This is a genomic window from Cupriavidus sp. GW821-FHT02F09 (assembly GCF_059421605.1).
In genome coordinates this window covers 113,106-169,902 of record NZ_JBWKVH010000010.1, presented here as the reverse complement: position 1 = coordinate 169,902, position 56,797 = coordinate 113,106, and the positions used below count along the sequence as shown (strand labels likewise).

Sequence of the window (56,797 nt, the reverse complement as noted above, 5' to 3'; positions counted from 1 at the left end):
GGGTAGACATGAAGAAGCAGGCCAATCACTTGGGGTGGCGCGGTTGCGCCTTGGTAATCGGTGTTGGTGTCGCCGGGGGCATGTCCGTGGCCCAGGCCCAGGAGGCTTGGCCCAGCAAGCCGATCCGTCTGGTGGTGGCGGGGCCTGCCGGCGGCAGTGCCGACGCCTTGGCCCGGCTGCTGGCGCAAGGCCTGCAGCAAAAATTGAGCAAGCCCGTCATCGTAGAAAACAAGGCTGGTGCCGCCGGTGCGCTGGCGATCAGCGATTTGCAGTCCAACGGCAAGGATGGCTATACCTTCCTGGTTATCCAGGGCGGTGTCGTGAGCGAGGCGCCGTTGGCCTACAAGGTCCATTACAAGCCTTTTACGGACCTGAAGCCCCTGGCCCAGATCAGTCGCACGGGGCTGGTGCTGGTTGCCAACAAGGATGTGCCCATCTCCAACCTGAAGCAGTTGGTGGACTACGGCAAATCGCAGAAGGACGGTATCGTTTTCGCGTCCTATGCTACGGGATTGAAGGGCCACACCTCGGGCATCCTGCTCGGGCAGCTCACGCATGTGCCAATGCGGCATGTGGGCTACAAAGGCTCGCCCCCGGCGTTGAACGACCTGATGGGTGGTCATGTGCCCCTGATGTTCGATGGGGTGACTACCTCGTTGCCGCTGATCAAAGCGGGAAAGATCAAGGCGATTGCCTTGAACTATCCGACCCGGATTGCCGAATTGCCGGATGTGCCGACTTTCAAGGAGCTCGGTTACCCGCAACTGGCGCAAGCAGGGTGGTTCGCAGTGTGGTCCCGCCCGGACGTCGCTCCGGCAATCCAGGAGAAAATCCGCGAGATAACACTGGCGTATTTCAAGCAACCCGCGGTGCAGAACCACGTCAAGGACATGGGGATGGAGCAGGGGGGCGCCGCTACGTCGGAAGAGTTGATGGCGGACCTGAAGCAGGCATACCAGCAACAGGCCGCGCTGCTGAAGTCCATTAACTACCAGCCGGATTAATAAGCGATTATTCTGCGCAAACTCGCCATTGCAGTCCGAATGGCCTTTGCGCAGTCGTTGGCCAGTGTATGCGGCATCGTCGATCTGGCTCGTCCGTCAGTTACGGATACGGATCGCGGTCGTCGAGTCTGGCTGATCGTTTATAGCGGGCGCCGCCATCTTCAAATCCCGCGGGCCCGCTCTTTTTTTCCCGGCCGGCGGCATTCCGCCGCCGGTTCGGTCACGAGAGTTCGCGAATGAACGCTTTGGCTTGCGGCCACTCGCCATAGCCTGAAGCGGGATTCAGATGCCCGACCTCGCCGAGTTCGACAAAGCGGCTGCCCCACGCCTTCGCCAGGCCACGGGCGCGATCGAGGCGCGTCAGGGGATCGTTGCTGCTCGCCGCAACGATGCTCGGAAACGGCAATGTGCCGCGAGGGATCGGCAGCCAGCCGTGGTCGCTCAGCGTGCCGAGCGTCGGATAGCCTGCCGGCATGGACGTTTCGAGGTCCGCGGGCGCCGCGAGCAGTGCGCCGAGGATCTCCCGTGTGGCGCCTCGGGCGGCCCAATGGGCGACCATCATCGCGCCTGCGCTGTGCGCCACGATGATCACCGGCCCCTCGATGGTGGCCAAAGCGCGATCGATCGCGTCGACGCGAGCAGCGCAACTCAGCTTGTCTTGCTCAAGCGGAGCGACGCTGACGACGCGAGGCAGCGTCGCCGCCAGCAGGGTTTGCCAGTGTTCCGGCACATGATCACGCAGGCCAGGGACGATGAGAACGGTCGGTGCCGTAGAGGTCATGTCGATCTTTCAGTAAGGCGCGTCACCGATGATGGCGGTACGCTCCATCTTTCGGTGGCACGGTGGATAATCCATCACTGCGTAGTGCTGGGTTGAACGGTTGTCCCAGAATGCAACGCTGTTCTTCTTCCAACGAAAACGCACTTGGTATTCGGGGATGTTGGCCTGGCTGACCAGGTAGCTAAGCAAATTGCCGGCACCCGGCGCCTTGTCCAGCCCGAAGCGCACGTTGGCCGGCACATTGAAATTTGTGAAGTGCGTCGTAAAGCTTCCATTGACGAACAGCACTTTCTCTCCGGTTTCGGGATGGATGCGCACAACCGGGTGTTCGGCGTCCGGGTACTGAGCCTTCAGCGCAAGACGCTTTTCGATCGGCATCGCGGCACCGAAGCTCGCCTCGATGCTGTGGCGCGCGCGCAATGAGGCGATCTTCGTCTTGATATCCTCGGGCAACTGGTTGTAAGCCTCGACCATGTTGACCCACATCGTGTCACCGCCTACAGGCGGGCATTCGACGCAGCGCAGCACGCAGCCCATCGGAGGCTTTTCGCGCCAGGTGGCATCGGTATGCCAGGAATTCTCGTTGCGTTCGGGGGGGCTGTCCGGGGTCTTATAGATCTGAACCAGTCCTGGGTAATCGGGATGGCTGCCTACCACTGGATGGTCCTCCAGCTCACCGAAGCGGCGCGCAAAGGCCACGTGCTGCGCGCGCGTGATGTCCTGGTCGCGGAAGAACACCACGCGATGTTTCAGGAGCAGCGCCCGAATCTCCGCCATCTGTTGGTCGTCCTCGGCAGCCGCGCCCAGGTTGACGTTGCTGAGTTCCGCACCGATCGTGCAAGTGATGGGCTCGACCCGGATCGAGTTGCCTAGAGAGGTTGCGCGGACCACTGCGGGTGCCGCCTTGAGGTGTTGAATCATGAGCGTGTCTCCGATTGTCGGTTTGGCCGATCGATCCTTGCGAGTCTGGATGTCGCGGGTATCTCCCGCTTGACAGTACATGACAGGCATTTATCATTCCATGTCAATGTCCTACTCAGTACTCTAATGTCGTCACTTGTCCGCGCCGCGGCCCTCACCAACTACAACGAGGTCGCTAGAGCCGCTGGACTGGACCCAGTGCGGATGCTCTTTGATGCGGGGTTGAGTCCGAGCGTACTGAGCGAGCCGGACATCATGATTCCCGTCGAACGTGTCGGACGGCTGCTTCAGGCGTCCGCAACCATGTCAGGCAACGAGAGTTTCGGGCTGTGCATGGCCGAGTCGCGCCTATTGTCCAATCTTGGGGCGGTAGGATTGCTGATCCGCGACCAGGCGACCCTGCGTGAGTCGCTTCACATGCTGGTGCGCTATCAAGCGTCGCTCAACAGTGCGCTGTCGCTGGCGATCGAGGAGTGCGATGGACTGGTCATTATTCGCGAGGTGGTAGTGGCTGGCAGCGCACATCAACCCACGCGTCAAAGGGTTGAGCTGGCGCTTGGTGTCATGGTGCGGTTGATACGTCAGCTCCACAAGCCCGACTGGGAGCCGCGGCGTGTTTGCTTTGAGCACCCCGCGCCGCGCGATCTGAGTATCCACCGGCGGTTTTTTGGCCCTTGCGTCGAATTCAACTATGACTTCAATTGCATTATCTGCGCAAAGGCCGATCTCGATGCACGCAACCCGTCCGCGGATCCGGCCATGGGGCGCTACGCGCAGCGGCTGATAGACGCGTCAGCCCTGTCGCAGCAGGCGACAATGCTTGAGGATGTGCGGCGCATGATCCTGCTGCTGTTGCCCAGCGGGCGCTGCAGCATCGAACAGGTTGCGGAGCATCTGGGCGTGGTGTGCCGCACGGTCCAGCGCCGGCTGGCGGAACAGGGGCAGAGCTTCTCGTCGATCGTTAACGACGTTCGTACGGAACTCGCCATACGCCATGTCACCGAGAGCGATCGTCCGTTGACGGAGGTGGCGACCCTGCTCGGTTTTTCCGCGCCGAGCGGATTCTCGCGCTGGTATCACGTGCAATTTGGCTGCAGCCCCAAGGAGAGCAGGGCAGCGCGCGGCACATTGCGCCGACAGACGGCACCGACCTGAGCATAATCCCGGCAGAGCGCAAGCCGCGTCAGGCCATATCTTGTATTGACGCTCTCTTTGCCGGGTTCCGCAGGGCTTCCGTCTGGCCAGCCGCGCGGCGCGTGGCGAATAGGCGTTCGAGCAACCTTCAGTGACCCCACAGCCTCTGCGGAACCCTCAGTGGAACCAGTGCGGGCTAGCGCTTATATTGTCGACAAAAATAAAATACCGTATCATGGGGACGGCACGCCTTTCCTGGAGCGCCATCGGAAAGCGCCGCGCATGCTTGGATGCCAGGGTGACAAGCTTCCATGTTCTGCGGGCCGTGCGCGCAGAACATGGGCGAGGGGAGATATCACAATGAAAGACGATCAGCCAGCCGGTAATGGCCCGTACCTCCATCGGATGGGCGGGGCGATCTGCATGGGATTCTGCTGGCTCGCCGAGCGGCTGTCCTATGCCACGGCAGCGATGCTGTTGACCGATCTGATTGCGTGGGAACATGACGGGTACGTCGTGCGCAAATACCTGAACATCGATGCGCTTCCCGGAGCCGACGAGTAGGCGCGGTATCGGAATACGCGAGCGACGGCGGGCGTCAAGCGCCTCCTTGCTGGCTCCGCTTCCCCTGTCTCTGCCCTGGCGTGCGGCCCCCTGTTTCTGCGGCGGCCCGATGTACCGGGGGCCCGTAGCGAGCCTGCAAGGACGTCGTCCTGCGCAGGCCCTTGTCGTTTTGGGAACGCGCGGCTGCCAGGATCAATGGTCCCGTTGGCTCTGGCAGTATCCGCAATCTGCCCGATTCGCCACGTAAGGTAAGATCTCGGGCGCTGCAAGCGGTGCAATGCCGACCAAGGGCAGCACCCGACCCGTTCCCCAATCATCGGAAGGACTTACCACTCATGGGCAGGCTCAAGACTACCAACACGCCGGAATTGCGGTCGCTGCTTGCACCGCAAACACCGCAGAATCCGGTCACGCTGGCTGTCGAGCAGGCGCTTATGCATGGACGCGACTGGTCGGCATCCGTAGCTGACCAGATTGCGGTACGGCTGGCGGGCCTGATTACGATCGACGTGATCCACGCAGGCCAGCGCTTGCTGGAGAAAGACATCAGCGAGGTCCTGGCGGTCAGCCGCGCTCCTGTGCGCGAGGCCTTGCGCATTCTGGAGCGGGAGCGCTTGATTGAGTTCCGTCCCCGGCGCGGCGCCATCGTCACCGAGCCCAATGCCCAGGACCTGCGGGATATCTACGTCGTGCGGGACGCGCTGTTCGAGATCCTGCTCAGGCAGTTGATGGAAGAGCGTGCGGACGCGCTGGAAGCGTTGTTCGAGCAATTCATTCCGCAGTTCAGCAAGGCCGCCGAGGAATCGGTAGACGCCTATATCAGCGTGACCTTCCTGGCAAACATGGCCATGGCAGATCTGTCCAGCAACCGGCTGGTAGGGGAGGTGCTGAACTCTATCTCGCTGCGGGTCCTGCGCTATGTGCGGCTGGGGCTCGCAGCCCATCCCGGCTCGCTGGAGAATTCCTTCAAGACCTGGCGTGCTCTGCAGCGCGCTGTAATCAAGCGGGACATCGAAGCGGTCTTGCAGACCGCGCACAAGCGCATCGGAAATTCCCGCGAAGCAGCCGTCCGTGCCCTGTCATCCGGCGTCCAGAAAGGCAAGGGCGGCGCTGCCGGCCGCAGCGCTGTGCCGGCGTAGGCCTTCCAAGCGCGCGCGGGCAAGACTGCCCGCCATCGCTCTCCAGTTATCCTCTCTATCGGCAGGCTGCCAGCGAAGATCGCGATATCTGCTCGCAAGTATGGCTCCCGCGAGGCTGCGGCTGTGCCAATGGGAGAAATCAGCGCGGGTTAGCAGAGTCTCAAGCGCCGCTGTGTGTTGAACGGGGCTTTACCCGAATCGAATTCCTCAGAACGGCACGGGCTCCTCGGCGCCGGCAAGACCGGCTGCTTATTCACCTGCTGCGCACGCGGGAGAACGAGCCAAAGCACCTGCCGATGCGCGCCACCTCAGGGCAATCTCCCAATGAATAAGCATAGCAGTGACCGCGGGGTCGCCTCAGAGCCGCGCGAAGGCCAACTGCGCGCGCTTGCGGCGTTCAACGCATTTCATTCAATGTTATTTATGTCGACAAGAAAGATTTCTGGCTGATATCATTGCCTGCACCCGAGGCCGGAATAGGGCATTGATCGGTAAGGAACGCTACTGAAGCGCGCTGGCTGTGATCGAACGTTTCATGATGCGGATCGAACAAGATGACCCGCGCGGAGATTCTCTGGTGGCGATGGCCGGCCTATGGACAGCCGGGCTGGACACGAACGCTTCGTTCGCTGTGATCGCGGCAGCGAATGTGACGTTCGATCTAGTGGATCTAGTGGATCTAGTACGCGACCCCACTCCCATGGCGTTGCCGTAGTCGCGGTGCCACGGGTCAACGAGGACGCCAGGGGCGCAGAAATAAACCAAAGGAGAAGAGACAATGGGATCATTCAGCAAGCGGAGCAAGTTTCATGGTGCACTCATCGCTGCGGGCGCAATCTGCACCGGCGGCGCATACGCACAGAGCAGCGTGACGCTTTATGGCGTGGCGGATATGAACGTCGAATTTGCTAGCCATGTTGGCGCGGTGCCCAGTGCAGCCAACAAGTTCAATGCGGGCCCGTCAAACAATGTCTACCGAATGGACTCTGGCGGCCTGTCTGGATCGCGTTGGGGCTTGCGTGGCGTGGAAGATCTCGGCAACGGGCTGAATTCCATTTTTGTCTTGGAGAGCGGCTTTAACCTGGATGCCGGCACGTCGCAGCAGGGCGGCCGCCTGTTCGGTCGCCAAGCCTATGTGGGCATGCAAAGCTCGCAGTTTGGCCAACTGACTTTTGGCCGTCAGTACACGTCGATGTTCGAAGGCCTGGCAAACTTTGTACCCGCAGCCTTTGCCACGCAGTATGAACCGATCGTGATGCTGACAGGCGCGAACTTCCGCGAGGACAACACCATCAAGTACACAGGTCGGTTCGGCCCGGTCACCGCACTGGCACACTGGTCCTTCGGTACCGGCCTGGCGTTGCCGACGACGGTGGCCAATGGCCCGCTTCTAGGCGGCAACGGTGAAGTCCCTGGCCAGTTCCGTCGCGATACCGCCTATGGTGCGGCTTTGACCTACATTGCCGGCCCTGTCGGCGTGGCTGTTGCTTACGACCAGTTCAATCCCACCGTTTCGAACCCCTTGAATGCTGCTGTCCTCGGGAGTGGAAGCTTCAAGAAGGCGACGATCGCGGGAAGCTATGCGTTTGGCCAGGCAAAGATCATGGGCGGCTACCGCTGGGGCCAGAACAAGGACCAGAATGGCAGCCTGCTTGAACGCGACGACCTCTACTGGATCGGCGCCAACTACCAGGTGACGCCGGCGCTTGGCCTGACGCTCGAATACAACTATGACCACGTCAAGCGCTTTTTCGCGAACACGTCGACCCCGAACCCATGGCAAGTTGCTTTCATCGCCGACTACGCCCTCTCCAAGCGGACTGATGTCTACTTGACCACGGCATATGCAAAGAACGCGGGCCTGGGACTGGATTCCGCGATGATCGCCTACGCGAACAGCCTTTCCCTTGGCAATAGCTACACGCTTGCCAGCGGCCAAAGCAATATGCTCGGTGTCGCCGCAGGCATTCGCCACAAGTTCTGAGAGCCTGTTTGAGAATTCGCTGCAGATGTGTTCTGAAGGTGGGATGTCGAAAGAAGAACATCGAGAGCGGCAAGCAAGCACGGTGGGCAAGACGAAACGATGCCCAAGCGATCTGGCAGACGTGCAGCCCCGGCGTCTGCCAGATCAGCCCAGCGGGGTGTGCACACAGAGGAGACCGGAATCTCCCAATAACGTCCGGTCAGGCCAAGTTGAAGGGCAACTGCCGCTGGGGCTTGCCGGTGAGGCGTGCAATGGCGTTGGCAAACGCTGGTGCGAGCGGCGGCAGGCCCGGTTCGCCCATGCCGGTGGGTGGGTCGGCGCTGGGCACGATGTGGACATCGAATGCGGGGGTATCCGTGATGCGCGCCACGGTGAAGTCGCCGAAATTGCTTTGCTCGACGATGCCGTCCTTTAGCGTGATGGCCGAGCCTGCCATGCACATGGACAGAGCCATGACCGCCGCACCTTGCACCTGCGCCTCCACCGTCCGAGGATTCACTACCAGGTTGCAATGCACGCCAGCGGTAACGCGGTGCAGCACCGGACGGCCATCCCGCACCGCAGCCTCCACGACGTAAGCCACCACTGAGTCGAAGGACTCGTGAACAGCGACACCCCAGGCGCGGCCCGAAGGCAATTGCTTCTTGCCGTAGCCGCTCTTGTCCACCGCCAGTTGCAATGCGGCGCGGTGCCGCGGATTCTTGTCACCGAACAGGCCCATGCGGTACGCCACCGGATCCTGTTTGGTGGCGCGCGCAATCTCGTCCAGCAAGGTTTCCATGACGTATGCGGTATGGGTGGAACCCACGCTGCGCCACCACAGAACCGGTACGTTTAGCTTGGGGTGGTGAACAGTCAGGCGCATCGGTAGCGGGTAGGGAGCACGCATACCCTCCGTGGCCGTGGCGTCGATGCCGTTCTTTATCTGGAATTCCCCGAACACAGTCCCGGTCGTGATGGATTGACCAACGATGACGTGGTCCCAGGCCAGCACCTTGCCGCGCTCATCGAAGCCGATGCGCGCGCGGTGCAGGTGCATGGGGCGGTAGTAGCCGCCTTTTATGTCGTCCTCGCGGCTCCAGAGCGTGCGCACCGGCGCGTTCATGCCGGCGGCGCGAGCGGCCTTCGCGACCTCGCAGGCCTCGACCACATAGTCGCTGGTGCCCACGAAACGCCGGCCAAAGCCGCCCCCCGCCATTTGCACATGGATCTTCACCTGCTCGGGCTTGAGATCCAGCGCACGCGCGGCGGCGATACCGTCGAGACCCGGGCACTGGGTGCCGACCCACAGTTCGGCATGCCCGTCAGACAGTTGGACGGTGCAGTTCAGCGGCTCCATCGGTGCGTGGGCCAGGTAGGGGAACACGAACTCGGCTTCGAGCTGGTGCGCAGCGGTGGCCAGGGATGCCATGTCGGCGTCGAACTGGCGCGGCCCGGGACGACGGGCCAGGTCGCGGTACTGGGCCAGCAACCGTTCGCTGTCCACCTTTTCCACCGCGCCCGTATCCCACTGCAACTTCAGTGCGTCGCGCCCCTGCTTGGCAGGCCAGTAGCCGTCGGCCACCACCGCAATGCCTTCGCCGCCGCGGTCCAGCGGCACGCGCAGCACGGCCCTCACCCCTTTGACGGCGCGCGCGGCGCTATCGTCCATCGTGTTCAGCCGGGCGCCGAACACTGGCGGATGCGCCACCACAGCGGTGAGCTGACCAGGGAGATGCACGTCAATGCCGAAGTCCTGACGCCCACTGCTCTTGGCGCGCGCGTCGAGGCGTGTCGTGGGGCGCCCAATAATGCGGAAGTCCTGCGGGTTCTTGAGGGTGACGTTCTCGGGCACGGGCAGGGCCATGGCGGCCTCGGCCAGCTCGCCGTAGGTCAGCTTCCTGCTGCCCGGGCCCAGCACAGCCCCGGCCCGGGTACGCAGCGTCGACACGTCCATGTTCCAGCGTGCTGCCGCGGCAGAAAGCAACATCGCGCGGGCACGCGCACCGAGTTCTCGGTACTGCGTGAAGCTGTTCTTGACCGAATGGGAGCCACCGGTAAGGTGAATGCCGAATAGCGGGTCGACGAAGGCCGCGTCGTTCGAGCCGTGCCGGCTACGCACCAGGTTCCAGTCGGCGTCCAGCTCCTCGGCGAGAATCATCGGCAACGCGGTCTGTACGCCTTGGCCGAACTCAAGCCGGTTGATGGTCACCATGACTTCGCCATTTGGGGAAATCTGCACGAAGGCCAAGGGCTGCTGCGTCGGCTTCAGGGCATTCGTAGCCTGGCCGTTTCCAGTAGCTTGCCCTATCGCCAGATGCGGGAAGGCACCGAGCGCCAGGCCGGCAGTGCCCGTCAGTTTCAGGAAGCTACGGCGCGACAGCCTGGCGGCGTTGTCGGCGTGGTCTCGCTCCAGCATATGCAGAAGGGCGCGCGGCATTTCGCTGTAGTCAAATTTGGGCAACATGGCGGCTCCTTCAGGCGACGGACTTGGCGGCATCGGCCACCGCGGCGCGGATGCGGGCGTAGGTGCCACATCGGCAGATATTGCCCGCCATGGCGGCATCGATCTCGGCGGCGGTTGGTTGCTTGCCGCGAGGTAGCGATTTCAGAAAGGCGATAGCGCTCATGATCTGCCCGCTCTGGCAGTAACCGCACTGCGCCACGTCGTGCTTGACCCACGCCGCATGCACAGCGGTTCCGAGCCGGTCGCTGCCATCGGTGGCGGCCTCGATGGTGCCAATCTTCTTGCCCTCAGCGGCTGAGATCGGCGTGATGCACGAGCGGATGGCTTGCCCGTCCAGATGCACGGTGCAAGCGCCGCACAACGCGGCACCGCAGCCGAACTTCGTGCCGGTCATGCCAAGTGTGTCGCGTAGGGCCCATAGAATGGGCGTGCCGGGATCGGCGTCTACCGTGTGCTCACGGCCGTTGACGTTGAGTTTGCTCATGCTGGTTCGATTCTCCGTAGACTTTCATTCGCGCGAGCCTGCCGATCTCAGTTGGCCCAGTTCTGCAACCAGAAGGCGTAGGGTGTGGGCAGCACCGACGCCGCATTCTCGAGCTTGAGATCGCGCGCCGCATGGAAAGGCCAATGCGGATTCGCCAGCAGGGTACGCGCTAAGAAGACGAGGTCCAGTTGCCCCTCACGAACAAAGGTGTCGGCCTCTTGCGCGCTGGTGATCTGCCAGCTCGTTGCAACTGGCAGACTGGTTTGCGCGCGAATCCGTTGTGCGTAGGGCACCAAGAAATTGGGCCCCCATGGCACTTGTTCTTCCGAGGTCGACAGGGCAAGTCCCGCGTCGACGAGATCCAGGCCGGCATCCTTGAGCCACTTCAGGACCTGAACGGAATCCGTGAGCGTTTCGTCTTCGCGGCCGTCAAATTCCACAACACCCAGGCGCGCAGTTAGCGGAAGGTTTTCCGGCCATACCTTCCTCACTGCGGCCACTGTCTCGATCAGAAAGCGGGCGCGATTCTCCAGCGAGCCGCCGTAGTGGTCGTCCCGCGCATTGGAGTGAGTGGACAGGAAGTTCTGCCCGAGAAAGCCATGGGCAAAATGAAGTTCCAGCCACTGGAATCCAGCCTGCAGGGCGCGGCGTGCGGCATCTACGAAGTGCTGCTGCGTGTCTTGGATGTCCTCAACGCGCATCTCGCGTGGCGTATGCGCACTGGCGGGCATGAAGGGCAACGCGCTTGGCGCCACCGGTTGCCAGGCTCGCGGGTCCTTCTCGTTCAGCGGCGCACCGCCCTCCCAGGGCGGAGTGCAGCCGGCTTTGCGACCGGCGTGGCCAATCTGGATACCCGCTACGGCGCCGCCGGCCTTGATGGCCTTGGCCGCAGATGCGAGGCCTGCAATGTGAGAATCTCCCCACAGGCCCACATCGCCAGGCGTGATCCGTCCCTCCGGCGACACGGCCGTGGCTTCAACGATGACGAGTCCAGCGCCGCCGCGGGCCAGCGTCGCATAGTGACTTTGGTGCCAGTCGTTGAGGTGCCCATCCTCAGCCATGTACTGGCACATGGGGGAGGCGACGATACGATTACGAAGGGTGACGCCCTTCAAGGTGTAGGGCGAGAAAAGGGACGGCATCGGGAAAGCTCCGGGTAAGCATCAACGGGAGCCAGTTTGAGGGATCAGGCGTCGAAACCGTTTGCCAGATTTGCGCCACTTTTTGCACAATTCGACGAATAGCGCGCCATCAGGGTAGGTTGGCTTCGGCCCGGTGCTAGACTCCGAGCAGCAAACCGAGGGCCGAAAAGGACGATGAACGCGAGCGACAGCAAGAGTATTCCCGTCAAGGCTGCGGGCATTGATGCCCTCGTGGAGGCAATCAGCCGGGTTGCCCAAAGCGATGGCGACTACTCCACTGCAATTTCAGGCTTGACTCTCCACCGCAGGAGTGCCGCCGCAGAACCCATGCCGTGCATCTACGGGTTCGGCCTGGGTGTTGTCGCTCAGGGCGGCAAGCAGGTCATGCTCGGTGATGACGTATTCAACTATGGTCCCGGGCAATCCATGTTGACCACTATCGACCTGCCGGTCGTGTCAAATGTGACCATAGCTACGCCGGCCGCTCCGTTTCTTGGCCTGATGCTGGCCATGGATCCGCGCGTCATCGTGCAACTGGCGGCCGAGATGGAATTGGCGCAGCCCCCGAAGGAGAGTTCAGACCGGGCAATTTCATTCAGTGACCTTGAGGCGCACGTTCTGGATGCGTTGATCCGCCTCGTTCGATTGCTCGATGAGCCAAAGCTGATACCCCAAGTCTCCTTGTTGATTCAACGGGAGATCGCCGTACGCCTGCTGGCGGGAGGCAATGGCCCGGCACTTCGAAAGCTGGTAGCGACAGGTTCACCGAGTCAACAGATCGCCAGGGCGGTGGCCTGGCTCAAGTTGAATTTCGCTCAGACTCTGCACGTCGACAAGCTTGCGGCGACTGCGCACATGAGCCCATCTACGTTTCGGCAGCACTTTCGCGCCATCACTGGCACGAGCCCGCTCCAGTACCAGAAGCAATTGCGTCTCCAGCAGGCGCGTCAGCTCATGTTCAGCCAAAACCTCGACGCGGGAAGTGCAAGCCTGCAAGTTGGGTATGAAAGTGCATCACAGTTCAGTCGAGAATATGCACGCCTTTTCGGCGCCCCTCCATTGCGTGATATTCAGCGGCTGCGCATTGGGTGAAAAGCAAACGCAGTCGTCTTGGCATGGGGGCCCATTTGGTAGGCCCACGAGCGATTGGAAAATCGCTTTTCATGGCGCGTTGGCGAATGACCGTGCGGTCGTCTCTAAAGCTAGTCTTCGCTGCGGAGCAAATGACCGAGAATGGTTGCGCGGTTCGGTGCTCGCAATGGTTGGATCGGGCAATTGCAGTCGTCGCAGCCAAGAAGCCCCCCTGGGTTCACCAATAATGATTGCTGAAGCCGAAGCGAGAGGAGCTGGCGCGAGAGCCCGCTCTTCTCATCTTTCATTCACCCCTCAGAAGATATGCTTCACGCCAAACATGGCGCCGAGTTGATTGCCGCCCGGCGCCGGATTCGACCCCGTCGCCCCCGAACTGACCGACAAGGCCAGGCTCCCCCGGTTGTCGATGAAGCCAGCCGTTGCGTACACGGAGGTCCGCTTGGAGAACGCGTACGTTCCGCGCGCCGCGTATAGCCAGGCCTTATTGGCGCTGCTGTGGTAGCGCAGGTGGAAAACCTCACCGTCGACACTGAATGCCGGTGTCACGGCGTACGAGATGCCGCCGTACCAGAGATCACTGAGGGGCGTGGAAGTACTGCCATTGTTGTCGCGCCGGATCCAGCCTCCGCCCAGCTTGGCCACACCGATATTGGCGTAGCCGTTGACCGACAGGCGATCGTCTTTCAGCCCGCTGCTGGTAAGACCTGCGAACGCCCCTGGCGCGCCACGCAGCGAATCATAGGCCACGCCTGCGCCCCATGCTTTTGCATCGTACTTCAGCAGCGCCGACCACTCTCTGCAAGCGAGGTGATCGGCGGGATTCTCGCCGGCGCAGTTGGTGCCAGCCGGTCCTGGCCCAGCATTGGCGCCGTCTCGCCCGAAACTGTAGGTTGCGCCAAGTGTCACGCCTCCAAACGTGCCCTTGTATGAGACGGCGTTGTCCGCGCGAGCATTCGGCAGGTAGCTGTCCAGAGACGAGGAGCCGAACGTGTTCGGTCCCAGCATGTCGGCGTCGAGCGTCGACCAGAACAGCATGGTGTACTGCCGCCCAAGTGCTACTTGGCCCCACGCTCCGGTAAGGCCCACCCAAGCCTGACGCCCAAACAGCCTGCCGCCCTGGTTCGACACACCTGAGTCTGGCGCAAAGCCTGATTCGAGCGCGAACGCGGCCTTAAGGCCGCTGCCGAGATCTTCGGTACCGCGCATGCCCCATCGCGAGGGCACCGCGCCGGACAGATTGTCCATGCGCGCCACGCTGCTGTTGCCTGCGCCTATGTGATTCACGTACTCGATGCCAGTGTCGACCACGCCGTATAGCGTCACATTTTGCGCTTTGACGGCGCAAGGCACTGCAAAGGCCACGCTGGCCGCCAGAATGCTGAATTTCATGTCTCCTCCATTCTTGTTCTAGTTAATTTAGGCACGCAGTGACCCAGGCCGGCGCGGTGGCCGACCAGTGTGTTACTGCGTCATTGCTTACTCAGTGAAGTGTCAAGCAGCGTGTTCGCGCTTGGCCGCGGCCTGCCGGCGAAGCAGGAGTGCGGCCAGGGCCGCGACTGCTGTTGGCGCGGCCATCCAGGCGACCATGGCCAGATAGCTCCACCCTTGTGACAGGAGGAACCCGCCAATCAAGGGCCCCAGCACCGTTCCGACGCGCCCCACGCCAAGAGCCCATCCCACCGCGGTAACGCGAATGCGCGTCGGATAGAGTTCCGTTACGACCCCGTTCATCAGGAGTTGCGAGCCGACCAGGCCGGCACCTGTCAGGAAGGTTGCGATCATGAGCAACTGGCTGTTGCCACCGCTTGCCGCGACGACGATGATTCCGAACACGGCGGCCGCGTATGACGCAGCGATTAGCGACAAAGGGTGGAAACGACGAACGGACGCACTTAGCAAGGCGCCGCCCACTACCCCGCCCAGGTTCAGGAGCGCAGTGGTAACGATGGAAAGCGACACGCTCATCCCCCGTTGCTTGAGGAGCGTCGGAAGCCAGGCCGTCATCGTGAACACAACCAACAGCGTGCAGAAGTAGGCGAGCCAAACCAGAAGCGTGGTCCGGCGGTGGTCGCTCCGGAACAGCTCGGATACGCTTGGGGGAGTTACTACGCCGGAGGTCGGCTCTTGCGTGATGGTCTTTTGCGACATGGCGCCGAAGCTCGGAGACTCGGGGAGCCGCAGAAGCAGACCCAGGGCCACCAGCAGCGGTAATCCGCCACCAAGGTAGAAAACGACTTGCCAGCCAAACTTCCCGATCAGCGCGGCGCTGACGAAGCCGCCAACCACGGCCCCGAGCGGATAGCCCGAAAACATGATGGTCACCATACGCGCCCTGGCTGTGGGTGACGACACCTCCGAGGTCAGGGCAATCAGATTCGGCATGGCTCCGCCCAGCCCGATGCCGGTCAGGAAGCGCAGCACCAGCACCTGCTCGATGGAGCCGGCGTAGGCCGTCGCCAGGGCGAAGCCGCCAAACACGATAGTCGACCCAATGATCACGGGCCTTCGGCCAATCTTGTCGGCATAGGGTCCGACGAAGAGTGTGCCGACGGTCAGCCCCAGCAAGCCAGCCGCGAACACCAGGCCGAAAGATGCCGCAGGAATGCGCCAGGCCTCTGCGAGCACGGGGGCGACATAGGCGATGGCCTGCGTATCAAATCCATCCAGCAGTGCAACGAGGGCGCACCAGAAGGCAACCTCACCGGGAACTGCGCGCGTGGCCACTCGCGTCCCCGCCAACGAAGTACTTGTACGATCCATGGTTCTATCCAGGTAAAGGGCCGATGGCGGCATCAAGCCGGTTGCAGGCAGGCATAGTTGCCAGCGTGGAAGGCGAGGGGATTCGCATCGCAGTAGGTGTAGCGCTGCACGAGGCCGTAGAAGATCACGTGATCGCCCACGACCTGGTGGGAGATGCGCTTGCATTCGAACGTCGCCAGCGCTCCCTTGAGCGTGGGCAGGCTCCCGATTCCGCTATCGAATGCGTCCTCGATTTCCGTGAACTTGTCCATTTGGGGCCGGCAGAAGTGGCGGGAGATATCGATCTGATCGGCATGCAGCACGTTAATGCAGAAGTGTTCTGCGGTAATAAACGTGGCAAGGCTGCCAGCGCCCCGACGCAAGCTCCACAGGACGATAGGCGGCTCCAGCGAAACGGAGCTGAACGAATTCGCGGTCAGGCCCTCGCGCTTGCCGTCGGATCCCATGGTTGTGATCAGGCATACCCCGGTAGCAAAGCGCCCCAATGCGTTGCGCAGATCGCGCGGATCGAAGTCCGGCGCTGCTAGTTTGCCGTTCGGCAGATCGCCCGGCGAAGTGGCCCATGCACTTTCCCAGCTCATGATAGTCTCCTCAGAGTTTGTTCCCGAAACGGTGGTGCCGCTCAGGCTTACATGCATGTGCATGCTAAAATTCGCTTCGCACCGACACTGCGACGCTGTATGGACAGCCACCGACCCGCCAGCATGAAGCCGACCAAAAAAAGTACTCAGTCCGTTGCTCGAGAAGCGAAGCCGAAATCCCGGGGCATCGAGCCTGCTATTGCTGCGGTTCCGGAGGGATTCGACCTAGAGCAATCGGTGCCGTATCTCCTCAATCGTGCTGGTGTAGGCATTGGCGTAGCCTTCTCGAAGTACCTGCGGCAGTTCGACATTACGTTGCCCGGTTACCGCGTACTCGCCTCACTCTCGCACCGCGACGAGCAGGCCATTGTTGAGCTCGCGGAGCACACCAGCATCGACGTCTCCACGCTGTCGCGCCTGATCACTTCGCTCGAGGAGAAGGGCCTGGTTGCCCGCCGCCGCGACACTGCGGATGCGCGTTCGATCAAAATTCAACTGCTTGCCCCGGGTGCCCAGCTCGCTTCCCAGACCATCCCGCTTGGCGCCTTGTTCGAAAGGGTGGTCATCGCTGGCTTCAGCGCGGAGGAAGTTAAGGTGCTCAAGCAGATGCTAGTACGCATGTATTCCAACCTTTCGCCGCTTGCCGGCTAGCATCTATATATTTGCGTTTGCAAGTTAATTAAGAGTATAGATTCTCGCGCCTGCTCTGAGCAGAATTCTTGCCTCGGGGTTTTTCCTAAGGGGGAATCCCCTATGTGGCGCCAAATTCCAGCTTTCCCTGGTGCTGATGCGGCGCAACGCCGCATTCACTTTCTGGAAAAGCACTCGAACTAGGGTAACTCCTTACGTCAAAATATTTGCGTTTGCAAATAACTGGACGTAGATTTCAGGCAGGCAACGACGCCATGTCCCGAAACGAGTGCAGCGATGAACGATTCCCCCAACCCCACCCAGGCCTCCCGCGTGGATGCGGCAGGCGCCCCAGGCAGGCACTCGCCAGTGGCGAGTGCGCCCGAGCTCTCCAGGTTGATGGAGCGCGCCAGGGAGATCTCTGAAGGCTTCCTGAGGCCGCATGCCCAGCGGACTGAAGAGGCACGGCGCGTCTCCGAAGAGGCCACGGCGCTCTTTCGCGACGCAGGCTTCTTCCGGCTCATGCAGCCTGCGCGCTTCGGCGGTTACGAGTACGGTTTCTCGGCGTTCGTGGACATCATCAGCGAGCTCGGGCGAGGCTGCCCCTCGTCGGCCTGGGGCTGCTCGTTGGGCAGCGTCCACCAGTGGCTTCTCGGCACTTTTCCGGCTCAGGCTCAGGAGGACGTCTGGGGTACCAATCCGGATGCTATCGTGTGCGGCTCCTATGCCCCGACGGTAAAGGCCGAGCGCGTTCAGGACGGCTACGTCGTCGCGGGCAGATGGCACTGGGCTTCGAATATCGACAATTCCCAGTGGGCGTTGATCGGCGTGCAGTTCGCGCCGGACGACGAGACACCGGTGCCACATGCTGGGTTCCTGCTCGTCCCGCGTGAGCAATGGACAATCCATGACGACTGGTTCACGGCCGGCCAGGCGGGCACCGGCTCCAAGGCTGTCGACATCAAGGTCCCCACACTGGTGCCGGCTCATCGGAAGCTGACATTCGCTCAGGCCTCATCTAACCTGCCGCCCGGCGCGGTGGTGAACACCAATCCGCTTTACCGCATCCCTTTCTTGTCGGCGCTGCCGGTGTGTCTGGTGTCGCCGATACTGGGCGCGGCGCAAGGCGCTATCGATGCCTTCCTTGCCGCCGCGGGCTCGCGCGTCACGCGTGGCGCGGTGGCGGGGGGAGGCAGCCGCCTTGCAGAGTTTTTCCCGGTCCAGTCTCGGGTCGCAGAAGCATCGGCGATGATTGATGCCGCCCGCCTGCTGATCTATCGCGACGTGGCCGAAGTAGAGCGACTTGCCCTGGCTGGCCAGGAAATCGACGTTGATACACGTATCCGCAACCGACTCGACCATGCCTTCGCCGCGCGGCTCGCTCGCGATTCGATCAATGCCATTTTCGACAACACGGGCGGCAACGGCCTGGCGCTGTCGCAGCCGATCCAGCGCCTCTGGCGTGACGGCAATGCCATCGCCAAGCACATCAGCCTGAATTGGGATGCGGTGTCTTCAATGGCCGGCCAGCATTTGCTTGGCCTGGAGGCCAAGGGGCAGTACTGAGCCGCATCGACGACGCCTCCCTCACGTTCACCGGACCTATCCCGGGACCTTAGATTCGACAACAAGGAACACCATGCAAGGAAAGATTGGACTGGAAGAGCATTTCGCCATTCCCGAGACGCTCAACGACTCCGCCGGCTTCGTCCCTGGCGACTATTGGAAGGAATTGAGCCGGCGGCTGCTCGACATCCAGGATGACCGCCTGCGGCAGATGGACGAGAACGGCATGGAGATGATGCTGTTGTCCCTGAATGCGCCAGCGATTCAGGCGATCCCCGATCGCAAGAAGGCGTGCGAGCTGGCAGTCCGTGCCAACGATTTTCTGGCGGAGCAGGTGGCGCGGCGTCCAGACCGGTTCCAGGGGCTGGCGGCACTGCCACTGCAGGATCCGGACTTCGCCACGACGGAGCTCACGCGCTGCATCCGGGATTTGGGCATGCGCGGGGCGCTGGTCAACGGCTTCTCGCAGATCGATTCACCCGAGAACGTCGTCTACTACGACGCGCCGCAATACGCGTCGTTCTGGGCTGCCGTGGAAAAACTGGATGTGCCGTTTTACCTGCATCCGCGCAACCCGATCGCATCATGGGCCCAGATCTACGAAGGTCACCCCTGGCTGCTGGGTCCGACGTGGGCATTCGGGCAGGAGACCGCGGTCCACGCCTTGCGCCTGATGGCTTCCGGTCTGTTCGACCGGCATCCCGCGTTGCAGATCGTCCTCGGCCACCTGGGCGAGGGACTGCCGTACAGCCTGTGGCGCATGGACAACCGCAATGCCTGGGTCGACACCCCCAAGTCTTATCCCGCGCAGGAGAGCTTCCGCCACTATTTCCAACGGAACTTCCATCTGACCACATCCGGCAATTTCCACAACCAGACGCTGATCGATGCCATTCTGGAGGTCGGCGCGGACCGCATCCTGTTCTCGACGGACTGGCCATTCGAGAACGTCGATCATGCCGCGAAGTGGTTTGACCACGCGAGTATCAGCGAGGCGGATCGCGAGAAGATCGGCCGCGGCAATGCCATCAAGCTGTTCAAACTGAAGTAGCCGGTGGGCGTCCGCCGCTGCGGACGCCACGACACCTTCATCGGGATCATGGTGACAATGAAAGACATCGACGAAGTCAGCATCACCCAGGCCGTGCTCGCAGCCAACCGGTCGGGGAATCCGCGCCTGGTCAAGATTATGGAGAGTCTGGTCAAGCACCTCCACGAATTTGCCCGTGAAGTGGAGTTGACGGAAGCGGAGTGGCATCAAGGGATCCGCTTCCTGACCGAAACCGGCCAGATGTGCGACGACAAGCGCCAGGAGTTCATCCTGCTCTCCGACACACTGGGTCTCTCCACGCTGGTGACTGCATTGAACAACTGCAAACCGCCTGGCTGCACCGAGGCCACGGTATTCGGCCCGTTCTACGTGGAAGACTCGCCCGTCGTGGAGAACGGCGGGGATATCGCCAATGGAGCCCGTGGCATCCCGTGCTTCGTTTCCGGGACCGTCAGGGGACTCGGCGGCGAACCGGTCGCCGGTGCGGAAGTGGCAGTCTGGCAATCCGATGACGAAGGCTTCTACGATGTCCAGCGTGCCGGGCTCGATCACCTTCAGGGCAGGGGCAGGGTCCGCACGGATGCCACGGGTGCTTTCCATTTCCGCTCGATCCTGGCCGTGCCTTATCCGATTCCCTATGACGGTCCTGTAGGCCGCATGCTGCAGGCTCTGGAGCGTCATCCGTGGCGGCCGGCGCACCTGCACTTCAAGATCGAAGCCGAAAGCTATGAGCGGCTGATCACACATATCTTCCGCAGCGATGGCCCGTATCTCGACTCAGATGCCGTGTTCGGTGTCCGTTCGACCCTAGTCTCCAACTGGATCTCGCACCCGGCCGGCATCGCCCCCGACGGGTCTGAACTGGATCAACCCTACTACACCTTGCACCATGACTTTGTCCTCAACCGATGCTAATTCCCGTCACAGTGATTCCACCTTTCAGGAGCCGCGCATGATCCGTCATATAGTCATGTGGAAGGTCGCGGCCGGCAGCGACGCCGAACGCCAGGCCGCCTGCGAACTGGTGAGGCGCCAGTTCGAGAGCCTGGCCGGCCGCGTTCCCGGGCTGCTGCAAATCGAGGTTGGCGTGGACATCAGCCGTATCGACTACGCCGCTGATGTCGTGCTGCTGTCCGATTTCGAGTCTGTGTCCGCGTTGCGCGCCTATGCCGATCACCCCGCCCATACCGCAGTGCGCGACGCACTGGAGGGTGTCCGTATTTGGCGACAGCAGGTGGACTACGCCGTTCCCAACTGAAAGGAAGCGAGCCGGCCATCACCGAGATGGTCACCAAGGTACATCAATGGTTCGGCAGAATGGGCACGCTAATCGGCACGTCCCTTGCGTATCGTGACGAATAGCTCCAATGGGGTTACGTCGGAACAGCGCCGATCTGTTGAAGCAAGGAAAGCAGATCGGGTTGCCCGCGCTCTTCGACAAATTGCCCACCAGACAACCGGTAGAAGTTCGTCGCTTGAACTTCAATTTTCTTGCCTGTGGGAGGAATGTTGAAGAAGGTGCCCTGGTGCGTACCACGCATCGTGAATCGAGCTGCCACTTTCTCACCTTCAGCGACCAACTCTTCCAGCGTCCATTGAATATCCGGAAATCCACCGCGCATCATGCCTATGATCTCAAGATAGCCGGCCGGACCCACCACGGGCTCTGGCCGACCCGGAACATGGAATATTGCGTCAGGAGAAATGAGCTCTTTGGCGAGTTGCTCGCTGGCGGTGTTAATGAAGTCCACAAAGCGGGACATGATTAGTTTGTTTGTTTCTACCGTCATAATATGCTCGGCCTCTCAAAAAAAGTATGGGCAACTCATGTGCCGAGTGCCTTCAGAATCGCGCTCCGCACTATGTCTTCCTGTCCGTGAAGCGTGATGGACACACTGTACGGCAGCAAACAAGACGCGATAAATTGGTAAAGCGCTGATTTACTGCAAACGAGATATTTCTAATGGACCGTCTTGCTGCCATGCAGATCTTTGTCAAGACCGTCGAGGCCGGCTCGTTCTCGGCGGCAGCAGACGCTCTGCGGACCTCCCCCCAACTGGTTGGCAAGCATGTCCAGATGCTGGAGCAGCACCTGGGCGTTCGATTGCTTCGCCGCACGACCCGGCGCCATAGCCTGACGGAAATCGGCAGGACGTTTTACGAGCGGGCCAGAATCATTCTTGCCGAGGTGGAAGCCGCCGAATCACTTGTCGCCGAGACCCGCGCCACACCGCGCGGTCGACTCAAAGTCAACGCGCCGGTCACTTTTGGAATCCATGCCTTAACGCCATCGCTGACCGACTACCTGGCGGCCCACCCGGACGTCACTGTGGACCTCACGCTCGCGAACCGCACGGTTGACCTGATTGATGAGGGCTACGACGCCGTGTTCCGGGTGGGCGAATTGGCCGATAGCAGCCTGATGGCCCGCACCTTGCGGCCTTATCAACTCGTACTATGTGCGGCGCCGACTTATCTCACTAATTGTCCGGCGCCGAATCACCCGATGGATCTGCAGCAACATCAATGCCTCGGCTTCTCCCATACCTCTCTACGAACACATTGGGATTTTTGTAGTGCCGATGGCCGCGTCACCGTGCCGGTGACCGGACGGCTGATGGCAGACAGCGGTGAAGCCCTGCGCATGGCTGCGGTGGCTGGGCAGGGCATCCTGCTGCAGCCGCTTGAACTGGTGGAGGCTGATCTGGCTGCCCGCCGGCTTGTGCGCCTATTAGCGGACTACGAACCGCCAACCCGTCCACTCCATATCCTCTACGCCCCGGACCGCCGAATGACGCCGAAGCTGCGCAGCTTTCTGGATTTCGCGGTAAAGGTGTTCGGATAGACGGCTGGAGCGAAAGCACGCCAATTCTGCATACGATCAAACTGCGTCGGGTGGGTTGGCCCATGGGTCTGGATTCGTGAACCAGGTTTGGCGAGAGGCGCCACTCAGGGCCGCGGGCAGCGGTTTCGACGGCGCACGATGAACAGTTCGCTTCTCTTAAGAGGCGGCGGCAGGGCAGCATACAGCCATGCCCACTTTGGCGGCCTCATCACGACGAAACTCTCGTCCTGGCTTGTAGCCCACCTGTCTGGTTCAATGTGGCCCTGTAAAGCTGGGCTATCCACGGTTTCCTGCCACGGTTTGCGCTCAACCCTGTCAGATCGGAAGAGCACAGTTCTGTCGTCCAGTGGTGCAGGTCAATCCGCTCAATTGCGGACCAGCACAGCGCGCCTGCAATTCGGCGGAGTTAAGCCAAAAGCAGGCGTGCATCCGAATCAGATAACGCGCATTTGACCCGGCGCCACTCAGGGCGGTAACAGCGCGGCGCGAGCGGCGGCGAGAACCTCGCGATTCAAACCTTCGAGCAACCCTGACGCCGCGCGTGCGTGTTGCCAGTGAAGCGGTACATCAAGCTGGGTGTTCGGCACCAACTCGACGAGTGAACCGTCCTCAAGATGAGGGGCGATCAGTGCCTCAGGATGCAAGCCCCAGCCCATGCCAGCCAACGCCGCTGTCACAAAGGCGTGGGACGAAGGCAACGTGTGCCGGGGAAGCTCCACGTGCCGATGGCACAAACGCCGCACCCACCGCGCCTGCAACTCATCTTTGGTGTTGAACATTAGGCTGGGCGCCTGCGCCAGGCTGCCGGCGCCCACGCCATCGCCGAAATGGCGCTGGATGAAAGCCGGGCTGGCGGCCGCCAGGTAGCGCATGGAGCCCAGCGGACGACTGTTGCAGCCAGCGGCAGGACGGGCTGTGGCTGTTATGGCGGCCAGCACTGCGCCGCTACGCAACCACTCCGTGGTGTGGTCCTGGTCGTCCACCGCCACCTCCATCAACACGGGACTTTCTGCCGCGAAGGTGGCGATGGCCGGCGCGACCCAGGTGGCCAGGCTGTCGGCATTCACCGCAATGGGCAGCGCTACCCGTGCCATGCCCTCCGGGGCAAGCGCCGGTAGCGCCCCTTGCAACTCCTGCTCGAGCAGCCGCACACGGTCAATGTGCTGGCAAAGCCGGCGGCCCGTCTCCGTGGCCCGGCAGGGCTGATCGCGCACCACCAGCGCGCAGCCTACGCGCTCTTCCAGCAGCCGAACGCGCTGCGAAATTGCCGATGGCGTTACATGGAGAGCGCGGGCTGCACGCTCGAAGCCACCCTCCCGAACCACGGCAGCCAGCGCGGATAGAGCGGAGTAATCCAGCATAAGTTAAGTTCGGCTAAATAGAATGAAGAAAAGGTAGTTTGTCTTCATTCGCTAGTGCAGGCAAGCTAGATGTATGAATACTTCTCTTGCCTTATCCGTTTCCCTCCAAGGCCTGGCCCTGAGCCTGGGGCTCATCGTGGCCATCGGCGCACAGAATGCATTCGTACTGCGCCAGGGGCTGCGTCGTGAGCATGTGGGCAGCGTGGTGCTGTTGTGCGCCATGGCGGACGCATTGCTGATTGCAGCGGGTGTCATGGGCATGGCCCAGGCATTGGGGGAGCGCCCCGGCCTCGCGCGTGTCCTGGCACTGGCCGGTGCCGTCTTCCTGGCGGTATATGGATGGCAGGCGCTGCGCCGCGCGCGGCATGCTCGTCCATTGAAAGCATCCGACGGTGGGAAGGGGCTTAGCAGGGGTGCCGCGTTGGCTCAGGCGGCAGCGTTCACGCTGCTCAATCCTCATGTTTATCTGGATACGGTGCTGCTGGTGGGCAGCATCGGTGCCCAGCAACCGGCAGCGCTGCGAGGCTGGTTCGTGGCGGGCGCCAGTTTTGCCAGCCTATTCTGGTTCGGGCTTCTGGGCTTTGGCGCGCGCTGGCTGGCGCCGTGGTTCGCCCGGCCGAGGGCCTGGCAGGTGCTGGATGGTCTCATCGGTACGACCATGTTCGTCCTGTCCGCTCTGCTGGTGCAGCACGTACTCCACGGATTGTGAGGTGCTTTCAGGTGCGTCGAATAGGTAACGGCCCTGGCTGCAGCGGTTGAGAGGGGCTTGGCCGCCGTTGGCGGGGCGTCACAGAGCGCAATATCAGGCAGGCTATGGGGCACGTAGCAAGTTGTGTCGGAGAGAGCTAAATCGCAATAGCGATCAAAAAAGGCATACAAAAGCGCATATAAGTTCATTGTTGAGCATAGTACGTCGCTTTTTCTGCTAGCCAAGAGTGGCTTGAGCAACATCTCATGGTTGCGTTTTTCAGCATTCGCTGCGGTGCGCGGTACGTACTATCACCTAATGCTGCTGTGCGTCATTTCTTTTGCTACAATTAGGGAAAACCCGATGAGGGTTATCCCTGAAAGGAAGAAAGCCATGAACACCCAATCCGACATCAAGATGACCGACCAACTCGAGCGTGAACTGATCGAACGCGAACTTGGTCCCCGCAGCCCGGCCTTCGTCGACGACGTGAAGAGCGCCATCGCCGCTGTGCAATCCGTGCTGGGCCGCCTTCAGAACCAGGCTCGCAAGGCAAAGATCGTTTTCGCGAACGGCTGATCGCCCGAGCACCGACATCAAGAATCAAGAGTGAATGCTGCCGTAGTGCGTCGTAGTTAACTGTTGTTGTTTGTTGTTGATGTATGTAGTCTTGGTTTGACGGCTTTCATGCTGCCCGTCGCGGCGATGCGCTAACGCATCTGTCCTGGCGAAGGATGGCAGATGCCATGTCAAACCGGCGCGGATCTGTTTCGCGCGGCAAAACCGGCCAACGCGTCGCTCCGAGGAGCGCAGCGCCTTTTGGCCGGTTTTTTTATTGGCGCTAGCTCCGTTGCTCACTTTTGTGAGATCGCCTCACAAGCCTTGCGAGTCATTTTCCTTTTGCGGGCGCACCGGATCGCGCTATCTTGAAGGCCCCCTGTGCTTTCTCCCGGTCTTCCCGTGCCCACCATCTCCCCCCGCTTGCTGCTCTGCCTGATGATTACCTACTTGGTATGGGGCACGACCTATCTCGCCATCCGTTTCACCTTGGAGAGCTTTCCGCCGTTCCTGATGATGGGTTCGCGTTTTCTCTGCGCCGGCGTGTTGCTGGCGCTGTGGTTGCGCTATCGCGGCGCCGCCATGCCGACCTTGCGCCAGTTGCGCAATTGCGGTGTGCTGGCCGGTTTCCTGCTGGTCGGCGGAATGGGGCTGACGGCGGTGGCGGAGCAGACCATCTCGTCCGGGGCGACTACTGTGATGATTGGTGCGATGCCGATCTTTGGCTTGTTCTGGGGAATTTGCTTTGGCGCGCGGCCGCGCTGGTACGAAGTGCTGGCCATTGCGCTGGGCAGCGCGGGCATCCTGGTGCTGACCGGCGGCGCGGAGTTTCGCGCGAGTGCCACGGGCGTCATGGCTTTGCTGGTGGCTATCGGCAGTTGGTCGTTTGGTTCGCAGATCGCCAGGCGCCTGGATTTGCCGCAAGGTGCGGTGGCGTTTGCCGCCGAGATGCTGCTGGGCGGGGCGATCTTGCTGGTCCTGTCCGTTGCGTTCGGCGAGCCCTGGCCGCGGACGGTCAGCAGCCAGGCGTGGTGGGCGTGGGTCTACCTGGTGGTGGCTGGGTCGCTGGTGGCGTTTTCTGCCTATATGTACCTGGTGGCAAACGTATCGCCGACGGTTTCCTCAAGCTATGTCTACGTGAACCCGCCGGTGGCGCTGGCGGTGGGCGCGTGGCTGGGCAGCGAGCAGATCGCGCCGCAGACGTTCGGTGCGGTGGCGTTGATCCTGGGGGCGCTGGCGGTGCTTAGCCTGGGGACGTGGCGCGGGGCGCGGGCGATTGCGGCCACCTGAGTGAAGATTGCTGCCCGCATGCCAGGACTCAGGCCTCAGGCCTCGGATTGTTCCTCGATCCACATCGATAGCCGCGCCTTGTACGCCTGCTGGATGTGCCGGCGCGTGATTTGCTCGGCTAGCGCGGGATCGCGTTGCTCCAGGGCTTCCACAAGTGCAATGTGCTCTTCGTAGGAGACCCGGGCGCGTCCCGGTAGCGCCAGCGTGGTGCGCCCCAGCAGTGCCATCGACTCGTGCAGCGAGCGCAAGGTCTTGAGCAGGTAGCGGTTGTGCGCGCAGCGGTGCAGCGTTTCGTGGAAGAGCCGGTTGTTGGCGGCGAGCTTGTCGGGCTGGTCGGTTATAGCCAGGTCGCGCTGGACGATGTCGCGCAGCAGCGAGATTTCCACATCGGTAGCGTGGCGCGCGGCCAGCGCGGCGGCGGTGCCTTCCAGCACCTCGCGCATGACATAGAGCTCGCTCACCATGCTGGCGTCGAGCTGGGTCACCATCATGCCCCGGTTAGGCTCGTTGACGACCAGGCCTTCGGATTCCAGCCGCGACAGCGCTTCGCGCACCGGCGTGCGCGACAGCCCCAGCGAGGCGGCTAGCTCCACTTCGCGCAGGCGGGTACCGGAGGGCAGCTGCCCGGCCTGGATCGCATTGCGCAGGTGCTGGTAGGCCCGCTCGGCACGGGGCAGCGAGGCGTCGGGGCCGGTGCCGGCCGCGCCGGCTGGATCTGCGGAAATCATTAGGCGGGTGGGATCCCGTGGTGATTGTTCGTTGTTGTGCATTGTTGTGCGTTGATCTGCGTCGCACATGATACCCGCTCCAGGCTTGGCAACATCACGCCTGCGCTATGTCGGTTACCGGCCGCGTGGGCGGCAATCGAGGTGGCGTCCGCTGCCTGCCGGGCATCCAGTTCCACGCGGTACAGGCGCTCAGTGGGCGGATCTTGACAGCGCGCGGCATGGCGCGGGAAGTTCGTAAAGCGGTTGATGGAAGTGTCTGATGTGCCATTTTGTGATCGGCGTGTGCTGACTTGGGCATGCGGCAGGTCCAGGGCGGCGGTAGATTGAGGTTGTGTTCGGTCTTTGTGGAATATAGTATGTGATATATCAAAACATACGCCCATAAAACCACCGGGAGACGACATCATGAAAGTGTGTATCTATGGCGCCGGCGCAATCGGCGGCTATCTCGGCGTCCAGCTGGCATTGGCGGGCGCCGAGGTCAGCCTGGTCGCACGTGGCCCCCATCTGGCCGCCATGCGCGCCAACGGCCTGCGGCTGCTGAGCGAGGGCGAGGAGAGGGTGGCCAAGGTCAATTGCACTGATGACCCGGCCACGCTGGGGCCGCAGGACTATGTCTTCATCACCCTGAAAGCGCATTCCGTGCCGGGCGTGGTGGACCTGATGCAGCCGTTGCTTGGTCCCAGGACAGCGGTGGTGACGGGTGTCAACGGCATCCCTTACTGGTATTTCCATCAGCACGGCGGTCCGCTCGCGGGCACCAGGCTGGAAAGCGTCGACCCGGGCGGGCGCCAGTGGCGTGGCCTGGGGCCGGAGCGGGCGATCGGCTGTGTGCTCTATCCCGCCGCCGAGATCGCGGCGCCCGGCGTGATCCGCCATGTCTACGGCAAGAAATTCCCGCTGGGCGAGCCCGACGGCAGCAACTCGGCGCGCGTGAGCCACCTGAGCGAAATGATGGTGGCCGGCGGACTGGAAGCGCCCATCCGCGACAATATCCGCGACGAGATCTGGCTCAAGCTGTGGGGCAACCTGTGCTTCAACCCGATCAGCGCGCTCACGCATGCCACGCTGGATATCATCACAGCCGATCCGGCCACCCGTGGACTATCGCGCGCAATGATGCTGGAAGCGCAAGCGATTGCGGAACGGTTTGGCGTGCGGTTCCGGGTAGATGTGGAGCGCCGCATCGACGGCGCCGGCGCGGTTGGGGCACACAAGACTTCCATGCTGCAGGACCTGGAGGCAGGGCGGGCCATGGAGATCGACCCCTTGCTGACGGTGGTGCAGGAAATGGGCCGGTTGGTGGGGCAGCCCACACCGATGGTGGACGCGGTGCTGGGCCTGATCAAGCAGCGTGAACGGATGGCGCAGGTGGCTTGAGCGCGGGTGCCGGGCCGGCCGGGACGAAATGGTGGCGCCGGCCGGTTTCGGCGGCGCACCATGTGATATACCATATACGCAAAACCGCCACCCTGGCAGCCGATTTATATCAATTGTGCATTTTCCTATGCATTCAGCTCATGCAATGGCTGCTTTTGGTAAGCTAAGCGGGAAGCCGCAGGCGACTGTCCCGTTCGCCGCGGCGCTGGTTTCAACAAGAGCCCATTCATGTCTGCGCAAACTCAATCCGCGGTCCAGCCTGCTGCACTGACCCTGTCCCTCCAACCCATCAACGCCGGTGCCAGCCTGCGCGACCAGGCGTACGCCATGCTGCGCCAGGCCATTGCCGACGCCGACATCTATCAGTCGACCGAGGAAATCCGGCTGGACGAGCGAGTCCTGAGCGAGGCGCTGGGCGTGAGCCGCACCCCGATCCGCGAGGCCATGACGCTGCTGGAGCAGGAAGGGTTCCTGCGCACGGTGCCGCGCCGCGGCATCTACATCATGCGCAAGACCAAGCGCGAAATCGTCGAGATGATCCAGGTGTGGGCCGCGCTCGAGAGCATGGCCGCGCGCCTGGCCACGCTGAACGCCAGCGACCAGGAGATCGCGCAACTGCGCCATATGTTCGATAGCTTCCGCGATGCCACGCCGGCTGAGCATATCGAGGAATACTCCGACGCGAACATCGCCTTCCACCAGGCGATCGTGCAGTTGTCGAAGTCGCAGATCATCATGGATTCGATCAAGAACATCTTTATCCATGTGCGCGCCATCCGGAAGATGACGATCTCGCAAAGCGATCGCGCTTCGCGCTCCATCGTCGATCACCTGCGCATCATCGAGGCGCTGGAAAAACGCGACACCGAACTGGCCGAGAAGCTGGTGCGCCAGCATTCGCTGGATCTGGCGGATTATGTCGAGAAGAACTGCGACTTCCTGGATTGAAGGCTGAAATCAGAGGCGCCCGCCTCTGGCACTCTGGCAATCAAGAACGGCGGACATTGTCCGCCGTTCTCGTTCTATATCCGGCAGCCACCCGCTACACCTCCATCGCCTCCACCATCGCCTCCACCATCGTCTTGCCCAGCTCGGCCGGCGAGCGCGCGATGCGGATCCCGGCAGCGCGCATGGCGTCGATCTTGGCCTCGGCCGTACCCATGCCGCCCGAGATGATCGCGCCAGCATGTCCCATGCGCCGTCCCGGCGGGGCAGTCGTGCCGGCAATAAAGCCCACCACGGGTTTGACGCGCCCGCCGCTGCGCGCGTCCTGCAGGAACTGTGCCGCTTCTTCTTCCGCCGAGCCGCCGATCTCGCCGATCATGATGATGCCTTCGGTATCGTCGTCGGCCAGGAACATCTCCAGGCAATCGATGAAGCTGGTGCCATTGACCGGATCGCCGCCAATGCCGATGCAGGTGCTTTGCCCGAGCCCCGCGGCGGTGGTTTGCGCCACGGCCTCATAGGTGAGGGTGCCGGAGCGGGACACCACGCCGATCTTGCCGGGACGGTGGATATGGCCTGGCATGATGCCGATCTTGCACTGGCCCGGCGTGATCACGCCCGGGCAGTTGGGTCCGACCAGGCGGCTGCCCGAGGCGCAGAGCGCGCGCTTGACCCGCACCATGTCGATCACCGGGATACCTTCGGTAATGCACACGATCAGGCCGATACCGGCATCCACGGCTTCCAGGATGGCATCGGCGGCGAAGGGTGGTGGCACGTAGATGACCGAGGCGTCGGCGCCGGTGCGCGCTACCGCCGCGGCCACGGTGTCGAACACCGGCAGCCCCAGATGCGTATCGCCCCCCTTGCCGGGCGTCACCCCGCCGACCATGCACGTGCCATAGGCCACCGCTTGCTCGGAGTGAAAGGTGCCTTGCGCGCCGGTAAAGCCCTGGCAGATCACCTTGGTGTCTTGATGGATCAGTACGGCCATGTCAATGCCCTCCCAGTATCTGGACGTGACCTTGCGCGGCCTTCACCGCCTTGACCACTTTTTCGGCGGCGTCGGCAAGATGATCGGCCGACAGGATCGGCAGGCCCGAGTCGCGCAGGATGGCCTTGCCGAGTTCCACGTTGGTGCCTTCGAGCCGGACCACCAGCGGCACCGTGAGGTCGATCTCGCGCGCGGCGGCCACCACCCCTTCGGCGATCACGTCGCAGCGCATGATGCCGCCGAAGATGTTCACCAGGATGCCTTTGACCTTGGGGTCGTCCAGGATCAGGCGGAAGGCCGCCGTCACGCGCTCCTTGGTGGCGCCGCCACCCACGTCGAGGAAGTTGGCCGGCTCGCCGCCGTAGAGCTGGATGATGTCCATGGTGGCCATCGCCAGCCCGGCACCGTTGACCATGCAGCCGATGCTGCCATCGAGCTTGACGTAATTCAGCCCGTGGCGGGCGGCTGCCGCCTCGGCGGGATCTTCCTCGGTCTCGTCGCGCAGGGATTCGATATCCGGATGGCGGTACAGCGCGTTATCGTCAAAATTGAACTTGGCGTCGAGCGCGATCACGCCGCCCGCGCGCGTGACGACCAGCGGGTTGATTTCCACGACCGACGCGTCCAGTTCGGTAAAGGCGCGATAGGCGGACAAGATGAAGCGCGAGGCCGCGCTCACCTGCTTGCCGACGAGCCCCAGCCCAAAGGCCAGGCGGCGCGCATGGAAGGGCTGGATGCCGCTGGCCGGGTCGATCGCAACCTTCAGGATCTTCTCCGGCGTGCGGGCCGCCACTTCCTCGATCTCCATGCCGCCTTCGGTCGAGGCCATCAGCGTGATGCGGGAGGTGGCGCGGTCGATCAGCATGCCCAGGTAAAGCTCGCGGGCAATCTCGCAGCCTTCCTCCACATATAGGCGCTTTACCTCGCGTCCGGCCTCTCCGGTCTGCTTGGTGACGAGCACTTTGCCGAGCATCTGCTCGGCCTGCGCACGCACCGCGTCGACGGACTTCACCACGCGTACGCCGCCCTTGCCGTCGGGGTCGCCGGCAAAGCGGCCGGCGCCGCGGCCGCCGGCATGGATCTGGGACTTCACCACCCATGTGGATCCGCCGATCTTGCGTGCCGCGCTAGCGGCTTCCTCGGGGGTAAAGGCGACCGCGCCGCGTGGCACGGCCACGTCGAAGCGCCTGAGCAATTCCTTGGCCTGATATTCGTGAATGTTCACAGTCTCCTCGCTCTTGGTAATGCGCGTGCCGGCGAGCCGCAGAACCGGGTGGTCCGGCAGGATGCGCTGTAATATATGGTATGTAATATATAAAAGATAAACAAGGCCGTTTTCCCTGAAGAGGCCGTATGAAGCCGTGAGCAGATCCAACCCGTGAGGAATCGGAATGAATGTGCTCGGACTCAGCAATTTCGCTTATCCATGGTCATTTTTGGGCTGAATTGCTGCATCGCGTCGTTGAAACACTTCTCCCGATACCGAAATTTTCCTTGAGCTTCGTTGATATATCACATACCGTATGTCATCAAGATCCGGCGAAAAGGATCGATAGCGTCGCAGGGCCAGGTGACATGCAGGGCAGGCATCGGCCAGGCAGCCAAGCAGCAAAGGGCGAAAGGATGTCGTGACAACGGGCCAGGTCCGCGTCACAGCCTGTCGCAACCCAGTCAACGAGGAGACCAAGACATGTCTGCAGTCGCACCCACGCGGCCTGAATCCACCACGGCCGAAGACACCCTGAAGCAGAAAACCCGCGATGCCGGCGTGATTTCCGGCGGCCACCTGGTAGCGCGGGCCCTGAAGAACGAAGGCGTCGACACCATCTTCACGCTGTGTGGCGGCCACATCATCGACATTTACGACGGCTGCGTGGACGAGGGCATCCGCATCATCGACGTGCGCCATGAGCAGGTTGCCGCGCACGCGGCGGACGGCTACGCCCGCCAGACCGGCAAGCTGGGCTGTGTGGTGACCACAGCCGGCCCTGGCTGCACCAATGCCGTGACCGGCGTGGCGACGGCTTTCCGCTCGGAAAGCCCGATCATCCATATCGGCGGACAGGGCGCGCTGTCCCAGCACAAGATGGGCTCGCTGCAAGACCTGCCGCACGTGGACATGATGTCGGCCATCACCAAGTTTGCTGCCACCATCCCCAGCACCGAGCGGGTGGCGGACATGATCTCGATGGCGGCGCGCGAATGCTTCAACGGCGCACCCGGCCCGGCCTACCTGGAAATCCCGCGTGACGTGCTCGACCGCGAAGTCGATGTATCGCGAGCGGTGATTCCGCGCCCCGGCCACTATCGCGCCTCCACCCGATCCATCGGCGACCCGAGGGATATCGAGCGCCTGGCCGACATCCTGGTCAATGCCGAGCGTCCGGCCATCCTCTACGGCCAGCAGGTCTGGACCGCGCGCGGTCATGAAGAGGCCATCGCGCTGCTCAAGGGCCTGGATATTCCCGGCTATTTCAACGGCGCCAGCCGCGGCCTGCTGCCGCCGGGCGATCCGCATCACTTCGACCGCACCCGTACGCAAGCTTTCGCCAACGCCGACGTGCTGATCATCGTGGGCACGCCGTTCGACTTCCGCATGGGCTACGGCAAGCGCATCAGCAAGGAGCTGACGCTGGTGCAGATCGATATGGACTACCGCACGGTCGGCAAGAACCGTGAGATCGATCTTGGCCTGGTGGGCGACCCCGGTGCCATCCTCGGCGCGGTGCTGCAGGCTGCCAGCGGGCGCATCAAGCACGACAAGCGCCAGGCGCGCCAGAAATGGATGGGCCAGCTGACCGAAGCCGAGGCCGTGGCGGCCGAGAAGCTGATGCCGCTGTTCCGCTCGGAAAACACGCCGATCCATCCGTACCGCGTGGCCTATGAACTGAATGAGTTCCTGTCGGACGACACGGTCTACATCGGCGACGGCGGCGACGTGGTGACCATCTCCGCGCAAGCGGTGCGCCCGCGCCGTCCCGGGCAGTGGATGGACCCGGGTGCGCTGGGCTCGCTGGGCGTCGGCACCGGTTTTGCCATCGCCGCTGGCCTGGCCAACCCCAACAAGGAAATCCTCTGCTACTACGGCGACGGCTCCTTCGGCATGACGGCGTTCGACATGGAAACCGCCAACCGTTTCGGCGTGCCCTATCTGGCGGTGATCGGCAACAACTCCGCCATGAACCAGATCCGCTACGGCCAGCTCGCCAAGTACGGCGAGGCGCGCGGCAACGTGGGCAACCTGCTGTCGGACGTGCCGTTCTCCAAGTTCGCCGAAATGCTCGGCGGCTATGGCGAGGAAGTGCGCGACCCGGGCAAGATCGCCGGCGCGCTGCAGCGCGGGCGCGAGGCGGTGCAGCGCACCGGAAAGTCGGCCGTGATCAATATCTGGGTGGATCCGCGCGAGTACGCGCCGGGCACCAAGAACCAGACCATGTACAAGTAACCCCGGTGCGAGGAGACAAGACCATGAACAAGGCACTCGAAGGTGTGCGGATCCTGGACATGACCCATGTGCAGGCCGGCCCTTCGGCCACCCAGCTGATGGCATGGCTGGGGGCCGATGTGATCAAGGTGGAGTTGCCGGGGCGCGGCGACATCACGCGCAGCCAGCTGCGCGACGTGCCCAACGCCGACAGCCTCTACTTCACGATGCTCAACTCCAACAAGCGCAGCCTGACGCTCAATATGAAGACGCCGGAAGGCAAGGCGCTGCTGGAGGACCTGGTGCAGCGCTGCGACGTGCTGGTGGAGAACTTCGGCCCCGGCGTGCTGGACCGCGCGGGCTTCGACTGGGACCGCCTGCGCACGCTCAACCCGCGGCTGATCTACGCGTCGATCAAGGGCTTCGGCCCGGGGCCGTATGCGGATTGCAAGGCGTATGAGAACGTGGCCCAGTGCATGGGCGGCTCGGCCAGCACCACGGGTTCCAGCGACGGCCCTCCCACTGTCACCGGCGCGCAGATCGGCGATTCCGGCACGGGCATCCACTGCGTGGTGGGCATCCTTGCCGCGCTGCTGCATCGCGAGCATTCCGGGCGCGGGCAGCGGGTGGAAGTGGCGATGCAGGATTCCGTGCTCAACCTGTGCCGGGTCAAGCTGCGCGACCAGCAGCGCCTGGCCGCCGGCCCGATGCGCGAATATCCCAGCCAGGCGTTCGACGACTTCGTGCCGCGCGCCGGCAATGCCTCGGGCGGTGGCCAGCCCGGCGCTGCGCTGCGCTGTGCCCCGGGCGGGGCCAACGACTACGTCTACGTGATCGTCCAGCCGCAAGGCTGGGAGCCGCTGATGCGCCTGTGCGGCAGGGAAGACCTGATCACGCATGCGCAGTTCGCGACGCCGGAAGCCCGCCTCAAATGCCTGGAAGAGTGCTTCTCCATCATCGAGAAATGGACGCGCACGCGCACCAAGTTCGAGGTGATGGAGGCGCTCAACGAGGTCGACGTGCCATGCGGCCCGATCCTGTCGATGAAAGACCTGATCGAGGACAAGTCGATGTACGAGCGCGGCTACCTGGTGGAGCTGGATCATCCGGAGCGCGGCCAGTACGTGCAGCTGGGATGCCCGATTACCCTGTCGGCGTCGCCGGTGGAGGTGGAGCGTTCGCCGCTGCTGGGCGAGCATACCGAGGAAATCCTCGACTGGCTGGGGCGCACGCCTTCGCAGATCGCCGCCTTGCGCGCCGCCGGGGCGGTCTGACGCCCCGGGCGTCTCTGCATTAATTCAAGCACCTCCCGAACTGAGTTCACAAGCCGCCCGCCCTCGCGTTTCACGCGAGTGCGAGGGCCGGTTCATCCCTACGCAATCCATGAACAGATGGAGACCTGACATGGCACACAATAAGGACGCGGTGCGGAAGATCCTCGCCGCCGTGAAGGAAGAAGGCCGCAACGCACTGACGGCGCCCGAGGGCAAGCTGGTGTGCGACGCCTATGGCATCCCGGTGCCGGGCGAGGGCGTGGCGAAGTCACCCACCGGTGCGGTCGAGCTGGCGGACAAGATGGGCTACCCGGTGGTGCTCAAGATCGTGTCGCCCGACATCCTGCACAAGACCGAGGCGGGTGGGGTACTGGTGGGCCTGAAGAACGCGGCGGATGTGGAGAGCGGTTACCTGAGCATCATCGAGAACGCGAAGAAGTACGACGCCAAGGCCAACATCGTCGGCGTGCAGGTGCAGCAGATGATCGCCGGCGGGCAGGAGGTGATCATCGGCGCGGTCACCGATCCGTCGTTCGGCAAGCTGGTGGCATTCGGCCTCGGCGGCGTGCTGGTGGAAGTGCTCAAGGACATCACCTTCCGCATGGCGCCGGCCAGCCAGGAGGATGCGCTGTCGATGCTCGATGGCATCGCCGCCGCCGATGTGCTCAAGGGCGTGCGCGGCGCCGATCCGGCCGATCGCGAGGCGCTGGCCGGCATGATCCAGCGGGTCTCCGAACTGGTGAGCGATTTCCCGGAAATCTCGGAGCTTGACCTCAACCCGGTGTTTGCCAGCAAGGACGGCGCCATCGCCGCGGACGTGCGCATCGTGGTGGATTTCGCGCCGCAGCCGGCGCGCTATCGCCCCAGCCAGGAGGCTATCGTCAGACAGATGAACCGCATCATGCGTCCCGATTCGGTAGCCGTGATCGGCGCCTCGAACGAGGACGGCAAGATCGGCAACTCGGTGATGAAGAACCTGATCAACGGCGGCTACCAGGGCAAGATCTACCCGATCCATCCCAAGGGCGGCGAGATCATGGGCATGACCGCCTACAAGAGCGTGCTCGATGTGCCGGGCGAGGTGGATGTGGCGGTCTTCGCCATTCCCGCCAAGCTGGTGGCCGGGGCGCTGGAAGAGGTGGGCAAGAAGCACATTCCGGGTGCGGTGCTGATTCCCTCCGGGTTTGCCGAGACCGGCAACGTGCAAGGGCAGGAGGAGATCGTCGCCATCGCGCGCAAGCACGATATCCGCTTGATGGGGCCGAATATCTACGGCTTCTACTACACGCCCAAGAACCTGTGCGCGACCTTCTGCACGCCGTATGACGTCAAGGGCAAGGCCGCGCTGTCGTCGCAGTCCGGTGGCATCGGCATGGCCATCATCGGCTTCTCGCGCTCGGCCAAGATGGGCGTGTCGGCCATCGTCGGGCTGGGCAACAAGTCGGATATCGATGAAGACGATCTGCTGACGTTCTTCGAGCAGGACGACAACACCGAGATCATCGCCCAGCACTGCGAGGATCTGAAGGACGGCCGCGCCTTCGCCGAAGCGGCGAAACGGGTCTCGAAGAAAAAGCCGGTGGTCGTGCTCAAGGCCGGGCGCACCAGCATGGGCGCACGCGCCGCCAGTTCGCACACGGGCGCGCTGGCGGGCAACGACAAGATCTACGAGGAAGTGTTCAGGCAGTGCGGCGTGATCCGCGCGCGCTCGCTGCGCGATCTGCTGGAGTTCGCGCGCGGCATTCCCAAGCTGCCCACGCCCAAGGGTGAGAACGTGGTGATCATCACCGGCGCCGGCGGCTCGGGCGTGTTGCTGTCGGACGCTTGCGTGGACAACAACCTGTCGCTGATGACCATGCCGGACGATCTCGACGCGGCATTCCGCAAGTTCATCCCGCCCTTTGGCGCGGCGGGCAATCCGGTGGATATCACCGGCGGCGAGCCGCCCACCACATACAAGAACACCTTGCGCCTGGGCATGGAGGACCCGCGTATCCACGCCATCATCCTGGGCTACTGGCACACCATCATCACGCCGCCGATGGTGTTTGCCAAGCTGGTGGTGGAGGTGAAGGAGGAGATGGCGGCGCGCGGCATCGACAAGCCGATCGTGGCTTCGCTGGCGGGCGACGTGCAGGTGGAGGAGGCTGCCGAATACCTGTACGAGCACGGCGTGCCGTCTTACGCGTACTCGACCGAGATCCCGGTCGCGGTGCTGGGGGCCAAGTACAAGTGGGCCCGCGGCGCCGGCAAGATCTGATCGGTGCGCCATGCGGTAAAACCGGCCCGCCATGCACGCATGCGCGGGCCAGTTTCTTGACAATGCGGCACAGGCGCGGACACGGGCGTGTGCCGTTCTCGCCTAAGGAGCTTGCGATGCAAACGTGGATTCGCTTCCAGACCGGTGACGGCGAGGTCGGCTTTGGCCGGATCGAGGGCGATCATGTCATCGAGTACGATGGCCCGGGCCACGCGCGGCCGGAGCCCACCGGCGCGACCTTGCCGCACGAGGGACTGCGGTTGCTGAGCCCGTGCGAGCCGGGCAAGATCGTGGCGCTGTGGAACAACTTCCATGCGCTGGCGCGCAAGCTGGAAAAGCCGGTGCCGGCGCATCCGCTATTCCTGATCAAGCCGGCGAGTTCGCTGGCGGGGCCAGGGGATGCCATCCTGCGGCCCCGCAGCTACAGCGGCAAGGTCGTCTACGAGGGCGAGCTTGGCATCGTGATCGGCCGCCGATGCCGCAACGTGGCGCCGGACGATGCCGCGGCGCATATCTTCGGCTACACCGTGGTCAACGACGTCACCGCAGCCGAGCTGATCGCGGAGGACCCGAATTTCCCGCAGTGGTGCCGTGCCAAGGGCTTCGACACCTTCGGCTGCCTGGGCCCCGTGATCGTCACGGAATTCGACTGGCGCGCCACCAGCGTGGTGACGCGGCTCGACGGCGCGCAGCGGCAGAACTATCCGCTGTCTGACCTGATCTTCTCGCCCGAGCAACAGGTCAGCCTGATCTCGCAGGATCTCACGCTTCTGCCTGGCGATGTGATCGCCTGCGGCACGTCGGTCGGCGTCGGCTCGATGAAGGATGGCGCCGTGGTGGAGGTCACGATCGAGGGCATTGGATCGCTGGTCAACCACATGCGCGGATAGTCGATAGTCCGGGCGCTGGCATCCAGCAAGGAACAAGGCAAGCGCCGGTTCTCGCCGGTGCTCGCCCTGTTGTTCCGTGTCAGAGCGGCAGCGTCATCAGCAGGGTGAGGGCGGACGTATCGCGCAGGCCAATCCGCGCCATGGCGCGGCGCAGGGCAGCCGTGGCGGCACCGCAGGCCTCGCCAGCGCGATTGGTGAAGTTCAGCCGTGCCAGCACGCGGGTGGCAAAGCGCAGCGTGACCGGGACCTGCTTGCGGCAGAACGCCACCTTGCGCACATAGCCATCGACCTCCCAGAACCAGGTCGTGTTGGCAGGGAAATAGCCGATGTCGCCGGCCCGCAGCACATGCATGCGCCCGGTGGCGCTGGTGACCCTGACCTGGCCTTCCAGAATCAGCACGGTCTCCTCCCAGCCGTAGTACCACTCGAACGTGCCACCCGTGCATTCCCACACATTGGTGGATGCCAGGCCGTCGATCGCGCGGGAATGCTGCGCGGCGCGCGATTGCGGGGCCCCGGTACGGATCCAGGTGGGTTCGATCGGGCAATGCTGCATCGGCAAGTCGCCGGTGCTGGCGAAAGCCCCTTCGCGCTGCTGCGCGAGCGTGCCGGCTGGCGCGTCGGCGCCGAACATCGTCTGTGATCCCATGGCTGCCTCCTTGTTTTTGATTGGTAGGCAGACATTAGCGAGCCTGGCATCCCTGAAATGTGCGGTGACGCACTTTCGGCGCAATTTTGGTGCATGGCGCAGGCCCGCCGGGGGAAAAGACGTCGTTGCTCAGTTGGCCTTAAGCGCCTTCGCACGCAGGTAGTCGGCCTTCTTGTCGAGGATCAGCCGGCTGAGGAAGCCGGCATCGTAGGCCTTGAGCAGGTGCGCGTGATACTGCTCGATATAGCGCGCGATGCGGCTGTGCTCGCATTCGATGCCACATAGCCAGGCGTACATCTCGCTGTCCCAGCGAAAGCGCAGGCCAAGCTCGGTGAACGCGGCGTTGTAGGCGGCGAGTTGCGATTCGTCGACCCCGCGCGGTGCGCTGGCAGCGGTGTCGGCATGGGAACTGGTGCGGGTTTCGAACTGGACCTGGTTCATGATCGGACTCCTCGGGCTCTCAGTGAAAGGTTGGGCCTGAAAAGATTGGGCCTGAGACGAGGATAGGTTTGCCGATTAATTAACGATAATTAAAGTTTGACTGAATAACCATAACTTATCGTTTATGTTTTATCAGGTTGTCCACGCCGGTGATGCGCTGGATCAGGGTGGCGCCTTCTTCCATCAGGAAATGCTTGAAGGCCAGCGCCACCGGTGGGAGGCGCTTGTTCTTGCGATGCACCACGTACCAGTTGAGCATGACCGGGAAGCCCTCGATATCGAGCACGGCGAGATTGCCCGTCTGCAGTTCCAGCCCGACGGTGTGTGCCGACAGGAACGCGATGCCCATGTTGGCGATGACGGCCTGCTTGATGGTCTCGGTGCTCTTGATCTCCATGGCAATGCGCAGGTTGGACAAGCGCCCGGCAAAGCCTTCCTGCATGGAGTTCCAGGTGTCGGAGCCTTTCTCGCGCGCGACGAAGGCTTCGTCGGCCAGCGCCGCCAGCGGGATGTTGCGCTCGCCCACCAGCCGGTGGTTGGGCGCGGCAACAATGACGTAAGGGTGGGGCGCGAAGGATTCGCTGACGGTGTCCATGCCTTCGGGGGGGCGCACCATCACCGCCAGGTCGGTCAGGTTGCCCGCAAGCTGGTGCAGCAATTCCTCGCGATTGTGCACTGCGAGGTTGAGCGTCACGCCGTCATGGCGCTGCATGAATTCCGCGAGCAGACGCGGGAAGAAGTAATCGCCGGCACTGATCACGGCCACATTGAGCCGTCCGCCGGAGATGCCCTTGAGCTGCGACATCGCGTCTTCCGCTTCGCGGAATTGCTGCATGATGCTGCGGCTGTAGTGCAGCATCTCGATGCCGGCCGGGGTCAGGTAGATCTTCTTGCCAAGTTGCTCGAACAGCGGCAGGCCGACATGGCCCTCGAGCTGGCGCACCTGTGTCGAGACGGCGGGCTGCGTCAGGTGTAGCTCCTCCGCCGCGCGGGAGAAGCTCAGGTGCCGGGCGACCGTCTCGAAAACCTTCAGCTGGCGCAGCGTGGCGTTCTTCATGCACTCGTCCGTCCCATGTATAGAGGATCGTGAATGATCATAATAAAAAACTTTATGCCGTGCCGAACTTAGTTTGAACTAGCATCAGTCCACGGATGCACGTGCCGCAATGTCAGGCGCGCTCAATCAAGTAGTGACCAAGGGCTCCCCTTCCAGAGAAGCCTACCCGTCGGGCCACAGAGCGCGACACGCACTATGCAGGAGACACGACATGGCGCACGACAATTCGGCGGCATTGGCCGCAAGCCGTCTGGGCTGGCTTCACAACCGCTGGTTCCAGCTGGCGATCGGTGTGGTTTGCATGGGGCTGGTAGCCAATCTGCAATACGGCTGGACATTATTCGTGACCCCGATGAATGCCAAGCACCACTGGGGCGAGTCCGCCATCCAGGTCGCTTTTTCCATTTTCATCGTGACCGAGACCTGGCTGGTTCCGCTTGAAGGCTGGTTGGTCGACAAGATCGGTCCGCGCCCGGTAGTGGCATGCGGCGCGGTGTGCGCGGGGCTGGCCTGGGTCATCAATGCGTACGCGACCAGCCTGCCGCAGCTCTACCTGGCGGCGGTGATCGCCGGCATCGGCGCCGGCGGCGTGTATGGCACCTGCGTTGGCAATGCGCTCAAGTGGTTTCCGGACAAGCGCGGCCTGGCGGCCGGGCTGACCGCCGCCGGTTTCGGCGCGGGCTCGGCGCTGACCGTGATCCCTATCGCCAACATGATCCAGCGCTCGGGCTACGAGCAAGCCTTTATCACCTTCGGCATCCTGCAAGGCGCTTGCATCCTGCTGATGGCCTTGCTGCTGGTCAAGCCGCGTCCGCCTGTGGGCGCCGTGGCGGCCAAGGCGGTGCTGACCAATCCCATCGAGTTCACGCCGGGCCGGATGGTGAAGACGCCAGTCTTCTGGGTTATCTACGCCTCGTTCGTGGCGGTCGCGGCGGGCGGCATCATGGCCACTGCGCAACTCGGTCCGATTGCGCGGGACTTCGGCTTCGCGTCGATGCCGGTGACGATGCTGGGGTTCACGCTGCCGCTGCTCACCATGACGCTGTCGATCGACAACTTGTGCAATGGTTTCACGCGACCGCTGTGCGGCTTTATCTCGGACCGCATCGGTCGGGAAAACACCATGTTCTTTATCTTCATTGGCGAGGGACTGTCGCTGCTCGGGCTGATGGAGTTCGGGCATAACCCTTATCTGTTCATGACGTTCGCGGCGCTGACGTTTCTGTTCTGGGGCGAGATTTTCTCGATCTTTCCCGCGCTGTGCGCCGATACCTTCGGCAGCAAGTTCGCCGCGGCCAATGCCGGCACGCTGTACACGGCCAAGGGCACGGCGGCGATGCTGGTGCCACTGGCCTCGATCCTGTCGGCGCGTGGCGGGTGGGATGCCGTCTTTACGGTGGCGGCGATCGTGACCATCGCGGCTGGTTTGTCCGCCAAGTTCGTGCTGGCCCCGATGCGACGACGGTTTATCACCGGGCATGCCGAGCCCCTGGTGCCGGCGACCGATCCCGCGGCGTACCTGGCGGGACTCTCTGCCCGCGAGAGCGACTGAATCACCAGCCGGGCCCGGATTCGCGTGACGCGAATCCGGGCCCGGCGTCTATCACGATGCGCAGCGCACTGCGGGGCATGGCAAAGCCGCTCTCCGCGCCCAATGCCCAATGCATGCAGGAGGGGTGATCATGAATATTTCGCTTCCCCAGCTCAAGGCCTTCGCGGCTGTCGCGCGACAGAAGAGCTTTACCCGCGCCGCGGCTGAGCTCGGGCTGACGCAGTCCGCCATCAGCCGCAGCGTGCGCGAGCTGGAGGACGAGATCGACCAGCGGCTGTTTGACCGCACCACGCGCCAGGTCGAGCTCACCGACGCCGGCGAGCACCTGTCGCAGCGCATCTGCCACCTGATCGAGGAAGTCGAGCAGACGCTGCGCGAGAGCCAGGGCGCGGCCAGGCCGTGCCAGGGCGCGGTGCAGATCGCGTCCGATCCGGTGCTGTCGTCGATGTCGCTGCCGGGCTGGCTCGCGGGTTGCCGTGCGGCCTGGCCGGGCATCGGCATCAGCCTGAAAGACCGCTCGCATGAGGCGGTGCTGCAGTGCGTGCGCAGCGGCGAGGTGGACTTCGGCATCGCTACGAACCCGCAATCCGGGGACGATCTCTACTGCGAGGGCCTGTGCGTCGATCCGTTCCATGCCGTGTTGCCATCGCAGCATCCGCTGGCCACGCGCGAGACGGTAGGGTGGGGCGACCTGAACGATGCCAATGTGCTGATGCTGGACCAGCACTCGGGCATCCAGCCGGCCGTAGAGCAGGCCTTTGGCGTGTATCACGTGCGCGCCGGCTCGCTGCAGGTGCTTGGCCACTTCGCCGCGATCTTCGGCATGGTGGCGCTGGGGCTGGGCATCGGCATCGTGCCATCGCGCGCCCAGGCAGCCGGGCTGGGCCCCGCCGCCGTCATGCGGCCATTGCGGCCACAGGTCACGTCCTCGGTGATGCTGGTACGGCGCAAGAGCCGGTCGCTCAAGCCCAATGCTGCTGCCATCTGGGACGCGCTGCGCGGCATGGAGCCGGACCAGACGTTGCTGGCGCGCGTAGGGTAGGGGAATGGCGTTGCGAACGACTGTTGCGTCAGCGCCCAAAATCTCATGATATATTACATACAGGATATTTACACATAGTGCGCCGCAGCATATAATGAAAACTCCTACTCACCATCCCTACCGGAGTTTTCTGATGGACAGCGCACTTCTTCTCGGTCTTGCCTTTGGTCTGATTGCCCTCGGCGTTGGTGTTACCTTCCTGATTGCTACCCGTGTGCCGACCCCTGTGCTCGCCCGTGCCCAGGAACATGGCCGCTTTGCCGGCCTTGGCGCCTCGCAGGAAACCGCCGGCATTGGCCGCGCCAGCCCGGCTCCGTCTGGCGTGAGCGCGCAACCCAACCTGGCCCGCGCCTGATGCTCGCGTGGTGCGATTGGCGGGCCGCATGGCCGCCAATCGCTGCCGCTGCGCTGGAATAGGGGCCATCCCCCGCCAGATTCCCTTGGTTTGATTGCTGGGTTCGCTTGCACCAAGCCTTCCCAGGCACCTTTTTGCTGTTCTGCGGATCGCAAGTTCCTTGTTCGCTCCCTCCGCTCTTCTGTCCTGAAGGGCCAGACATTTAGTACATTGATGCCCAAGTCTGCCTGACTTAATCTAGGGACTTTCCCGAGGATCGTCTTTGAGGCGCTGCGCCGGCCGGTTCCCCGGACCCATTTGTACTGGCAGATAGCCGCTTGTCCACGTGCGCCATTAATGAAGCGGGACGCCCTAAGTCCTTGATCCATCAGCAAGCCGGCTTGCACTGCTCGCCCGCTTTGATGCGCGTGGCGCACGAGTAACCTTCGTGCCGCTTTCCGGTGCATTGCCATCGCCATTTCCGGGCAGTTTCATGGTCCGCCAAGTGGGCTAAAAGCGTCTTGACTATATTGATATATCACATACTGTATAGCACTGAAGCGACGGCAGTATCTGGGATGCAGCACAAGCGGTGCCGTCCCAAAAGAGGTGTCCGAAGACGCCCTTTCCACATAAGGCGGCCCCGCCCGCCATAAGGAGACACCATGGAACATCAGCAAAACGCGCCCGAGTCACGCTTTGCCTCACCCTGGGTTCAACTCGCCTTTGGCGTGATCTGCATGGCGATGATCGCCAACATGCAATATGGCTGGACACTGTTCGTTAACCCGATTGACGACAAGTACCACTGGGGCCGCACGGCGATCCAGGTGGCGTTCACCATCTTCGTCGTTACGGAAACCTGGCTGGTGCCGATCGAGGGTTACCTCGTGGACAAGTACGGCCCGCGTCCGGTCGTGGTGGGTGGCGGCCTGCTGTGCGCGATTGCCTGGGCCTTGAACTCCGTGGCCTCGTCTCTGCCGATGCTCTACTTCGCGGCAGCCGTGGGTGGGGTGGGGGCGGGCGCGGTGTATGGCACCTGCGTGGGCAATGCGTTGAAGTGGTTCCCAAACCGGCGCGGGCTGGCGGCAGGCATCACCGCCGCCGGCTTTGGCGCGGGCTCGGCGCTGACCGTGGTGCCGATTGCCAACATGATCAAGACCAGCGGCTACGAGGCCACGTTCTTGTGGTTCGGCCTGGGCCAGGGCCTGATCGTCTTCTTCCTGGGCATGGCGCTCTATCCCCCTTCGGCCAAGGTGCTGAACCAGGTCACGTCCGCGGTCAAGACGGCTGCCTACAACGCCTCGCCGCGCCAGGTCCTGTCCTCGCCGATCTTCTGGGTGATGTACGCCATGTTCGTGATGATGGCGGCCGGCGGCCTGATGGCGACCGCCCAGCTGGGCCCGATCGCCAAGGATTTCGGCCTCGATGGCGTGCCGGTATCGCTGCTCGGCCTGACGTTGCCCGCGCTGACTTTCGCCCTCACCATCGACCGCGTGCTCAATGGGCTGACGCGTCCCTTCTTTGGCTGGATCTCGGACAACATCGGCCGGGAGAACACGATGTTCCTGGCCTTTGCGATCGAGGCGGTGGGCATTCTGCTGCTGGCTAAGTACGGGCAGGATCCTATCGCTTTCGTGGTGCTGACCGGTGTCGTGTTCTTCGCCTGGGGGGAGATCTACAGCCTGTTCCCGGCAACCTGCGGCGACACCTTCGGGCCCAGGTTCGCCGCCACCAATGCTGGCCTGTTGTATACCGCCAAGGGCACGGCTGCGCTGCTGGTGCCGTTCTCCAGCGTCATCACCGCCGCCACCGGCGACTGGCACGCGGTCTTCATGCTCGCCTCGGGCATGGCGGCGCTGTCCGCCTTCCTGGCGCTGTTCGTGCTCAAGCCAATGCGCGAAGCCCACGCCAAGAAGTATGTGCATGCCAGTACCACGCCGCCGATGGGATATCGCGCGGTGCCGGAGGACCTGACCTGACGGGCTTGCCGGCGTGGATCGGCGCGGTCAATGCGCCGCGGGAATAGGGATATGATCGAAGGCGAAAGCAAAAACGAAACCCCTCCCGCGACTCCCGCTGCATGTTGCGAGGCGCGTGCAGTGCAAGATAAGACCAGAGCGGCGGGCAAGCACTTGTAGCGCGTGCCCCGTTCCATCCGGCCCCCCCAAGAGACAGCTTTTCGAGAATGCCATGAACCAGGTCGTCATTCCCATCGCGGTCCAGGATATCGGCAAGGCGCGCAAGCGCCGCCAGCCAAAGGGGCGCCAGCCTGACCCGGCAGCCTTGGCCGAAGTCCAGGCCGCCCTGGGCGACGTACCGCGCCGGCGCGACCTTCTGATCGAGCACCTGCATGCCATCAATGACCACTTCGGCCAGTTGGCGATCCCGCACCTGGTGGCGCTGGCGCAGGAGATGGGATTGTCGATGGTGGAGGTCTATGAAGTCGCCACTTTCTACCATCATTTCGATGTCGTGCGCGAGGGTGGGGACGGCGCCATCCGGCCCCCGGCCGCGGTGACGGTGCGCGTGTGCGAAGGCATCGCCTGCGAGCTGGGCGGGGCGCGCGACCTGCTCGCCCGGCTGCCGGCCCTGCTGGGCAGCGAAGTCAAGGTGGTGGCAGCGCCCTGCATCGGCCGCTGCGAGCGCGCGCCCGCCGCGCTGGTCGGGCAGAACCCGGTGGATCTTGCGAGCGCGCAGACCATTGTGGACACGGTTGCCGCACGCGCCGTGCATCACGCGCCCGAAGCCCATCTGGGCTATGACGACTATCGCGCGCAAGGCGGGTATCAGTTGCTCCGCGCAGTGGCCTCGGGTGAGCGTGATTCCGAATCCTTGCTGCGCACGATGGAGGATTCCGGCTTGCGCGGGCTGGGTGGCGCGGGTTTCCCCACCGGGCGCAAATGGCGGATCGTGATGGCCGAGCCGGCGCCGCGCCTGATGGCAGTCAACCTGGATGAGGGCGAGCCCGGTACCTTCAAGGATCGCGTCTACCTGGAGCGCGATCCGCATCGCTTCCTCGAAGGCATGCTGATCGCCGCCGCGGTGACCCAGGTCGGCGCGATCTACATCTACCTGCGCGACGAATACGCAGGCTGCCGTGCCGTGCTTGGCGAAGCGCTGCGCCGCCTGCAGGCCGACCCACCGATCCCGGGCATGCCGGAGATCCAGTTGCGGCGTGGCGCCGGCGCGTATATCTGCGGCGAAGAGTCCGCCATGATCGAATCGATCGAAGGCAAGCGCGGCATGCCCAGGCTGCGCCCGCCCTATGTGGCGCAGGTCGGCTTGTTCGGCCGGCCCACGCTGGAGCATAACTTCGAGACCCTTTACTGGGTCCGCGAGATCCTTGAAAAAGGCGCGGGCTGGTTCGCCGCGCAGGGACGCCATGGCCGGCACGGGCTGCGCTCGTTCTCGGTGTCAGGGCGCGTGAAACTGCCCGGCGTGCACGTGGCGCCGGCGGGGATCACCGCGAGTGAGCTGATCGAGGAATACTGCGGCGGCATGCAGGACGGCCATCGCTTCTACGGCTACCTGCCGGGTGGCGCCTCGGGTGGCATCCTGCCGGCGTCCCTGGGCGATATTCCGCTGGATTTCGATACGCTGCAGCCCTACGGTTGCTTTATCGGATCGGCCGCCATCGTGGTGTTTTCCGAGCAGGACAGCGCGGTGGCCGTCGCGCGCAACCTGATGCACTTCTTCAAGCATGAGTCCTGTGGGCAATGCACACCATGCCGCGTGGGCACGGCCAAGGCGCTGGACGTGATCGCGCAGCCGGCATGGGACCTGGCCGCGCTGGCGGACTTGTCTGCGGTGATGCGGGATGCGTCGATCTGCGGGCTGGGGCAGGCCGCGCCCAACCCGGTGGATTGCGTGATCAAGTACTTTCCCCAGGAGCTGGCCTGAGCCGCGAGGACGATATGAGTGCACTGACCCGCGCCGAGCGCGCGCAAGTGGAGGCCTCCTCGGATACCACGGTGACGTTCCGCCTGAATGGCCGGGACGTGTGCGCCGGGCCGGGCGAGAGCTTGCTCAAGGTGGCGCAGCGCGAGGGGTTCGACATCCCGCACCTGTGCTACAAGGACGGCCTGGACACCGCCGGCAACTGCCGCGCCTGCATGGTGGAGATCAAGGGCGAGCGCGTGCTGGCGCCGTCGTGCTGCCGCTACCCTGCGCAGGGCATGGAGGTGCAGACCGCCTCCGAGCGCGCGCTGCGCGCGCAGCGCATGGTGCTGGCGCTGCTGCAGTCCGATATGCCTGAGGCGCGTTACACGCGCAACAATGAGCTGGACCAGTGGTCCGCCCGGCTGGACGTCGGCAAGCCGCGCTTTGCGCCGCGCGCCGCCGTGCCAGCCGATTTGTCCCATCCGGCCATCGCCGTCAATCTCGATGCCTGCATCCAGTGCACCCGCTGCGTGCGCGCTTGCCGCGAGGAGCAGGTCAACGATGTGATCGGGCTGGCCTTTCGCGGCGACCAGGCCGCGATCGTGTTCGACATGGGCGACCCGATGGGCGCCTCCACCTGCGTCGCCTGCGGGGAGTGCGTGCAGGCCTGCCCGACCGGCGCGCTGATGCCGGCCCGCGACGCCGCGTTGCCGGTGCCGGATCGCCAGGTGGAGTCGGTCTGCCCGTATTGCGGGGTGGGCTGCCAGCTCACCTACAACGTCAAGGACAACCGCATCCTGTTTGTCGAAGGGCGTCCTGGGCCGGCCAACCAGATGCGCCTGTGCGTGAAGGGCCGCTATGGCTTCGATTACGCCCAGCATCCGCACCGGCTGACGGTACCGCTGGTGCGGCGCGAAGGCGCCCCCAAGCGTGGCGATTTCGTGATGGATCCCGCGCGCGTGATGGACGTGTTCCGCGAAGCCAGCTGGGATGAGGCCCTCGCGCTTGCGGGCACCAGCCTGTCGGCCATCCGCGACACGTACGGCAAGCGCGCGCTGGCCGGCTTTGGCTCCGCCAAGGGGAGCAATGAAGAGGCCTACCTGTTTCAAAAGCTCGTGCGCACCGGCTTCGGCAGCAATAACGTGGACCATTGCACGCGGCTTTGCCACGCGTCGTCGGTGGCGGCGCTGCTCGAAGGCATCGGTTCGGGCGCGGTTTCCAACCCGGTGATGGATGTGGCACGCGCGCAGGTGGTGATCGTGATCGGCGCCAATCCAACGGTGAACCATCCGGTGGCGGCAACCTGGATCAAGAACGCGGTAAAAAATGGCACCAAGCTGATCGTGGCCGATCCACGCCGCTCCGACCTGGCGCGCTTCGCCCATCGCTTCCTGCAGTTCGAGCCCGATACCGATGTGGCGCTGCTCAACGCCATGATGCATGTGATCGTGGCCGAAGGACTGGTCGATCAGGATTTCATCGCCAGCCGCACCATCGGCTATGAGGAACTGCAGCGCAATGTGGCGGCCTACAGCCCGGAGCTGATGGCGCCGGTTTGCGGCATCGATGCCGACACCATCCGCTATGTGGCCCGGCTATATGCCAGTTCCAAAGCCTCGATGATCCTTTGGGGCATGGGGATCTCCCAGCATATCCACGGCACCGACAATGCCCGCTGCCTGATCGCCCTGGCGCTGATGACGGGGCAGATCGGCCGGCCGGGCACGGGGCTGCACCCACTGCGCGGCCAGAACAATGTGCAGGGCGCCTCCGACGCCGGACTGATCCCGATGATGTATCCGGACTACCATCGTGTCGACGATCCCGAGGCTGTTGCGCGCTTCGAGTCGTTGTGGGGCATGCCGCTGGATCGCCAGCCGGGGCTGACCGTGGTCGAAGTGATGCAGGCCATCGAGCGGGGCGAAGTGCGCGGGATGTACATCATGGGCGAGAACCCGGCCATGTCGGATCCCGATGCCCAGCACGCGCGCGAGGCGCTGGCGGCGCTGGACCACCTGGTGGTGCAGGATATCTTCCTGACGGAGACCGCCTACCTCGCCGATGTGGTGCTGCCGGCGTCGGCGTTCCCTGAGAAGACGGGCACCTTTACCAACACTGACCGCACGGTGCAGCTTGGCCGCCAGGCGATCGATCCGCCCGGGCAAGCGCGGCAGGACCTGTGGATCATCCAGCAGATGGCCGCCAGGCTGGGGCTGGACTGGTCGTACGCGAGCGTGGCCGACGTGTTCGACGAGATGCGCCATGCCATGCCCAGCATCGGCGGCATTACCTGGGAGCGCTTGCAGCGGGAGGACGCGGTGACCTATCCTTGCCGCGCTGAGGGCGACCCGGGGGAGCCGGTCATCTTTACGGACGCGTTTCCGACGGCTTCGGGCCGGGCCCGATTCGTCCCGGCCGACATCATTCCCGCGGCCGAGCGGCCCGACCAGGAGTACCCGGTCGTGCTCATCACCGGCCGGCAGCTCGAGCACTGGCATACCGGCAGCATGACCCGGCGCGCGGGCGTGCTGGATGCCATCGAACCGGAGCCGGTGGCGCTGGTGCATCCGCTCGACCTTGCCGCCATCGGTGGCCAGCCGGGCGACGTGGTGACGCTCGCATCGCGCCGGGGCCAGGTATCGCTGTTTGCCCGGGTGGACGACGGCACGCCGCGCGGCGCGGTGTTCGTGCCGTTCTGCTACTACGAGGCCGCCGTCAACAAGCTGACGAACGCGGCGCTGGACCCCTTCGGCAAGATCCCGGAATTCAAGTACTGCGCGATCCGCATCACGCTGGGTGGCGAGGTGCCGCGGCAGTCTAGTTTTGGGGGCGGACAGATCCTTGCGGCTGGCAGCAAACAAGGAGACGGCTAGATTTTCCGGGAAATCGGGAAATTGATTGTTGGATTTTCCGGCTAATCAATGCACGGCAGTGGGGCTACGCTGTGGCCATGGCGCAATCCCGTGCCGCAGAACCTGCTTGATTGACTTGGTGGAACCCGCAATGAAAGCCGTTGGCCTGACCCGTTACCTGCCGATCGACGACCCGCAATCCCTGGTCGACGTGGACATCGCCACCCCCGTGCCCGAAGGCCGCGACCTGCTGGTCAAGGTGGCGGCCATCTCGGTCAATCCCGTGGATGCCAAGGTGCGCGCGCCCAAGGATAAGGTCGAGCCTGTCACGCGCGTGCTCGGATGGGATGCAGCTGGCACAGTGGCCGCGGTGGGCCCGGATGTCACCCTGTTCAAGGTGGGCGACCCGGTTTTCTACGCTGGCAGCATTACCCGGCCTGGCGCCAATAGCGAGTTCCACCTGGTGGATGAGCGCATTGTCGGCCATAAGCCTGCATTGCTCGATTTCGCCCAGGCCGCCGCGTTGCCGCTGACCGCCATTACGGCGTGGGAAGCCTTGTTCGATCGCCTGGGCGTCTCGCCGCAGGGCAAGCATGCCGGGCGCTCTGTGCTGGTTATCGGCGGAGCAGGGGGCGTGGGTTCCATCGGCATCCAGCTGGCCAAGACGCTGGCGGGGCTGACGGTCATCGCCACCGCGTCGCGGCCGGAGTCCGCTGCCTGGTGCCGCGAGCTGGGCGCTGACCACACCATCGATCACCGTGGCGACATGCCGGCCCAGTTGCGCAAGCTCGGCTTTGCCGAGGTCGACTACATCCTGTGTTTTAACGACACGGACCGCCACTTTGCTGCCATGGCGACCGTGATTGCGCCGCAAGGCAAGATCTGCTCGATCGTGGAGAACAGCGGCCCGCTGGCCGTGGGCGACCTGAAGAGCAAGAGCGCCACCTTTGTGTGGGAGTTCATGTTCACCCGCTCGATGTTCGGCACGCCGGACATGATCGAGCAGTATCTCTTGCTCAACGAGGTGGCACGGCTGGTCGATGCCGGCCGGCTGCGGACCACGCTGGGCGAGAACCTCGGGCGGATCGATGCGGCCAACCTGCGCCGCGCCCATGCCATGCTGGAGAGCGGGCGGACCATCGGCAAGCTGGTGCTGGAAGGGTTCTGACGCAGGGTTCTGACAGGTCTCCAAGGAGGAGGCCGGCTGGCGAGGTGCCAGCCGGTCTTCTTTTTTCGTTTAATCAGCAATTAACCGCCAAGCTCGGACCCACACCGCCAGCGGCGATTATGTGGCATGCCACATAATCGCTGCCGCAAGCAGGGTTTGGGAGTGATTCAGGCATCGGCCTGGGCCTGCATCCTGCGAGTTGCCTCGGCAAGCCCGGGCGCGTCCGCGGCGCCGCGGATGAACGATACCGCCCGTGCGATGACCTGCGCGTCGTGCAGGACACGGCGATGGCCTAGTCCGTCCGTGGCCATCAACTGCGCGCCAGGCCATGCACCGGCAATGGCAGCGCCGCTCTCCCAGCCCACTTCCTTGTCTTGCCGGTCGTGGATCACCAGCGTGGGCGGCACCGGGCGGGCGCGCCCGATGGCCGGGACGTTGAAGGCAGACCACGGCATGCCCAGCCAGCGCTCGCTGTTGCGCTGCATGCGGGCCAGTGCGCCGGGCCCAATGCCGAGCCGCCAGGCCAATGCCGCGGCGGCAGTGTGCATGTCGGCCGGCGGGCCGATCATCACGGCAGCCTGCAGATGCAAGCCTTCGCGCACGGCCAGCGCCAGCGCGGCGCTGCCGAGCGAATGCGCAATCACCGCGTGGACCGGGCCGGCGTGCCACGCCGTGGCCAACAGCGAATGTGACATTTCCACAACAGAAGTCTGGCCCGCGCCGCGTGCACCCGCGTCGGAGCCGCCGTGCGAGAGCGCGTCAAAGGCGACCACGCGCATGCCAGCCGCCAGCAGCGGTGCAACCAGCGGTTGCCACTGGGCGGCATGGCCACCCCAGCCGTGGGCCAGCAAGACGGTCGGCCCGGTATTGCCCCATCGATAGACGCGCACGCGCCGGCTCGCTCCCTGGCCGGTCACGAGCGCCCAGTCCGCGCGCGCACGGTCAAGCAGTTCACGGCCAGCGCCATCCGGGCCGTTGCCATGGGGCGGACGGAACCATGCGTGCTCGAGCGCGCGCGCTACGCCGGCCGGATAAAGTAGCTCGGCCAATTGCCAGCCAAGGCGCCCCAAGCGCATTGGCGCCCCGGATATCGGCGCGGCCTGGCGGGTTTTGGTGGATGAGTAAATCGCTTGCGTCACGGCGGTCACCTCTAGCGAAGACTTCTGGCATTCCTGGCCGGGGCATCGGGGAGAGGCGATACCCCTCCGGCAAGACCGACCAGTCGTGCTATTTTTTATTTCAAAAAAAGACGACATCCTGCCGTCTTGAAATTTATCCCGATCTGTCTTGCGGGAGGCGCCTCGCGCAGGTGCCTCCTCGTCCTTGGCTACTTGCGCACGGGCTGCGCAAGCTCGGCCCGGCGGAGCAATGCCTCGAACGCCCGGCGGGCCATGGTCTCGGCGTCTTCGCGGCCCAGCAGCTTGTAAGACTGTTGAAAGGACATGCCGATGCCGACCATCTCGAAGGCGAACTGCCGCGCGTCTTGTGCCGGCGAAAGATCGCCTTCCTCGATCGCGTCGGTCACGGCCCTGGCGATGAGGCTATGCCAGTCTTTCAGCGATTGCACCACCTGATCCCTGACGGCACCGGGGCGGTCGCGGTATTCCTGGCCTAGCGCCATGAACAGGCAGCGGCCTTTATTGACGGATCCACCGAGCCAGAGCATGTACCCTTCGAAGAGAGCTTGCACCCGACGCGTGCCGCGCGGCAGGCGCATGGCCGGCCTGAAGACGACGTCCGAAAAGCGCTCCAGGGCGAGCGCCAAAACTGCTTGCTGCAAGGCTTCTTTTGACTTGAAGTGCGCATAGAGCCCGCTCTTGGACATGCTGGTGTCGGCGGCCAATGTGGCGAGCGACAACTGCTCGAACCCGATCTGGGCGGCGGTGTCCAGGGCCTGCTCGATGATGGCTGCGCGGGTAAGTTGTCCTTTCTGCATGTCGAAAGAATAGCACGACCGGTCGTATTGTCAACTTCGCGCTTGTGCGTTTTCGTCAACCTATTTCACTGCCGCCCGTTATGTCACCACGGAGGCAGATAATTGTGCTGTATCGGACCTATTGACAGGCTAGGATTAGCCTGCGCAGGGTGCCAACAAGAAATCTGCACAAAGTGTTGCCCTGATTACATACGGAACGCTTTGCGTGCTCTATACTCGAATGCACGTCCGCGCACTTTTTTTTCATTGGTGACTGGAGACCGACATGAACAGTACAGCCGTGCCTAGAGGCGCTAGCGAACCGTTCCGGCAACTGCGGGCGTTGCGCCGAGCGCGAAAGCTCAAGCAGGAAGACGTCGCCCGTAAGGCCGGGATCTCCCGGGAAGCTTACTTGCGGGCAGAATCGGGTCAGGCCGACCCCCGCATGTCGACTTTCCTAGCGGCTTGCGAGGCGCTTGGCCTGGAAGTGGTGCTGGCACCCCAGCATCTTGCTGCCGACGTCAACGCGTTTATTGCCAGCCGCAATGGCGGCGTCACGGCCGCTTCCATGGCCGGGCAGGCGCCTGCCGCAACGCCTACCGCCGCAAGCCCTGCACCGGCCACCCCGGTCAGCACAGGCTTCGCGTCGAGCCCGGGCGAAGGTCACAAGCCAGCCTGAGCACTCGCGCTGGTTCCGGCCGGGTCTGCGGCCGGATTGGCGCGCGCTTGTCATACCAGCAGCGGGCACGCCCCCACGTGCCTGCTGCTGGGGTTTTGCCTGCTTTACATGGATGGCCGGATGCCGCGCCTGGCGGCATCCGTCTGTCTTTGACGACCTCGGCCCCGCGCCGAGGCCGGGTCGTGCGTTTGCCTGTCGAGCCTGTCGCTTTCTCCCTGTCGTACTTGTTTCTCTTCTCCGCCTGACATTGCTCGGGCTGCCTGCGCTTGTGCGCCGTCTGGCGTCACGTCTTTGTCTCACCCTGTCCTTCGCGCCTAACCTACAAACGTGGTGTCCGCCGGTTTTCGCCGTCCGCGGAGAAATAAGGGCCGATACTGGTTTGACACGTCCGAGGCCTGAGATTACGATATAGTAAATCAATTACGGATTGTGAAATTCACGATCCGGCGTTCGAAAGACACCGCCAGTGTGATCACTCGTCCACTATGCCCGCTGCGGCAGTGGCCTGAGTAGGGAGACAAGCCAATGCCGCTGAGTACCGAACCCAACCTTGCCCGTCCGGACGACTTCTACGAGGCGCTGATCGACATGCATCGCGATCTCTCCGACGCGCAGAGCCAGGCCGCCAACGCGCAACTGATCCTGCTGCTGGCCAATCACATCGGCGATCTTGCTGTTCTGCAGGAAGCCATGGAGCTAGCCCGCGCGGGCGTGCTCGATTCATCGAAAGCGAAATCGCAAGCGTAAGAGGAAGACCCAAGATATGACGCAGACGCCATTGAACCTTGTGAACGTGAAAGGGCAGGCGCCCGACCACGGCACGCCCGGCTACCAATCCGGTTTTGCCAACGAGTTCGCCACCGAGGCACTGCCCGGTGCGTTGCCGGTGGGGCAGAACTCGCCCCAGCGCGCGCCGTATGGGCTGTATGCCGAGCAGATTTCCGGTACGGCGTTTACCGCGCCGCGCGCGCACAACCGGCGCAGCTGGTGCTATCGCATTCGCCCGGCGGCGATGCATGAGCCGTTCACGCGGGTCGAGCAGTCGCGCATCGTCAGTCATTTCGATGCGGTGCCGCCATCGCCCAACCAGATGCGCTGGAGCCCGCCGGCGATGGCCAAGGAGCCCACCGACTTTGTCGACGGCATCATCACCATGGCCGGCAACGGCGGCCCGGAGGCCATGTCGGGTTGCGGGATCCATCTGTACCTGGCCAACCGGTCGATGACGGATCGCTTCTTCTACAATGCAGACGGCGAGATGCTGATCGTGCCGCAGCAGGGCAGGCTGCGCCTGGCGACCGAGATGGGCCTGCTGGACGTCGAGCCGCAGGAGATTGTGGTGATCCCGCGCGGCGTGCGTTTTCGCGTGGAGCTGCCGGATGGCGAGGCGCGCGGCTATATCTGCGAAAACTATGGCGCCTTGTTCCGCCTGCCCGACCTGGGCGTCATCGGCTCCAATGGCCTGGCCAATCCGCGCGACTTCCTCACGCCGCATGCTTGGTATGAGGATCGTGAGGGCGATTTCGAGCTGGTGGCGAAGTTCCAGGGCAACCTGTGGCGCGCCGCGATCGGGCACTCGCCGCTGGATGTGGTGGCCTGGCATGGCAATTACGCGCCGTACAAGTACGACCTGCGCCGCTTCAACACCATTGGCTCGATCAGCTTCGATCACCCGGACCCCTCGATCTTCCTGGTGCTGCAAAGCCCGTCCGACACCCCGGGCGTGGACAGCATCGATTTCGTCATCTTTGGCCCGCGCTGGCTGGCGATGCAGAACACCTTCCGCCCGCCCTGGTTCCACCGCAACATCGCCAGTGAGTTCATGGGCCTGATCGAGGGTGTCTACGATGCCAAGGCCGATGGCTTCTCGCCTGGCGGCGCCAGCCTGCACAATTGCATGAGCGGCCACGGCCCGGATGCCGAGACGTTTGCCAAGGCCACCGCCGCGGATACCTCGCAGCCGCATCGCATCGGCGATACCATGGCGTTCATGTTCGAGACGCCGGCCGTGATCCGGCCGACGCCGTATGCAGCGGAGTCGGCGCAGTTGCAGGACGATTACTACAGGTGCTGGCAAGGCCTGAAGAAGCATTTCAACCCCAGCGAGCGCTGATCCTCAAGTCCCAAGACCGGTTTCACCCGGCCGACCATCATGAATCCAGGGTGCCCGCGCGGCGCATGTCGCCGGCACCCTTGTCATTGCCCTCCGGAGCCCCCGATGACCACTGTCCAGCAGAGTTGGATCGAATCCGCCAATGATGGCGTTACGCATTTCCCGCTGCAGAACCTGCCCTACGGCATCTTTTCCCCGAACGGGCAGGGCCCGCGCGTAGGCGTCGCCATCGGCGACTTCATTCTCGACCTGTCCGTGCTGGACGAGGCGGGCCTGCTGCCTGCCTCCGTCAAAGGCGTGTTTAGCGGCGCCACGCTCAACGCCTTCATCGCGCTCGGCAAGCCGGCATGGACTGAAACCCGCCAGCGCCTGACGTCCATGCTGGCGGCGGACGACACCACCTTGCATCCCAAGTCGGCCCTGCATGAGCAGGCCCTGGTGCCGATGGCCTGGGCTACCTTGCACCTGCCGGTGGACATCCCCGGCTACACCGATTTCTACTCCTCGCGCGAGCACGCCACCAACGTCGGCCGCATGTTCCGCGATCCGGACAATGCGCTGCTGCCCAACTGGCTGGAGATTCCCATCGGCTACAACGGCCGCGCCAGCTCTGTGGTGGTGAGCGGCACGGAACTGCGCCGCCCGAAGGGGCAGATCAAGCCGCCGAACGCGCCGCGCCCGGTCTTTACGGCTTGCCAGAAGCTCGACTACGAACTGGAAATGGCCTTCATCGTCGGCAAGCCGTCGACCCTGGGCGAGCCGGTCAGCACCGCTGCGGCCGCCGGACACATGTTCGGCATGGTGATCCTCAACGACTGGAGCGCGCGCGATATCCAGCAGTGGGAGTACGTGCCGCTGGGCCCATTCAACAGCAAGGGCTTTGGCACCTCGATCTCCCCATGGGTGGTCACCATGGACGCGCTCGAGCCGTTCCGCCGCGACAATCCGGTGCAATCGCCCGAGCCGCTGGCGTATCTGCAGCAGCCCGAGCGCAATGCCTATGACATCGCACTGGAAGTCTCGCTGCGCCCCGAAGGCGCGGAGCAAGCCACCACCGTCTGCCGCACCAACTTCAAGGCCATGTACTGGACCATGGTCCAGCAACTGGCGCACCACACCGTGTCCGGCTGCAATGTCCGTGTGGGCGACCTGATGGGCTCCGGCACCATCAGCGGCACCACGCCGGATTCCTATGGC

The 56,797-nt window shown here is 63.4% G+C and carries 51 protein-coding genes (1 of these 51 running past the window's edge); 32 read left to right on the top strand and 19 right to left on the bottom strand.

The features are described 5' to 3' along the window. Window positions 1-8: 8 nt before the first annotated feature. The gene (locus AC07XB_RS14400; RefSeq protein ID WP_492373141.1) at window positions 9-1,004 is read left to right on the top strand and encodes a Bug family tripartite tricarboxylate transporter substrate binding protein; all 996 of its coding nucleotides are present in this window, start codon (window positions 9-11) and stop codon (window positions 1,002-1,004) included. Window positions 1,005-1,224: 220 nt separating this feature from the next. Here the strand turns inward: AC07XB_RS14400 and AC07XB_RS14395 are convergent, their stop codons facing one another. Both AC07XB_RS14395 and AC07XB_RS14390 read right to left on the bottom strand, forming a co-directional pair. Continuing rightward, window positions 1,225-1,785 carry an RBBP9/YdeN family alpha/beta hydrolase gene (locus AC07XB_RS14395; protein ID WP_492373140.1) on the bottom strand — a complete coding sequence of 187 codons (561 nt, stop codon included), beginning with the start codon at window positions 1,783-1,785 and terminating at the stop codon, window positions 1,225-1,227. 9 nt (window positions 1,786-1,794) lie between these two features. Then, window positions 1,795-2,706, bottom strand: coding sequence for a TauD/TfdA dioxygenase family protein (locus AC07XB_RS14390; protein ID WP_492373139.1), 912 nt, complete (start codon window positions 2,704-2,706; stop codon window positions 1,795-1,797). Window positions 2,707-2,832: 126 nt separating this feature from the next. On the opposite strand from AC07XB_RS14390, the gene AC07XB_RS14385 reads away from it, so the two are divergent. From AC07XB_RS14385 to AC07XB_RS14370, 4 genes are all read left to right on the top strand, one after another. Next, window positions 2,833-3,861, top strand: coding sequence for an AraC family transcriptional regulator (locus tag AC07XB_RS14385; protein WP_492828216.1), 1,029 nt, complete (start codon window positions 2,833-2,835; stop codon window positions 3,859-3,861). A 339-nt stretch (window positions 3,862-4,200) separates the two neighbouring features. Beyond that, complete coding sequence (locus AC07XB_RS14380; protein ID WP_492373137.1) at window positions 4,201-4,404, top strand: hypothetical protein; 204 nt, start codon at window positions 4,201-4,203, stop codon at window positions 4,402-4,404. Between the two features lie 335 nt (window positions 4,405-4,739). Next, window positions 4,740-5,543 (top strand): GntR family transcriptional regulator, encoded by an 804-nt coding sequence (locus tag AC07XB_RS14375; protein ID WP_492828218.1) that lies wholly within the window; start codon window positions 4,740-4,742, stop codon window positions 5,541-5,543. Window positions 5,544-6,321: 778 nt separating this feature from the next. Beyond that, window positions 6,322-7,527, top strand: coding sequence for a porin (locus AC07XB_RS14370; protein WP_492828220.1), 1,206 nt, complete (start codon window positions 6,322-6,324; stop codon window positions 7,525-7,527). 199 nt (window positions 7,528-7,726) lie between these two features. On the opposite strand, the gene AC07XB_RS14365 is transcribed toward AC07XB_RS14370, so the two are convergent. The 3 genes from AC07XB_RS14365 to AC07XB_RS14355 are packed head-to-tail and all read right to left on the bottom strand — an operon-like array spanning window position 7,727 to window position 11,599. Next, window positions 7,727-9,973, bottom strand: coding sequence for a xanthine dehydrogenase family protein molybdopterin-binding subunit (locus AC07XB_RS14365; RefSeq protein WP_492828222.1), 2,247 nt, complete (start codon window positions 9,971-9,973; stop codon window positions 7,727-7,729). Between the two features lie 10 nt (window positions 9,974-9,983). Beyond that, window positions 9,984-10,457, bottom strand: a complete 474-nt coding sequence (locus AC07XB_RS14360; protein ID WP_492373133.1) for a (2Fe-2S)-binding protein — start codon at window positions 10,455-10,457, stop codon at window positions 9,984-9,986. Window positions 10,458-10,504: 47 nt separating this feature from the next. Next, window positions 10,505-11,599, bottom strand: coding sequence for an NADH:flavin oxidoreductase/NADH oxidase (locus AC07XB_RS14355; protein WP_492828224.1), 1,095 nt, complete (start codon window positions 11,597-11,599; stop codon window positions 10,505-10,507). A 174-nt stretch (window positions 11,600-11,773) separates the two neighbouring features. Here AC07XB_RS14355 and AC07XB_RS14350 point away from each other — a divergent pair, with 174 nt between their 5' ends. Next, window positions 11,774-12,691: an AraC family transcriptional regulator gene (locus AC07XB_RS14350; protein WP_492373131.1), complete on the top strand. Its 918-nt coding sequence runs from the start codon at window positions 11,774-11,776 to the stop codon at window positions 12,689-12,691. 294 nt (window positions 12,692-12,985) lie between these two features. Here AC07XB_RS14350 and AC07XB_RS14345 read toward each other — a convergent pair whose 3' ends face one another. The 3 genes from AC07XB_RS14345 to AC07XB_RS14335 all read right to left on the bottom strand — a co-directional run bounded on the left by AC07XB_RS14345 (window position 12,986) and on the right by AC07XB_RS14335 (window position 16,095). Further along, window positions 12,986-14,080: a porin gene (locus tag AC07XB_RS14345; RefSeq protein ID WP_492828226.1), complete on the bottom strand. Its 1,095-nt coding sequence runs from the start codon at window positions 14,078-14,080 to the stop codon at window positions 12,986-12,988. Between the two features lie 102 nt (window positions 14,081-14,182). Then, window positions 14,183-15,451 (bottom strand): MFS transporter, encoded by a 1,269-nt coding sequence (locus AC07XB_RS14340; RefSeq protein ID WP_458766184.1) that lies wholly within the window; start codon window positions 15,449-15,451, stop codon window positions 14,183-14,185. Window positions 15,452-15,483: 32 nt separating this feature from the next. Then, window positions 15,484-16,095: a flavin reductase family protein gene (locus AC07XB_RS14335; RefSeq protein ID WP_458766182.1), complete on the bottom strand. Its 612-nt coding sequence runs from the start codon at window positions 16,093-16,095 to the stop codon at window positions 15,484-15,486. A gap of 60 nt (window positions 16,096-16,155) precedes the next feature. Between AC07XB_RS14335 and AC07XB_RS14330 the strand changes: the two genes are divergently transcribed. From AC07XB_RS14330 to AC07XB_RS14310, 5 genes are all read left to right on the top strand, one after another. After that, window positions 16,156-16,683, top strand: a complete 528-nt coding sequence (locus AC07XB_RS14330) for a MarR family winged helix-turn-helix transcriptional regulator (RefSeq protein ID WP_492810679.1) — start codon at window positions 16,156-16,158, stop codon at window positions 16,681-16,683. A gap of 276 nt (window positions 16,684-16,959) precedes the next feature. Next, complete coding sequence (locus AC07XB_RS14325; RefSeq protein WP_492373127.1) at window positions 16,960-18,228, top strand: acyl-CoA dehydrogenase family protein; 1,269 nt, start codon at window positions 16,960-16,962, stop codon at window positions 18,226-18,228. Window positions 18,229-18,301: 73 nt separating this feature from the next. Next, entirely contained in the window at window positions 18,302-19,279 is a 978-nt protein-coding gene (locus AC07XB_RS14320; RefSeq protein ID WP_492373126.1) for an amidohydrolase family protein, read from the top strand. Window positions 19,280-19,336: 57 nt separating this feature from the next. Beyond that, on the top strand, window positions 19,337-20,194 hold the full coding sequence (locus tag AC07XB_RS14315; protein ID WP_492828229.1) for an intradiol ring-cleavage dioxygenase: 858 nt from the start codon (window positions 19,337-19,339) through the stop codon (window positions 20,192-20,194). A gap of 37 nt (window positions 20,195-20,231) precedes the next feature. Further along, a complete protein-coding gene (locus tag AC07XB_RS14310) occupies window positions 20,232-20,537 on the top strand; it encodes a Dabb family protein (RefSeq protein ID WP_492373125.1) in 306 nt (101 codons plus the stop codon). A 115-nt stretch (window positions 20,538-20,652) separates the two neighbouring features. Here AC07XB_RS14310 and AC07XB_RS14305 read toward each other — a convergent pair whose 3' ends face one another. Next, window positions 20,653-21,042 (bottom strand): ester cyclase, encoded by a 390-nt coding sequence (locus AC07XB_RS14305; RefSeq protein WP_492373124.1) that lies wholly within the window; start codon window positions 21,040-21,042, stop codon window positions 20,653-20,655. Window positions 21,043-21,242: 200 nt separating this feature from the next. Between AC07XB_RS14305 and AC07XB_RS14300 the strand changes: the two genes are divergently transcribed. Further along, on the top strand, window positions 21,243-22,124 hold the full coding sequence (locus AC07XB_RS14300) for a LysR family transcriptional regulator (RefSeq protein WP_492828231.1): 882 nt from the start codon (window positions 21,243-21,245) through the stop codon (window positions 22,122-22,124). 464 nt (window positions 22,125-22,588) lie between these two features. Here AC07XB_RS14300 and AC07XB_RS14295 read toward each other — a convergent pair whose 3' ends face one another. Next, entirely contained in the window at window positions 22,589-23,485 is an 897-nt protein-coding gene (locus tag AC07XB_RS14295) for a LysR family transcriptional regulator ArgP (RefSeq protein ID WP_492828233.1), read from the bottom strand. Window positions 23,486-23,558: 73 nt separating this feature from the next. Between AC07XB_RS14295 and AC07XB_RS14290 the strand changes: the two genes are divergently transcribed. Then, on the top strand, window positions 23,559-24,194 hold the full coding sequence (locus tag AC07XB_RS14290) for a LysE/ArgO family amino acid transporter (protein ID WP_492828235.1): 636 nt from the start codon (window positions 23,559-23,561) through the stop codon (window positions 24,192-24,194). A 372-nt stretch (window positions 24,195-24,566) separates the two neighbouring features. Beyond that, the gene (locus AC07XB_RS14285; protein WP_150986638.1) at window positions 24,567-24,752 is read left to right on the top strand and encodes a hypothetical protein; all 186 of its coding nucleotides are present in this window, start codon (window positions 24,567-24,569) and stop codon (window positions 24,750-24,752) included. 24 nt (window positions 24,753-24,776) lie between these two features. Here the strand turns inward: AC07XB_RS14285 and AC07XB_RS14280 are convergent, their stop codons facing one another. After that, complete coding sequence (locus AC07XB_RS14280; RefSeq protein WP_492373120.1) at window positions 24,777-25,031, bottom strand: hypothetical protein; 255 nt, start codon at window positions 25,029-25,031, stop codon at window positions 24,777-24,779. 111 nt (window positions 25,032-25,142) lie between these two features. On the opposite strand from AC07XB_RS14280, the gene yedA reads away from it, so the two are divergent. Beyond that, on the top strand, window positions 25,143-26,021 hold the full coding sequence (yedA, locus tag AC07XB_RS14275; protein ID WP_492373178.1) for a drug/metabolite exporter YedA: 879 nt from the start codon (window positions 25,143-25,145) through the stop codon (window positions 26,019-26,021). 35 nt (window positions 26,022-26,056) lie between these two features. Here yedA and AC07XB_RS14270 read toward each other — a convergent pair whose 3' ends face one another. Continuing rightward, window positions 26,057-26,749, bottom strand: coding sequence for a GntR family transcriptional regulator (locus AC07XB_RS14270; RefSeq protein ID WP_492373119.1), 693 nt, complete (start codon window positions 26,747-26,749; stop codon window positions 26,057-26,059). Window positions 26,750-27,154: 405 nt separating this feature from the next. Between AC07XB_RS14270 and AC07XB_RS14265 the strand changes: the two genes are divergently transcribed. Together AC07XB_RS14265 and AC07XB_RS14260 are read left to right on the top strand one after the other, a co-directional pair. Next, complete coding sequence (locus tag AC07XB_RS14265) at window positions 27,155-28,129, top strand: 2-dehydropantoate 2-reductase (protein ID WP_492373118.1); 975 nt, start codon at window positions 27,155-27,157, stop codon at window positions 28,127-28,129. A gap of 228 nt (window positions 28,130-28,357) precedes the next feature. Beyond that, a complete protein-coding gene (locus tag AC07XB_RS14260) occupies window positions 28,358-29,077 on the top strand; it encodes a GntR family transcriptional regulator (protein ID WP_183034614.1) in 720 nt (239 codons plus the stop codon). Window positions 29,078-29,171: 94 nt separating this feature from the next. Here AC07XB_RS14260 and sucD read toward each other — a convergent pair whose 3' ends face one another. After that, the gene (sucD, locus tag AC07XB_RS14255) at window positions 29,172-30,068 is read right to left on the bottom strand and encodes a succinate--CoA ligase subunit alpha (RefSeq protein ID WP_492828237.1); all 897 of its coding nucleotides are present in this window, start codon (window positions 30,066-30,068) and stop codon (window positions 29,172-29,174) included. A 1-nt stretch (window position 30,069) separates the two neighbouring features. After that, window positions 30,070-31,293 carry an ADP-forming succinate--CoA ligase subunit beta gene (gene sucC / locus AC07XB_RS14250; protein ID WP_492373116.1) on the bottom strand — a complete coding sequence of 408 codons (1,224 nt, stop codon included), beginning with the start codon at window positions 31,291-31,293 and terminating at the stop codon, window positions 30,070-30,072. Window positions 31,294-31,758: 465 nt separating this feature from the next. Here sucC and AC07XB_RS14245 point away from each other — a divergent pair, with 465 nt between their 5' ends. From AC07XB_RS14245 to AC07XB_RS14230, 4 genes are all read left to right on the top strand, one after another. Next, window positions 31,759-33,513 (top strand): thiamine pyrophosphate-binding protein, encoded by a 1,755-nt coding sequence (locus AC07XB_RS14245; RefSeq protein WP_492373115.1) that lies wholly within the window; start codon window positions 31,759-31,761, stop codon window positions 33,511-33,513. Window positions 33,514-33,536: 23 nt separating this feature from the next. Then, complete coding sequence (frc, locus tag AC07XB_RS14240; RefSeq protein WP_492373114.1) at window positions 33,537-34,766, top strand: formyl-CoA transferase; 1,230 nt, start codon at window positions 33,537-33,539, stop codon at window positions 34,764-34,766. A 130-nt stretch (window positions 34,767-34,896) separates the two neighbouring features. After that, complete coding sequence (locus AC07XB_RS14235; protein WP_492828238.1) at window positions 34,897-37,026, top strand: acetate--CoA ligase family protein; 2,130 nt, start codon at window positions 34,897-34,899, stop codon at window positions 37,024-37,026. 116 nt (window positions 37,027-37,142) lie between these two features. Then, a complete protein-coding gene (locus tag AC07XB_RS14230; protein ID WP_492828239.1) occupies window positions 37,143-37,916 on the top strand; it encodes a fumarylacetoacetate hydrolase family protein in 774 nt (257 codons plus the stop codon). A gap of 79 nt (window positions 37,917-37,995) precedes the next feature. Here AC07XB_RS14230 and AC07XB_RS14225 read toward each other — a convergent pair whose 3' ends face one another. From AC07XB_RS14225 to AC07XB_RS14215, 3 genes are all read right to left on the bottom strand, one after another. Next, entirely contained in the window at window positions 37,996-38,565 is a 570-nt protein-coding gene (locus tag AC07XB_RS14225; protein ID WP_492373111.1) for a cupin domain-containing protein, read from the bottom strand. A gap of 129 nt (window positions 38,566-38,694) precedes the next feature. Continuing rightward, a complete protein-coding gene (locus AC07XB_RS14220; RefSeq protein ID WP_043355743.1) occupies window positions 38,695-39,006 on the bottom strand; it encodes a hypothetical protein in 312 nt (103 codons plus the stop codon). Between the two features lie 115 nt (window positions 39,007-39,121). Further along, window positions 39,122-40,063: a LysR family transcriptional regulator gene (locus tag AC07XB_RS14215; protein WP_441637573.1), complete on the bottom strand. Its 942-nt coding sequence runs from the start codon at window positions 40,061-40,063 to the stop codon at window positions 39,122-39,124. A gap of 211 nt (window positions 40,064-40,274) precedes the next feature. Here AC07XB_RS14215 and oxlT (AC07XB_RS14210) point away from each other — a divergent pair, with 211 nt between their 5' ends. From oxlT (AC07XB_RS14210) to AC07XB_RS14180, 7 genes are all read left to right on the top strand, one after another. After that, complete coding sequence (oxlT, locus tag AC07XB_RS14210) at window positions 40,275-41,615, top strand: oxalate/formate MFS antiporter (RefSeq protein WP_492373110.1); 1,341 nt, start codon at window positions 40,275-40,277, stop codon at window positions 41,613-41,615. Window positions 41,616-41,745: 130 nt separating this feature from the next. Beyond that, a complete protein-coding gene (locus tag AC07XB_RS14205; RefSeq protein ID WP_492373109.1) occupies window positions 41,746-42,657 on the top strand; it encodes a LysR family transcriptional regulator in 912 nt (303 codons plus the stop codon). Window positions 42,658-42,790: 133 nt separating this feature from the next. Beyond that, window positions 42,791-43,012 (top strand): hypothetical protein, encoded by a 222-nt coding sequence (locus AC07XB_RS14200; protein ID WP_492373108.1) that lies wholly within the window; start codon window positions 42,791-42,793, stop codon window positions 43,010-43,012. A 644-nt stretch (window positions 43,013-43,656) separates the two neighbouring features. Continuing rightward, the gene (oxlT, locus tag AC07XB_RS14195) at window positions 43,657-44,973 is read left to right on the top strand and encodes an oxalate/formate MFS antiporter (protein WP_492387197.1); all 1,317 of its coding nucleotides are present in this window, start codon (window positions 43,657-43,659) and stop codon (window positions 44,971-44,973) included. Between the two features lie 211 nt (window positions 44,974-45,184). Beyond that, window positions 45,185-46,894 (top strand): NADH-ubiquinone oxidoreductase-F iron-sulfur binding region domain-containing protein, encoded by a 1,710-nt coding sequence (locus AC07XB_RS14190; protein WP_492828240.1) that lies wholly within the window; start codon window positions 45,185-45,187, stop codon window positions 46,892-46,894. 14 nt (window positions 46,895-46,908) lie between these two features. Next, window positions 46,909-49,746, top strand: a complete 2,838-nt coding sequence (gene fdhF / locus AC07XB_RS14185) for a formate dehydrogenase subunit alpha (protein ID WP_492828242.1) — start codon at window positions 46,909-46,911, stop codon at window positions 49,744-49,746. A gap of 130 nt (window positions 49,747-49,876) precedes the next feature. Continuing rightward, window positions 49,877-50,893, top strand: a complete 1,017-nt coding sequence (locus AC07XB_RS14180) for a zinc-binding alcohol dehydrogenase family protein (protein WP_492373682.1) — start codon at window positions 49,877-49,879, stop codon at window positions 50,891-50,893. Between the two features lie 167 nt (window positions 50,894-51,060). Here the strand turns inward: AC07XB_RS14180 and AC07XB_RS14175 are convergent, their stop codons facing one another. Together AC07XB_RS14175 and AC07XB_RS14170 are read right to left on the bottom strand one after the other, a co-directional pair. Further along, on the bottom strand, window positions 51,061-52,032 hold the full coding sequence (locus tag AC07XB_RS14175; RefSeq protein WP_492810649.1) for an alpha/beta fold hydrolase: 972 nt from the start codon (window positions 52,030-52,032) through the stop codon (window positions 51,061-51,063). 188 nt (window positions 52,033-52,220) lie between these two features. Further along, window positions 52,221-52,751 carry a TetR/AcrR family transcriptional regulator gene (locus tag AC07XB_RS14170; RefSeq protein ID WP_492810647.1) on the bottom strand — a complete coding sequence of 177 codons (531 nt, stop codon included), beginning with the start codon at window positions 52,749-52,751 and terminating at the stop codon, window positions 52,221-52,223. 343 nt (window positions 52,752-53,094) lie between these two features. Between AC07XB_RS14170 and AC07XB_RS14165 the strand changes: the two genes are divergently transcribed. The 4 genes from AC07XB_RS14165 to fahA all read left to right on the top strand — a co-directional run. Continuing rightward, window positions 53,095-53,487 (top strand): helix-turn-helix domain-containing protein, encoded by a 393-nt coding sequence (locus AC07XB_RS14165; protein WP_150986631.1) that lies wholly within the window; start codon window positions 53,095-53,097, stop codon window positions 53,485-53,487. Between the two features lie 525 nt (window positions 53,488-54,012). Further along, entirely contained in the window at window positions 54,013-54,234 is a 222-nt protein-coding gene (locus AC07XB_RS14160) for a DUF2783 domain-containing protein (RefSeq protein ID WP_441637595.1), read from the top strand. Window positions 54,235-54,250: 16 nt separating this feature from the next. Further along, on the top strand, window positions 54,251-55,600 hold the full coding sequence (hmgA, locus tag AC07XB_RS14155) for a homogentisate 1,2-dioxygenase (RefSeq protein WP_492373679.1): 1,350 nt from the start codon (window positions 54,251-54,253) through the stop codon (window positions 55,598-55,600). A gap of 105 nt (window positions 55,601-55,705) precedes the next feature. Continuing rightward, window positions 55,706-56,797, top strand: the 5' portion of a protein-coding gene (gene fahA / locus AC07XB_RS14150; RefSeq protein ID WP_492373678.1) for a fumarylacetoacetase. The gene runs 171 nt beyond the window's last position; the window shows 1,092 of its 1,263 coding nt (coding positions 1-1,092); it begins with the start codon at window positions 55,706-55,708; its stop codon lies beyond the right edge, outside the window.

Bases quoted from the DNA above. Each gene is read 5' to 3' on its own strand.
- AC07XB_RS14285 (WP_150986638.1), top strand. From the start codon at position 24,567: ATGAACACCCAATCCGACATCAAGATGACCGACCAACTCGAGCGTGAA.
- frc (WP_492373114.1), top strand. From the start codon at position 33,537: ATGAACAAGGCACTCGAAGGTGTGCGGATCCTGGACATGACCCATGTG.
- AC07XB_RS14200 (WP_492373108.1), top strand. From the start codon at position 42,791: ATGGACAGCGCACTTCTTCTCGGTCTTGCCTTTGGTCTGATTGCCCTC.
- AC07XB_RS14310 (WP_492373125.1), top strand. From the start codon at position 20,232: ATGATCCGTCATATAGTCATGTGGAAGGTCGCGGCCGGCAGCGACGCC.
- AC07XB_RS14290 (WP_492828235.1), top strand. From the start codon at position 23,559: ATGAATACTTCTCTTGCCTTATCCGTTTCCCTCCAAGGCCTGGCCCTG.
- AC07XB_RS14335 (WP_458766182.1), bottom strand. From the start codon at position 16,095: ATGCACATGCATGTAAGCCTGAGCGGCACCACCGTTTCGGGAACAAAC.
- AC07XB_RS14270 (WP_492373119.1), bottom strand. From the start codon at position 26,749: ATGATTTCCGCAGATCCAGCCGGCGCGGCCGGCACCGGCCCCGACGCC.
- AC07XB_RS14230 (WP_492828239.1), top strand. From the start codon at position 37,143: ATGCAAACGTGGATTCGCTTCCAGACCGGTGACGGCGAGGTCGGCTTT.
- AC07XB_RS14340 (WP_458766184.1), bottom strand. From the start codon at position 15,451: ATGGATCGTACAAGTACTTCGTTGGCGGGGACGCGAGTGGCCACGCGC.
- AC07XB_RS14325 (WP_492373127.1), top strand. From the start codon at position 16,960: ATGAACGATTCCCCCAACCCCACCCAGGCCTCCCGCGTGGATGCGGCA.
- AC07XB_RS14395 (WP_492373140.1), bottom strand. From the start codon at position 1,785: ATGACCTCTACGGCACCGACCGTTCTCATCGTCCCTGGCCTGCGTGAT.
- AC07XB_RS14390 (WP_492373139.1), bottom strand. From the start codon at position 2,706: ATGATTCAACACCTCAAGGCGGCACCCGCAGTGGTCCGCGCAACCTCT.
- oxlT (WP_492373110.1), top strand. From the start codon at position 40,275: ATGGCGCACGACAATTCGGCGGCATTGGCCGCAAGCCGTCTGGGCTGG.
- AC07XB_RS14190 (WP_492828240.1), top strand. From the start codon at position 45,185: ATGAACCAGGTCGTCATTCCCATCGCGGTCCAGGATATCGGCAAGGCG.
- AC07XB_RS14320 (WP_492373126.1), top strand. From the start codon at position 18,302: ATGCAAGGAAAGATTGGACTGGAAGAGCATTTCGCCATTCCCGAGACG.
- AC07XB_RS14215 (WP_441637573.1), bottom strand. From the start codon at position 40,063: ATGAAGAACGCCACGCTGCGCCAGCTGAAGGTTTTCGAGACGGTCGCC.
- AC07XB_RS14360 (WP_492373133.1), bottom strand. From the start codon at position 10,457: ATGAGCAAACTCAACGTCAACGGCCGTGAGCACACGGTAGACGCCGAT.
- AC07XB_RS14245 (WP_492373115.1), top strand. From the start codon at position 31,759: ATGTCTGCAGTCGCACCCACGCGGCCTGAATCCACCACGGCCGAAGAC.
- AC07XB_RS14295 (WP_492828233.1), bottom strand. From the start codon at position 23,485: ATGCTGGATTACTCCGCTCTATCCGCGCTGGCTGCCGTGGTTCGGGAG.
- AC07XB_RS14315 (WP_492828229.1), top strand. From the start codon at position 19,337: ATGAAAGACATCGACGAAGTCAGCATCACCCAGGCCGTGCTCGCAGCC.
- AC07XB_RS14370 (WP_492828220.1), top strand. From the start codon at position 6,322: ATGGGATCATTCAGCAAGCGGAGCAAGTTTCATGGTGCACTCATCGCT.
- AC07XB_RS14180 (WP_492373682.1), top strand. From the start codon at position 49,877: ATGAAAGCCGTTGGCCTGACCCGTTACCTGCCGATCGACGACCCGCAA.
- AC07XB_RS14235 (WP_492828238.1), top strand. From the start codon at position 34,897: ATGGCACACAATAAGGACGCGGTGCGGAAGATCCTCGCCGCCGTGAAG.
- AC07XB_RS14355 (WP_492828224.1), bottom strand. From the start codon at position 11,599: ATGCCGTCCCTTTTCTCGCCCTACACCTTGAAGGGCGTCACCCTTCGT.
- AC07XB_RS14305 (WP_492373124.1), bottom strand. From the start codon at position 21,042: ATGTCCCGCTTTGTGGACTTCATTAACACCGCCAGCGAGCAACTCGCC.
- AC07XB_RS14265 (WP_492373118.1), top strand. From the start codon at position 27,155: ATGAAAGTGTGTATCTATGGCGCCGGCGCAATCGGCGGCTATCTCGGC.
- AC07XB_RS14400 (WP_492373141.1), top strand. From the start codon at position 9: ATGAAGAAGCAGGCCAATCACTTGGGGTGGCGCGGTTGCGCCTTGGTA.
- AC07XB_RS14385 (WP_492828216.1), top strand. From the start codon at position 2,833: ATGTCGTCACTTGTCCGCGCCGCGGCCCTCACCAACTACAACGAGGTC.
- AC07XB_RS14365 (WP_492828222.1), bottom strand. From the start codon at position 9,973: ATGTTGCCCAAATTTGACTACAGCGAAATGCCGCGCGCCCTTCTGCAT.
- AC07XB_RS14205 (WP_492373109.1), top strand. From the start codon at position 41,746: ATGAATATTTCGCTTCCCCAGCTCAAGGCCTTCGCGGCTGTCGCGCGA.
- AC07XB_RS14345 (WP_492828226.1), bottom strand. From the start codon at position 14,080: ATGAAATTCAGCATTCTGGCGGCCAGCGTGGCCTTTGCAGTGCCTTGC.
- hmgA (WP_492373679.1), top strand. From the start codon at position 54,251: ATGACGCAGACGCCATTGAACCTTGTGAACGTGAAAGGGCAGGCGCCC.
- AC07XB_RS14375 (WP_492828218.1), top strand. From the start codon at position 4,740: ATGGGCAGGCTCAAGACTACCAACACGCCGGAATTGCGGTCGCTGCTT.
- AC07XB_RS14225 (WP_492373111.1), bottom strand. From the start codon at position 38,565: ATGGGATCACAGACGATGTTCGGCGCCGACGCGCCAGCCGGCACGCTC.
- AC07XB_RS14220 (WP_043355743.1), bottom strand. From the start codon at position 39,006: ATGAACCAGGTCCAGTTCGAAACCCGCACCAGTTCCCATGCCGACACC.
- AC07XB_RS14330 (WP_492810679.1), top strand. From the start codon at position 16,156: ATGAAGCCGACCAAAAAAAGTACTCAGTCCGTTGCTCGAGAAGCGAAG.
- fdhF (WP_492828242.1), top strand. From the start codon at position 46,909: ATGAGTGCACTGACCCGCGCCGAGCGCGCGCAAGTGGAGGCCTCCTCG.
- AC07XB_RS14300 (WP_492828231.1), top strand. From the start codon at position 21,243: ATGGACCGTCTTGCTGCCATGCAGATCTTTGTCAAGACCGTCGAGGCC.
- AC07XB_RS14165 (WP_150986631.1), top strand. From the start codon at position 53,095: ATGAACAGTACAGCCGTGCCTAGAGGCGCTAGCGAACCGTTCCGGCAA.
- sucD (WP_492828237.1), bottom strand. From the start codon at position 30,068: ATGGCCGTACTGATCCATCAAGACACCAAGGTGATCTGCCAGGGCTTT.
- AC07XB_RS14160 (WP_441637595.1), top strand. From the start codon at position 54,013: ATGCCGCTGAGTACCGAACCCAACCTTGCCCGTCCGGACGACTTCTAC.
- AC07XB_RS14260 (WP_183034614.1), top strand. From the start codon at position 28,358: ATGTCTGCGCAAACTCAATCCGCGGTCCAGCCTGCTGCACTGACCCTG.
- AC07XB_RS14380 (WP_492373137.1), top strand. From the start codon at position 4,201: ATGAAAGACGATCAGCCAGCCGGTAATGGCCCGTACCTCCATCGGATG.
- oxlT (WP_492387197.1), top strand. From the start codon at position 43,657: ATGGAACATCAGCAAAACGCGCCCGAGTCACGCTTTGCCTCACCCTGG.
- AC07XB_RS14350 (WP_492373131.1), top strand. From the start codon at position 11,774: ATGAACGCGAGCGACAGCAAGAGTATTCCCGTCAAGGCTGCGGGCATT.